The organism is Mediterranea sp. An20, from assembly GCF_002160055.1.
GTDB lineage: Bacteria > Bacteroidota > Bacteroidia > Bacteroidales > Bacteroidaceae > Bacteroides > Bacteroides avicola.
In genome coordinates this window covers 288,356-339,547 of the sequence record NZ_NFJV01000001.1, presented here as the reverse complement: position 1 = coordinate 339,547, position 51,192 = coordinate 288,356, and the positions used below count along the sequence as shown (strand labels likewise).

At 53.4% G+C, this 51,192-nt stretch carries 34 protein-coding genes and 1 pseudogene; 24 read left to right on the top strand and 11 right to left on the bottom strand.

Annotation, left to right across the window (positions count from 1 at the left end):
• Both B5F34_RS01380 and B5F34_RS01375 read left to right on the top strand, forming a co-directional pair.
• On the top strand, nt 1-816 hold an 816-nt coding region (locus B5F34_RS01380), incomplete at its 5' end, for a hypothetical protein (RefSeq protein ID WP_204245561.1).
• A 176-nt stretch (nt 817-992) separates the two neighbouring features.
• Complete coding sequence (locus B5F34_RS01375; RefSeq protein ID WP_087334255.1) at nt 993-2,183, top strand: 6-bladed beta-propeller; 1,191 nt, start codon at nt 993-995, stop codon at nt 2,181-2,183.
• Between the two features lie 1,398 nt (nt 2,184-3,581).
• On the opposite strand, the gene B5F34_RS01370 is transcribed toward B5F34_RS01375, so the two are convergent.
• The 3 genes from B5F34_RS01370 to sulP form a co-directional block, all read right to left on the bottom strand.
• Nucleotides 3,582-4,802, bottom strand: a complete 1,221-nt coding sequence (locus B5F34_RS01370) for a DUF4934 domain-containing protein (RefSeq protein WP_087334253.1) — start codon at nt 4,800-4,802, stop codon at nt 3,582-3,584.
• A gap of 253 nt (nt 4,803-5,055) precedes the next feature.
• On the bottom strand, nt 5,056-5,985 hold the full coding sequence (locus B5F34_RS01365; RefSeq protein ID WP_087334250.1) for a DNA/RNA non-specific endonuclease: 930 nt from the start codon (nt 5,983-5,985) through the stop codon (nt 5,056-5,058).
• Between the two features lie 305 nt (nt 5,986-6,290).
• Nucleotides 6,291-7,973 (bottom strand): sulfate permease, encoded by a 1,683-nt coding sequence (gene sulP / locus B5F34_RS01360; RefSeq protein WP_087334248.1) that lies wholly within the window; start codon nt 7,971-7,973, stop codon nt 6,291-6,293.
• Between the two features lie 478 nt (nt 7,974-8,451).
• On the opposite strand from sulP, the gene rbr reads away from it, so the two are divergent.
• The 4 genes and pseudogenes from rbr (at nt 8,452) to B5F34_RS01340 (ending at nt 15,226) form a co-directional block, all read left to right on the top strand.
• On the top strand, nt 8,452-9,030 hold the full coding sequence (rbr, locus tag B5F34_RS01355; RefSeq protein ID WP_087334246.1) for a rubrerythrin: 579 nt from the start codon (nt 8,452-8,454) through the stop codon (nt 9,028-9,030).
• A 368-nt stretch (nt 9,031-9,398) separates the two neighbouring features.
• Nucleotides 9,399-11,849 (top strand): annotated as a pseudogene (locus B5F34_RS01350) (glycoside hydrolase family 2 TIM barrel-domain containing protein); the annotation flags it as partial.
• Between the two features lie 112 nt (nt 11,850-11,961).
• Nucleotides 11,962-13,515: an arylsulfatase gene (locus B5F34_RS01345; RefSeq protein ID WP_087334240.1), complete on the top strand. Its 1,554-nt coding sequence runs from the start codon at nt 11,962-11,964 to the stop codon at nt 13,513-13,515.
• Between the two features lie 142 nt (nt 13,516-13,657).
• Nucleotides 13,658-15,226, top strand: coding sequence for a sulfatase (locus B5F34_RS01340; protein WP_087334238.1), 1,569 nt, complete (start codon nt 13,658-13,660; stop codon nt 15,224-15,226).
• A gap of 144 nt (nt 15,227-15,370) precedes the next feature.
• Here the strand turns inward: B5F34_RS01340 and B5F34_RS01335 are convergent, their stop codons facing one another.
• Nucleotides 15,371-18,982 carry a sugar-binding domain-containing protein gene (locus B5F34_RS01335; RefSeq protein WP_087334236.1) on the bottom strand — a complete coding sequence of 1,204 codons (3,612 nt, stop codon included), beginning with the start codon at nt 18,980-18,982 and terminating at the stop codon, nt 15,371-15,373.
• Nucleotides 18,983-19,148: 166 nt separating this feature from the next.
• Between B5F34_RS01335 and B5F34_RS01330 the strand changes: the two genes are divergently transcribed.
• The 4 genes from B5F34_RS01330 (at nt 19,149) to B5F34_RS01315 (ending at nt 23,164) form a co-directional block, all read left to right on the top strand.
• Nucleotides 19,149-19,904: an MBL fold metallo-hydrolase gene (locus B5F34_RS01330; protein WP_087334234.1), complete on the top strand. Its 756-nt coding sequence runs from the start codon at nt 19,149-19,151 to the stop codon at nt 19,902-19,904.
• Nucleotides 19,905-20,121: 217 nt separating this feature from the next.
• Entirely contained in the window at nt 20,122-21,021 is a 900-nt protein-coding gene (locus B5F34_RS01325) for a DMT family transporter (protein WP_087334296.1), read from the top strand.
• A 96-nt stretch (nt 21,022-21,117) separates the two neighbouring features.
• Nucleotides 21,118-22,254 carry a DUF6786 family protein gene (locus tag B5F34_RS01320; protein WP_087334233.1) on the top strand — a complete coding sequence of 379 codons (1,137 nt, stop codon included), beginning with the start codon at nt 21,118-21,120 and terminating at the stop codon, nt 22,252-22,254.
• A 154-nt stretch (nt 22,255-22,408) separates the two neighbouring features.
• Entirely contained in the window at nt 22,409-23,164 is a 756-nt protein-coding gene (locus tag B5F34_RS01315; RefSeq protein ID WP_087334231.1) for an exodeoxyribonuclease III, read from the top strand.
• A gap of 206 nt (nt 23,165-23,370) precedes the next feature.
• Here the strand turns inward: B5F34_RS01315 and B5F34_RS01310 are convergent, their stop codons facing one another.
• The 3 genes from B5F34_RS01310 to B5F34_RS01300 all read right to left on the bottom strand — a co-directional run bounded on the left by B5F34_RS01310 (nt 23,371) and on the right by B5F34_RS01300 (nt 28,132).
• Nucleotides 23,371-24,036 (bottom strand): polysaccharide deacetylase family protein, encoded by a 666-nt coding sequence (locus B5F34_RS01310; RefSeq protein WP_087334229.1) that lies wholly within the window; start codon nt 24,034-24,036, stop codon nt 23,371-23,373.
• Between the two features lie 273 nt (nt 24,037-24,309).
• Nucleotides 24,310-27,768 (bottom strand): DUF2723 domain-containing protein, encoded by a 3,459-nt coding sequence (locus B5F34_RS01305; protein WP_087334227.1) that lies wholly within the window; start codon nt 27,766-27,768, stop codon nt 24,310-24,312.
• A gap of 145 nt (nt 27,769-27,913) precedes the next feature.
• Nucleotides 27,914-28,132, bottom strand: coding sequence for a hypothetical protein (locus B5F34_RS01300; RefSeq protein ID WP_087334225.1), 219 nt, complete (start codon nt 28,130-28,132; stop codon nt 27,914-27,916).
• A 776-nt stretch (nt 28,133-28,908) separates the two neighbouring features.
• Here B5F34_RS01300 and B5F34_RS01295 point away from each other — a divergent pair.
• From B5F34_RS01295 to B5F34_RS01285, 3 genes are all read left to right on the top strand, one after another.
• Nucleotides 28,909-30,657, top strand: coding sequence for a tetratricopeptide repeat protein (locus B5F34_RS01295; RefSeq protein WP_162609265.1), 1,749 nt, complete (start codon nt 28,909-28,911; stop codon nt 30,655-30,657).
• A 305-nt stretch (nt 30,658-30,962) separates the two neighbouring features.
• Nucleotides 30,963-32,174, top strand: a complete 1,212-nt coding sequence (locus B5F34_RS01290; protein ID WP_087334220.1) for a 6-bladed beta-propeller — start codon at nt 30,963-30,965, stop codon at nt 32,172-32,174.
• A gap of 225 nt (nt 32,175-32,399) precedes the next feature.
• A complete protein-coding gene (locus B5F34_RS01285) occupies nt 32,400-34,145 on the top strand; it encodes a glycoside hydrolase family 9 protein (protein ID WP_087334218.1) in 1,746 nt (581 codons plus the stop codon).
• A 99-nt stretch (nt 34,146-34,244) separates the two neighbouring features.
• Here the strand turns inward: B5F34_RS01285 and B5F34_RS01280 are convergent, their stop codons facing one another.
• From B5F34_RS01280 to B5F34_RS01270, 3 genes are all read right to left on the bottom strand, one after another.
• A complete protein-coding gene (locus tag B5F34_RS01280; RefSeq protein WP_087334216.1) occupies nt 34,245-35,408 on the bottom strand; it encodes an acyltransferase in 1,164 nt (387 codons plus the stop codon).
• A 96-nt stretch (nt 35,409-35,504) separates the two neighbouring features.
• A complete protein-coding gene (locus B5F34_RS01275; RefSeq protein WP_087334213.1) occupies nt 35,505-36,068 on the bottom strand; it encodes a Crp/Fnr family transcriptional regulator in 564 nt (187 codons plus the stop codon).
• Between the two features lie 69 nt (nt 36,069-36,137).
• Nucleotides 36,138-36,338 carry a hypothetical protein gene (locus tag B5F34_RS01270; protein ID WP_087334211.1) on the bottom strand — a complete coding sequence of 67 codons (201 nt, stop codon included), beginning with the start codon at nt 36,336-36,338 and terminating at the stop codon, nt 36,138-36,140.
• A 68-nt stretch (nt 36,339-36,406) separates the two neighbouring features.
• Here B5F34_RS01270 and B5F34_RS01265 point away from each other — a divergent pair, with 68 nt between their 5' ends.
• The 10 genes from B5F34_RS01265 (at nt 36,407) to B5F34_RS01220 (ending at nt 46,816) form a co-directional block, all read left to right on the top strand.
• Nucleotides 36,407-36,883 (top strand): pyridoxamine 5'-phosphate oxidase family protein, encoded by a 477-nt coding sequence (locus tag B5F34_RS01265; protein WP_087334209.1) that lies wholly within the window; start codon nt 36,407-36,409, stop codon nt 36,881-36,883.
• Nucleotides 36,884-37,057: 174 nt separating this feature from the next.
• A complete protein-coding gene (locus B5F34_RS01260; RefSeq protein ID WP_087334207.1) occupies nt 37,058-37,948 on the top strand; it encodes a serine acetyltransferase in 891 nt (296 codons plus the stop codon).
• Nucleotides 37,949-38,014: 66 nt separating this feature from the next.
• Nucleotides 38,015-39,433 carry a THUMP domain-containing protein gene (locus B5F34_RS01255; protein WP_087334205.1) on the top strand — a complete coding sequence of 473 codons (1,419 nt, stop codon included), beginning with the start codon at nt 38,015-38,017 and terminating at the stop codon, nt 39,431-39,433.
• 63 nt (nt 39,434-39,496) lie between these two features.
• Nucleotides 39,497-41,659, top strand: a complete 2,163-nt coding sequence (locus B5F34_RS01250; protein ID WP_239448740.1) for a S9 family peptidase — start codon at nt 39,497-39,499, stop codon at nt 41,657-41,659.
• 39 nt (nt 41,660-41,698) lie between these two features.
• Nucleotides 41,699-42,973 (top strand): phosphoribosylamine--glycine ligase, encoded by a 1,275-nt coding sequence (gene purD / locus B5F34_RS01245; protein WP_087334201.1) that lies wholly within the window; start codon nt 41,699-41,701, stop codon nt 42,971-42,973.
• A gap of 39 nt (nt 42,974-43,012) precedes the next feature.
• Nucleotides 43,013-44,008 (top strand): hypothetical protein, encoded by a 996-nt coding sequence (locus B5F34_RS01240; RefSeq protein ID WP_087334199.1) that lies wholly within the window; start codon nt 43,013-43,015, stop codon nt 44,006-44,008.
• On the top strand, nt 43,993-44,460 hold the full coding sequence (locus tag B5F34_RS01235) for a YqaA family protein (RefSeq protein ID WP_087334197.1): 468 nt from the start codon (nt 43,993-43,995) through the stop codon (nt 44,458-44,460). Before B5F34_RS01240 ends, B5F34_RS01235 begins: the two co-directional genes overlap by 16 nt.
• Nucleotides 44,457-45,107 (top strand): tRNA (5-methylaminomethyl-2-thiouridine)(34)-methyltransferase MnmD, encoded by a 651-nt coding sequence (mnmD, locus tag B5F34_RS01230; RefSeq protein ID WP_087334195.1) that lies wholly within the window; start codon nt 44,457-44,459, stop codon nt 45,105-45,107. Before B5F34_RS01235 ends, mnmD begins: the two co-directional genes overlap by 4 nt.
• Nucleotides 45,108-45,130: 23 nt before the next feature.
• Complete coding sequence (locus B5F34_RS01225) at nt 45,131-46,027, top strand: zinc ABC transporter substrate-binding protein (RefSeq protein WP_087334294.1); 897 nt, start codon at nt 45,131-45,133, stop codon at nt 46,025-46,027.
• A 6-nt stretch (nt 46,028-46,033) separates the two neighbouring features.
• Nucleotides 46,034-46,816 (top strand): metal ABC transporter ATP-binding protein, encoded by a 783-nt coding sequence (locus B5F34_RS01220; RefSeq protein WP_087334193.1) that lies wholly within the window; start codon nt 46,034-46,036, stop codon nt 46,814-46,816.
• Here the strand turns inward: B5F34_RS01220 and rnr are convergent.
• Nucleotides 46,813-48,969 (bottom strand): ribonuclease R, encoded by a 2,157-nt coding sequence (gene rnr, locus B5F34_RS01215; RefSeq protein ID WP_087334292.1) that lies wholly within the window; start codon nt 48,967-48,969, stop codon nt 46,813-46,815. The genes B5F34_RS01220 and rnr overlap by 4 nt on opposite strands.
• 534 nt (nt 48,970-49,503) lie before the next feature.
• Here rnr and B5F34_RS01205 point away from each other — a divergent pair.
• The gene (locus B5F34_RS01205) at nt 49,504-50,625 is read left to right on the top strand and encodes a PDDEXK nuclease domain-containing protein (RefSeq protein WP_087334189.1); all 1,122 of its coding nucleotides are present in this window, start codon (nt 49,504-49,506) and stop codon (nt 50,623-50,625) included.
• The last annotated feature ends 567 nt before the right edge of the window (nt 50,626-51,192 follow it).

The window sequence follows — 51,192 nt, the reverse complement described above, 5'->3', positions numbered from 1 at the left end:
GAAAGGGGAGATCCCGCCGCTGCGCTTGCGCTGTTCCGTAAGTATGTGAATTTGACCGATTCACTTTCCCTTGTCTCTGACTCGGAAAGTATCAGAAGAATGAATGCGCTTTACAATTATCAGTTGCGTGAGCGCGAAAATGCCAGCCTTCAGAAGGCCTACGCCTCACAGACCCGGAATCTGCTGTTCGTGTCGTGCTGCTTGGTTGTCGCGTTGTCCGCTTTCTTGGTTTACCGGCAATACCAGTGGCGGAACCGTAAAATTCTGGCTGCCCGTCTGGACCGTCTGACACGTCAGAAAGAGCAGGCAGAGGCCGACAGCCGGTTGAACAGGCAGGAAATTCATGGTCTGGAAACCGAACTTGCCCAGGAGCGTCAGAAGAGCCGGGAGGCGGCAGCGGAGTATCAGAAACAGCTTCAGGACATGCGTCAGAGCACCGATGCATCCTTCAGGCTGCGAAAAGAGCAGCGCACACAGATACAGAATACGGACATTTATCGGTTATTGGAGGAAAAGGCTTCCTCTGTTCAGGGGAAAGCGGATGTAACAGCCAAAGAATGGCGGGAATTGGAGCGTGTCATCCGGACATTCGACGCTGATTTTCTGCCCAAGCTGGAAGGATTGCCCTATTCCTGGAAGTCGTCCGAGCGCTTGCTTTGCCTTCTGCTGAGAGTCGGTTTTACTCCATCGCAAATCGGAGTGCTGCTGGGCCGTCCTGTTCAAACCATTACCACGATGCGCCGGAGGCTGGCCGAACGCTTGTTGGACAATCTCAAGACACCCAAGGGTTGGGATGATTTTATCTGCTCATTATAAGATATTTAGGATGAATTTGAATACTATTCTGAATACTATCCGCATTGGGTGAATACAACTTTGAATAGTCATTTTTGTTTTTGTTTCTTGCGTGGTTTGGCCGATGTCCTTATCTTTGAGGAAAAACATAGTAGTAGTCGTATTTCCTTGATTCTTAATTTTTATAATGTAATATCATGAATAGATTATCTCGTTATCTTTGGCTGTTGGCAGGCTGTTTGTTTTTTGCCTCCTGTAAGGAAACACAAAAGACTGGCAACATTCCTACGTTCGATTTGCAGAAAGAATATCCTCAGCGGGAACTTGCCTATCAGGATGTGGCCGATGTGGAATACATACCCTTGGAAACTACCGATTCTTCCTTGATTAAGACCCTTGCTTATAAGTTTGTTTCAGATGATAAAATCATTATTTTCGATCCACTGAATGCGGGCTATATGTTTTTTGACCATTCAGGAAAATATTTAGGTTCTTTTTCGCGGAAAGGACAAAGTGGTACGGAATATGTCAACATTTGGGGGCAGACCGTGGATTTTGATTTAGAAGAAATTTATGTGTATGAACAAAGACACGGACTTCCGGGCTATATAAAGGTTTATACATTTGACGGAGAATACAAACGTCGGTGGACTGTTCCCCAAGAAATATCTATTGAGATTGTGAATTACAACAAAGACTATTTGTTTGTGGAAGACGTGCGGGGGGTAGACTGGGATGATAGAGATCCCAGCCATGACCCCTATTATTTGATGTCAAAGAAAACCGGAGAGCTGCAGCCTTTGAGGCTTCATGTGGAAGACCGTTTTCGCAATAATTTGTATTATTCGAAGGAAATAAGTGAAACCTTTACCAGTGTTACGAATATCAGTTTTCCGGTTTGGCCGATTACTCAATGCGGGGAACAACTGTTTGTGGCTGATTTCGGTTTGGATACCATTTATTCCTTAAAAGACACACATTTAGTTCCCATTGCTGCTAAAGAGAACAGAACAACCTCCAAAGGCAATAAGTTTATGACCGAAGTGTGTATGATGACAGACAAGTATCTTTTGTTGCATGCTGTTGATAAGCTAATTTCCTATACTCCCAAATATTACTTGTATGATAGGGAAAATGATAAGATTGAACAGGTTATACTGTATGATCGCGATGGCGTATCGGCATTGGAAGTTGTTTCTGTCAGGGGAGTTTCGCCCAGTTGTGGAGGGGGAGTGTTCCCGGCTCATACAGTAGTTTTTCAATATGGTGCCAGTTATTTGTTGGAAAAGCTGGAAAAGGGCGAGTTGAAGGGCAAGCTGAAAGAAGTGGCCGAGAAGCTGGATGTGGAAGACAATCCGGTGCTGGTGCTGGTTAAATTCAAGGAATAGGCTATATGGCACACAGAGACACGGAGACACAAAGTTTTTGCTTTCTTGTCTACGACTCACAGATCGTTTATCGTCCTCTCGTGTGCGACGAAGCTGCTAACTCTGCATTTGAGCTTGCTAAAGTGCCACTTTAGCGAGCTAAACCTGCATTTTAGCAAGCTAACTTTGCATTTTAGAAGCGTTGAATGGCCTCCTTGGGTCGAAGTGGATGACGCGGATAGGACAGATGGCTGCACACAATAGATGAATACTCCAAACTGCCTTCACGCCTTCACCGTCGTACAAACCGATGTAAATCAGTGGAATATTGTGAAACATACATCCTTCACACAGCTTTCACAGTCCTTTCATCGGCTCTAAGCTATAAGAACCGTATGGCTAAGCGCTGAGTCCTGTGTTTCCAAGCGCTGAGCAATATGCTTTCAAAACGATAGGAAGAAAATCAGGCAAGAATCCGTTCAATCTGTGGCAATCTGCCCGTGAAAGCACCGTGAAGGATGTATGTTTCACAGCATTTCATTCACTCACAGTGATTTGCAAAGGCGTGAAGGCGTGAAAGCAGTTTGGTGCCAAACTTTGTGCAGGAGGATTTTTATGTATCATGCACCTGTTTTGCACCTCATTTTTCATTTATAAAAAATGGCAGCTTACGATTTGTCAAGCTGTTGTATATCAGTAAGATGCTGTGAAACATGCCCGATATTCATTTATATTTTCATTTATATTCGGGAGCAGAATCCGGTTTCACTGAAAAATTGTAAGCAGGCAGGTTTTGCATGATAAAAAACAAAGCAAGTAAGTAATCAATCAGAATTAGTTTATATCAAACACAGAGATACAAAGTTCTGTAACTGTCTGTCGGAAAAAATAACGGGAGGGCACAGAGTCCGCAGCTTCGCCGGCAACCTCAAAGAGGTTGAACGATGCTTAACCGCCGGTGGCTCCCCGAAGGGGAACACCTGCGGATCTATCCTCGCTCTCTCACATCGACCTCGGAGGGGTCGAACCACACATGTCCGGCCACATCCTTCTGACAGACTTATTCCCGATTCATCTATTTATATAGCCTGTTCGCTATCTACAGTTGCTCAGGCTCGTTCGTAAGAATGGGATGGATAAACGGTTCTTTTGGGCAGAATAAACGTGGTTCGACCCCTTCGGGGTCGATGGAAGGGAGGAGGATGAGATAATCCGCAGGTGTTCCCCTTCGGGGAGCCACCGGCGGTTAAGTATCGTTCAACCTCTTCGAGGTTGCCGGGTGTGCGAAGCAAGCAAGAGTCTGACATGCGAGGTTCACCCTCTATGAGATTGTCAGCGCAAGCAGTGTGGCGATATGCGCAATGCTAACCCGCGCAAAGTATGATTGACTGCTTACATTCCGCCCGGCCGGGCAAGTTATCAGTCCTGCTGCCCCACCACGACCACCGGATTGTCTTCTTCCTTCAGTTGCAGCAAAGGCGCCAGGGCAGGGTTGTCTTTGGCTTCGGGGTGTTCTTCCAGCCAGGCCACTGCCTCGTATGCCCCGATAAGGTTGCCTTTGTAGGGCAGGAAGCCGGCAAGGTCGTCTTCTATTTCGTTGCCTATGGTCAGCAGGCAGAGCCGGCCCGTGTTCCGGTTATAGATGCCGTAGTAGTTTTCCGGCTTTTCGCTGTAGATGGCCCGCGAGCAATAGAACCGGATGGATTGCGGCGTTTCCGTCACTTGGGTGATGACCACCTTGTCGCGATAGCCCGTGGTTCGTGTGCGTCCCTCGGCGGGGAAGTGGTAGCTTTCGGTGTGGAAGGCGATGGAGGGTTGCAGACGGCCGTCTTTCAGCACATACACCGTGTCCGAGAAGTCACCGTAGTATTTCACTTCGTTTCCGTAAGCATAAACACTGCCTCCGTTTATGGTGTTCCAGGCCACCTCTCCGCCGAAGGTAGTCAGGGCCATCTGCACGTTTCCTGCCAGCTGTTTCAGGCTGATGCGTCCGTTGGGGGCTTTGATGCTGTCGTATCCGGCCACGGCGTAAGAGTCGGAGATGCTGTCTTTCAGTTGCCCGTCCGGGGTGAAAGAAAGTAGGGCGCACTCCGAGACTGTGGGCCAGCGGTTGCTCTGGCATCCCACGATGAGCGAGTCGGCAAAGGCCCATTGGGAGGGCATGGGGAAAGTGGTGGGCAGCTTGATAAGGCCGTGGTAGCCGCCTTCGGTGTCATATTTTTGCAGTCCGTCCGGTTCGCGGGAGAAATAAAGCAGTCCGTTGTTTGCATGGTAGCCGGCGTAGCCCGTACAGGCTTCGGGGTCCTGCCCGGTATGGCCGACGGTTGCTATGAACTGTCCGGTCTGCCGGTCGAAACTAAGCCACGGGTTCGTAGGGGCAGACGAAAGAATGAGGAGCCTGTCGCCGGCTTCCCGCACGGAAGGATAATCGCCTACCAAGCAGGAATCATTCGTCTCCAGCGGCACATAGCGCACCGAAGTGTAAAGGTCGGACAGTTTCATTTCTCCCTGCGGGTTCTTCAGGGCAGTTTCCAGGTCGATGACGGTCAGGTCTTGGGCGGCTGTTTTCCCGGGCTGTCTGCTGCATGCGGTGAGCAGTATGAGAAGCAGGGCGGTACAGATAATAAGATGTCTCTTCATGATTCATTGTTGTTTATGGTGGACGGAAGTCCTTTTATGCGCAAAAGTAAGGATTTCCGTGTAAACGTCAAAATGCTGTGTCTTTTTATGGCAAAGGAATCGAACACAGAGGCACGGAGACACAGAGTTTTGGTTTTCTTGTCCACGGCCCACAGAGTTAGTTCCCTTTCTCTCGTATGCGGCAGAGCCGCGGACTCTGTGCCCTCCCGTCATTTTTACCGACAGACAGTTACAGGACTTTGTGTCTCTGTGTTTAATATGAAAGTGAAGGACTGTTCCACAAGCTCAGGTCATAGTCTGCTTCTACCTGCTCCTCCAGGTCGTCCGGCAGGGCCGGGAAGAAGTCGATGCCCGTGATGCGCTCCACCTGGTCCACCGAGTTGACGTAGCTGTCTAACGGATGGTTGCCGGACGTGTTCTTGAAGATGAATCCGATGGCGCGCGGCGGGCGGCTGTCGGGAGCGAGTATGACCTTGAAGAAAGCTTCGGGCACGGTGATGCGGTGTTCGTGTCCGATGGTCCTGTGTTTCTGCCTGTACAGGATGGGTCCGCACACGATGTATATCTTTCCCTCCTTTTGTGCCCATTCGCGGCACGCATCTTCCAGTTCCTTCCAGTCGCCCCGGTTCAGGTTGTGGTGTTGCGGACAGATGTTGGTCATGTAGAAACTCTCCTGCATGGCGCGCCAGTGCCAGCGGTTGTCGGCGGCAGGACACATGTGTCCGCGGTCCCAGCCCGAACGTTTGTAGTCGTCGGTGGTCACGGCCACGTCGGCGGGCAGGTCGGGGTCGGGCAGGAACTTGTCCGTGCGGCTCTCCCGCTCGACGAGCTTGTCGGTTGTCAGTTCCCAGGCCACCCAGTTGGGCAGGTTGTGGTGCAGGTTGTAGGACACGGTATATCCGCGCCGCACCAGAATCTTCTCCGGCGTTCCCTCCAACGGGGCGGGCAGCAGCACGTCGTCCGGCAGGGGAGAGGCGGGGTTGCCCGAAGACGGGGCGGCATCCGGCAACTGCAGGCGTTTTTGCCATTCCCCCACAAGGGCAGGCAGTCCTTCTGCGGGGTCGAGGTGCAGGGCGCGTATCAGCGGCTCATAGCCTAAGCAGACGGCGCAGACTAACAGGAGCGTGTAAATCAGCCCCCGCGGACTTTTCTTTTTGGAAGCGGTTCTTTTCTTTCTGGTCATAAGTAAATGTATCTGATTAAATGATACTAAACACAGAGGCACAGAGACACAGAGTTTTTGTTTTCTTGTCCATAGCTCACAGAGTTAATTTTCTTTCTCTCGGTTGCGGCGAAGCCGCGGACTCTGTGCTCTCCCGTCATTTTACCGACAGACAGTTACAGAACTTTGTGTCTCTGTGTCTCTGTGTTTGATATAAACTAATTAAAAGACAGAGGCACGGAGACACGGAGTAAATTTCCCTTCTTTCGGTTGCGGCGAATCCGCGGACTCCCCCCCCTGTATCAGTGAGAAACATAGTCCGGCGCTTACCGGTTCAGCAATGCCGAAGCCCTTTCCAGTGCCACGTTGATGTTGGGACAGATGTTCTCCTTGCCCAGCAGCTCGTAGAAGCCCGATTTCTGCAAAGCCTGGTGCACCTTGTCGTTGACACCGCTGAGCACGACGGTTATCTTCTCCTTCTGCGACATCAGGCAGAGGTTTTCTAAGTTGTGGATGCCCGTCGAGTCGATGAAGGGCACCTTGCGCATGCGGATGACACGCACCTTGGGTCGGTCGCCCAGCCGTGCCATGACCTCCTCGAACTTGGTAGCGATGCCGAAGAAGTAGGGCCCGTTGATTTCGTACACCTCTACGCCCTGCGGGATGCTGATATGTTCTTCGTGCGTGTCGGCGCCGGTATCCTTGTTGGGGTCAATCTCGTCTTTGATGACCGAAATCTCCGTGGTTTCCATCACACGGTGCATGAAGAGCACGCAGGCAATGACCAGTCCCGCCTCGATGGCCACGGTCAGGTCGAACACCACGGTGAGGAAGAATGTGATGAGCAGTACGGTGACATCGGCCTTGGGGTTGCGCAGCAGTGCCCTAAACGTGCGCCATCCGCTCATGTTGTAGGACACCACGGCCAGCACGCCCGCCAGGCAGCCCATGGGGATGTATTGCGCCAGCGGCATGAGCAGCAGCAGGATGAGCAGCAGCACCACGGCATGTATGATGCCTGCCACCGGTGTCCGTCCACCGTTGTTGATGTTGGTCATGGTGCGGGCAATGGCTCCCGTGGCGGGGATGCCACCGAAGAGCGGAGCCACGATGTTGGCTGCTCCCTGGGCGATAAGCTCGGTGTTCGAGTCGTGGCGGTCGCCGACAACGCCGTCGGCAACGGTGGCCGAAAGCAACGATTCGATGGCGCCCAGCACGGCGATGGTCAGTGCCACGGGGAAAAGGTTCTTTACCGCCTCCCAGTCCAGGGTGGGGATGGCGGCACCGGGCAGTTGGGCCTGGATGCTGAAACGGTCGCCGATGGTGTCGATGCCCGTGATGCCTCCGTAGGTCTTCAGCGCCCACACGCCGACAGTCACCACTACGATGGCCACCAGCGAGCCGGGTATCTTTTTGGAAAACTTGGGGGTCAGGATGATGAGTCCGATACTGGCCAGACTGACCAGCGTATTCCACCAGTTCACCGTGTCGAAATGCCTGAAGTAGAGCATCCACTTGCCTACGAAGTCGCCCGGCACCGTCTCTCCGCCGAACTTCAGTCCGAAGATGTCGGCCACCTGCGTGGTGAAGATGGTGACGGCAATGCCGCTCGTAAAGCCCACGATGATGGGGTAGGGAATGAACTTGATGACAGCTCCCAGCTTGAACACGCCCAGCAGGATGAGAATGACACCCGCCATGAGCGTGGCAGCTATCAGTCCTGCCTCACCGTATTGCTGGATGACACCGTAGACGATGACGATAAACGCCCCCGTCGGTCCGCCTATCTGCACGCGGCTGCCTCCTAACAGCGAGATGAGGAAGCCGGCAATGATGGCTGTGATGATGCCTTTCTCCGGAGACACTCCGGAGGCGATGCCAAAGGCAATGGCCAACGGAAGGGCCACGATGCCCACGATGATGCCTGCCAGGAGGTCGGACATGAACTGCGGTTTGCTGTAATGCTTCAGTGTGTCGAAGAGCTTGGGTTGGAAATGAATGGTTTTCATTGTTTATGTCTGTTATCCTTGATTAGTGCGTCTGTTGTTCAGAATGAGGCCGCAAAATTAGATAAAAAGAAGCAAAAAACGACTAAGTCTCCGTCTTTTTTGAAGAACAGGCACTCAATCAGGCTTTAGTTCGTATCAAACACAGAGACACAAAGACACAAAGTTCCGTCACTTTCTGTCGGAAAAAAGACGGGGGGATTGTCCGAGAACTCTTCCGACATTATCATTCTGTCATCCATTCTGTCATTCCGAGCGCAGTCGAGGGATCTCAAGACACGTTCTTGTAGATTTAGTGAGATGGCTCGACTTCGCTCGCCATGACAGACACCTCATTCTCCATTATAGTATAAATGTAAGTTTACCATTGAACATAATGAATGTGTTTTTTGTTATACCAGAAGTGACCTGAAAAATTAAGGAGAAAAAACAGAGATTCAACCAAACTAATATTCATTTACTTTTAAACTACAGATTGATTATGGGAAAAAGCATCAAAGGAACCCAGACAGAGAAAAACCTGCTGACTTCGTTTGCCGGTGAATCACAGGCACGTATGCGTTATACATATTTTGCCAGCGCAGCCAAGAAAGAAGGTTATGAGCAGATAGCCGCCATCTTCCAGGAGACGGCCGACCAGGAAAAAGAACACGCCAAACGCATGTTCAAATGGCTGGAAGGCGGCATGGTAGAGATTACGGCAAGCTATCCGGCAGGCGTCATCGGCAATACGCTGGAGAACCTGCGCGCCGCTGCCGCCGGCGAGAACGAAGAATGGACCAAGGACTATCCGCACTTTGCCGACGTGGCCGATGAGGAAGGCTTCCCCGAAATAGCGCTGATGTACCGCAACATCGCCGTCGCCGAAAAGGGACACGAGGAGCGCTACCTCGCTTTCGTGAAGAACATCGAGACTTCGGGCGTATTTGCCAAGGAAGAGGAAGTGGTATGGCAGTGCCGTAACTGCGGCTATATCTATGTGGGCAAGGAAGCTCCGCAGGTTTGCCCGGCATGTCTCCACCCGCAGGCCTACTTTGAGGTGAAGAAGGAAAACTGGTAACCCGGTTGCCGGAAAAGGCGGGAGGGAGTATCGGAATCAAGTGCTTTCCGGCGCAGGAAAGCACATTCCGGTACTCCCTCTCTGTTTGTCCGGACCCGGCTTTCTGTCTGTGTAAGCTTCGGGCCGGGTGGTTTCCTGTACGCCGGTTTTCGTGCTTTTTATCTGTTTCTGCCTGGTCATGCCCCCTTTTGTCTGGAAAAGGTGGGGCATATTTCATTTTTTTGTCGTATCTTTGTCGGGTATGGCACGCATGACTGGTTAACCGGCGATTTATTACCTGTGACTGAGAGTTTGCAGCCCATGTGTGCGGTGTTTTTTATTCATGTTATTCATGGCAGTTCAGGCTGCTAAAATTAATGGTTGTATTTATGCGTACTTATCGGTGTAAATGTTGGCTGGCAGTCTTGTTGGCATTCCTTCTTCCACTATCGGTTTGGTCCGGTAGCGGTCCAGAGTTTTCCACTGCCGGATTTTATGTATTGCCCCAGACCGGGCGCAGTGTTTACAGCATGAATCCTGACTGGCGGTTTTATAAAGGCAGCTTCGCAGGTGCCGAACAGCCGGATTTGGATGACAGCGGCTGGTCTCTTGTCTCCCTGCCCGACGGACTGGAGTTATTGCCTGTCGAGGCGAGCGGTTGTATCAATTACCAGGGCGAAGCTTGGTACAGAAAGCACTTTACACCCGATGAGGCGTGGCGCGGGCAACGCTTGTTCCTGCATTTTGAAGGCATCATGGGCAAGTCGAAGGTATGGGTCAACGGACACCTGGTAGAGGAGCATTATGGCGGCTTTCTGCCGGCGATTGCCGACGTGACCGATTATGTGGAATACGGACGCGATAATGTCATAGCCGTATGGGCAGACAACAGCGACGATCCCACTTATCCGCCCGGCAAGCCCCAAGGCGACCTGGATTTTACTTATTGCGGCGGTATTTATCGGGATTGCTGGCTGGTGGTTCACGCTTCGGTGTTCATCACCGACCCCAATTACGAGAATGAAACGGCAGGAGGAGGCCTGTTTGTATCATTTGGGCAAGTATCAGATGAGAAGGCAGAGGTAAGGATGGATGTACAAGTGCGTAATTTGTCGGGGCAGGCCTTTGCCGGTACTGTTGTCGGCGAACTGTACGACAGCGAAGGGCGCCGGGTGGTTTCGGTACGGAAAAAACTGGCAGTGCCCCGGGGCAAGGCGCGGCAGGTATCGGGCCGGCTGGAAGTGGAACAACCGCATCTGTGGTCGCCGGATACCCCTTATTTGTATAATCTGCATGTGTATGTGAAAGACGCGGCAGGAAACACCGTAGATGGCTATCGGCGCCGCATAGGCATCCGCAGCATTGAGTTTAAGGGGAAAGAAGGCTTCTGGCTGAACGGTAAACCTTATCCTGAGCCGCTGATTGGTGCCAACCGTCACCAGGACTTTGCCGTGATAGGCAATGCTTTGTCCAACAGCCTGCACTGGCGCGATGCAAAGAAATTGCGCGATGCCGGCTTGCGGGTCATCCGCAACGCCCATTACCCGCAAGACCCGGCTTTTATGGATGCCTGCGACGAACTGGGCCTGTTTGTCATAGTCAATACACCGGGGTGGCAGTTCTGGAGCGACGAGCCGGTCTTTGCACAACGGGTATATGAAGATATACGCAACATGGTACGCCGCGACCGCAACCATCCCTCCGTCTGGCTGTGGGAGCCTATCCTGAACGAGACAAATTATCCCGCAGACTTTGCCCGCCGGGTGACAGACATCTTGCGTGAAGAATATCCCTATCCCTACTGTTATGCCGGTTGCGATGTGACGGCGCGCGGTCATGAACTCTTCCCGGTGCAGTTTGCCCATCCGATTAACGGAGAGGGAGGACCGTTCAGCGTTGACAAAATGGACCCTTCCTTCAGCTACTTCACCCGTGAATGGGGGGACAATGTCGACGATTGGTCTTCGCACAACTCGCCGAGCCGTGCCAGCCGTGCGTGGGGGGAAATACCCATGTTGGTGCAGGCACAGGGATATGCCCGGCCAGATTATCAGCATACGTGCTATGACATGCTGTACCGGACTACACGGCAGCATGTCGGAGGCTGTCTCTGGCATTCGTTTGACCACCAGCGCGGGTATCATCCCGACCCATTCTATGGAGGTATCATGGATGCTTTCCGCCAGCCCAAACTGGCATATTATATGTTTTGTGCACAACGTCCGCCGCAGGCAAATCCACAGTTGAAGGCAGACAGCGGACCGATGGTCTATATCGCCCACAGCATGACACCGTTTTCGCCCCGCGATGTGACAGTCTACAGCAACTGCGAAGAGGTGCGTCTCACTTACTGCAAAGGCGGCAAGACGTGGCTCTACCAGAAGAAAGACACGGCAGGCATGCCCTCTCCGGTCATCACGTTCCAGGGAGTGTTTGATGTGATGAAAGACAAGGCGCTGGCCCGTGCCGGAAAACATGCCGATTCCTACTTGTTGGCTGAGGGTATGATGGAGGGTAAGGTGGTGGCTACGCACCAGGTCTTTCCTGCCCGCCGTCCTTCCAGACTGCTGCTTTGGGTAGACGATGAAGGCGTGCCTTTGAAGGCAGACGGTTCGGACATGGTGGTGGTAGTGGCTGCCGTAGCGGATGAACAAGGCCGTATCAAACGCCTGAACAATGGCGAGGTGCAGTTTGAGATAGAAGGGCCTGCTACGCTGGTGGCCGATTCGGCGACCTTTACCAATCCGGCTCCTGTGCGTTGGGGGACGGCGCCTGTATTGGTGCGTGCCGGGTTGCAGCCCGGTAAGATAAAAATCCGTGCTTCCGTGCCTTGGAAAGGCAAGCATACGCCTGAGTCGGTTGAACTTGTCCTAATCAGCCAACCTGCCGATCAGCCGCTGGTAAGGGGCGCTGTCCAATAGTCGTATTGTTTAGTTTTTAACCGCATTTTTTATGTTTCGCAAATTTCATACTCTTTCTTTCCTGTTGGGAGCCGGCATTCTGCAAGTACAGGCACAACAGGAGCGTGCCCCCCACATCGTGCTGATAATGTGCGATGATATGGGTTTCTCTGACCTTGGCTGTTACGGAAGCGAAATACATACCCCCCACATCGACAGTCTGGCTGAGGCGGGGGTGCGCTTCAGCCAGTTCAAGAATGCAGGACGCAGTTGCCCCAGCCGTGCCTCTTTGCTGACCGGACGCTATCAGCATACGGTAGACATGGGGTGGATGACTGCGGTAGACGAACATCGGCCCGGGTATCGCGGTGAGATAACCGATAGCGTGCCTACCATTGCCGAGGTAATGAAAGCCGCCGGATACCGTACTTGCATGAGTGGCAAATGGCATGTGACTTTGGAAGATCATTTCGGAACGCCCGACGGAAGCTATCCCACCCAACGGGGCTTTGACCAGTATTACGGTTGCCTGAGCGGTGGAGGCAGTTATTATAAGCCGAAACCGGTTTATCGGAACCTGACCCCCATTACCGAATTTCCCGACGATTACTATTACACAACCGCCATTACCGACTCGGCTGTGGCATTCATTAACCGCCACCCCGACGGTAGCCAGCCGCTGTTTCTCTACGTAGCGCATTATGCGCCGCATCTTCCTCTTCATGCGCCTGCCGATAGGGTGGAGGCCTGTCTGCCGCGCTATGAGGTGGGATACGATAAATTGCGCCGGCAGCGCTTCGAGCGTCAGAAACAATTGGGGCTGGTTGCCGATACGGAAGAACTGCCCGTTTTCCAGGCGGAGTTCGGAGGCAAACGTCCGGGTTGGGAAGAACTGACCGATGAACAGCGCCGTCAATGGACGCATGACATGGCTACCTATGCTGCCATGATAGAGATAATGGACGATGGCATCGGACAACTGATAGAGGCCTTGCGTGCAAAGGGCATGCTGGAACAGACCGTTTTCTTCTTTCTGAGCGACAATGGCGCCACCTTGGAAGGGGGGTACTTGGGACGGCTCATGGCCGATTTGAGCAATACGCCTTACCGCAGCTATAAGCAATGGACTTTCCAGGGAGGAATCAGTACGCCTTTCATCGTGACGAAGGGGAGCGACCTCGGACGGCATACCGATGGACGCATCTGCCGTCAGGTGGCCCATATCACCGATGTGCTGCCCACCTGCATGGACTTGGGGAAGGCGTCTTACCCGGGCGATGCTTCACAGCTGCCGGGCATCAGTCTGTTGCCTTTTGTAGAGGGTAAGGAGCCGGTAGACCGTACGCTCTTCTTCGAACATCAGGGGTCGTGCGCCGTGATAGATGGACACTGGAAGCTGGTACGGGCCAGTCAGAACCAACCTTGGGAACTGCATGACCTGTCAACCGATCCTTTCGAACTGCATGACGTTGCAGGCAAGATGCCGGACAAGGTGAAAGACCTCGAAGCCCGATGGAACGAATGGGCGGACCGCTCACACGTCTTCCCCCTGGAAGATAAGCCCTGGACGGAGCGCATTCATTATTACAGGAATCTCAAACCATAAGTAAATGTGCCCCATTAAATGATACTAAACACAGAGGCATGGAAACACAGAGTTTTTGTTTTTTCCGACAGACAGTTACGGAGTTTTGTGTCTCTGCGTTTGATATAAACTAAATCTAAATGATTACCTAATACATATTATTATGCAGAAAAGACAATTGTTTGCTGCGGCAGCATTCGCTGCCTGTAGTGGAGCTTTGGCTCAGGAGAAGCCCAACATCATTCTGTTTCTTGTAGACGATATGGGTTGGCAGGAAACTTCAGTACCGTTTTATAAGGATGAAACACCGCTGAACCGGCGATACCGTACTCCGAACATGGAACGTCTGGCCCAGATGGGAGTGAAGTTTACACAAGCATACGCTTGTGCCATTTCTTCTCCTTCGCGCTGTAGCCTGATGAGTGGCATGAACGCTGCACGGCACCGGGTAACCAACTGGACACTGGAATATGACGTGCAGACCGATGTGCCCAGCGATGTCCTGCAACTGCCGGACTGGAACTACAACGGCATACAGCCCGAAGCCTTGGCCACGGAACGCGACCGGAAAAACAGTGCTGTCATTACCTCACTTCCTCAGTTGCTGAAAGACAATGGTTACTATACCATACACTGCGGCAAGGCACACTTTGCCGCGCGGGGCACGACGGGCGAAGAACCGCTGAACTTTGGCTTTGACGTGAACATCGGCGGCGCGGCCAACGGCGCACCGGGCAGCTATCTGGCAGAAAACGAATACGGCACGGGCGCTTTCCACGTGGCTGGGCTGGAAAAATATTACAACACGGGAACCTTCCTTACCGAAGCGCTTACCATCGAAGCCCTGAAGGCCATCGAAAAGCCCTTGGCCAAGGGACAGCCTTTCTATCTTTATATGTCGCACTATGCCATACATGTGCCTTATAACCCGGATAAACGCTTTACGGGCAATTATCAGGATGCCGACGGGCAGGGTGTGCACGATGAGCAGCTCAATGCCCGCCTGGACAACAACGAAATCAACCATGCCGCTCTGGTGGAAGGCATGGACAAGAGCTTGGGTGACATCCTCGACTTCCTGGCCGAGCGTCCGGACGTGGCACGTAATACCATCGTGCTTTTCATGGCCGACAATGGAGGCCAGGGCGTAGGTCCGCGACAGGGACGGCAGAACCGCGACCAGAACTGGCCGGCACGTGCCGGTAAGGGCTCGTCCTACGAAGGAGGAGTGCATGAACCGATGATTGTCTCCTGGCCGGGAGTGACAAAGGGAGGAACAGTGAACGAGAACCGCGTGATGATAGAAGACTTCTTCCCCAGCATTCTTGAGATGGCAGGTGTTTCGTCTTACCAGACCGTGCAGCATGTGGACGGAAAGAGCTTTGTCGACCTGCTGAAAGACCCTGCACTGAAACGCGACCGCACCAACATCTGGCACTTCCCCAACCTCTGGGGCGAAAGCCAGGACCGTGCCGAAGGGTATGGAGCTTACTCGGCTATCATGAAGGGTGACTGGCATCTTATCTATTTCTGGCAGACGCGCGAACTCCGCCTTTACAACATCCGCGAAGACATTGGCGAGCAGAACGACCTGGCACAGCAGAAACCCGAACTGGTGAACGACCTGGCACGGGAGCTGACTGCTGCTCTGAAAGACTGCCACGCCCAGCGTCCGGCTTACAAGCAGACGGGTGAGCTTATTTCTTGGCCCGACGGAAGTGTGGAGCCTTGACGTGTAAGGAAAAGCATGTTTGCTTTTTCTGATTGCTGAGAATCAAAAGGGGGTGCCGGACTGAACGGCGCCCCCTTTTTGCAGGATGCAGAGCGGATTGTTTTTTCTCTGACTTGCCTGCCCGGCTCAATGAAACGGCAGTGTTTATTCCACGTTATATCCCGTTACTTTCAGCACCGGTGCGTTGCCGCGCGTATCTACGTCTTTCCAATGTACGCGCACTTCTTTCTTCTCGCCGGGCATCAGTGCAAAGTAGTTGTCCGAGTAGAAGATGGGCAGGAACTGCAGGCCGTCTTGGTCGCCCACGATGTTCAGGCGTACCATCAGGGCAGGGGTGGAGGTGGTGTTCTCCAGCTTGATGACCGCATGCCATTCGCCGTCGGCAGCCTGCTCATACTGCATGTCCGGTTGGAGTTTCACCTTGGCCAACTGCTTCAGTTCTTGGTAGTTGTTCTCTTCCTTGCTGCGGTGGTAGAAGTTCTCCGAGACGATACGGTCGCCTTCTTTCAGCGTCAGCTTGATGAAATGCACCTTCGACAGGTTGTCGGGGAACTGCAGCTTGATGCACTTTTCGGTTGTATCTTCGTTGCTGTTCACCTCCGTTTCCTGTTCCCAGGCCACCGAAGCATCCATGTTCATCACTTGGGCGTGTGCAGTGAGGCCCGTGTGGTTGCCAGCGTGGTAGTTTACTACCTCCACTTCGTCCGTGGCGGGATTCCATTGGATATGCAGCGGTTCGCACGCCTTCTTGATGGCAAAGTAGGCAGCAGTAGGTTCGAAATAATAGTCATACGTCTGCCATACCATTGACGGCCAGCACGAGTGGCTCATCCACATCAACAGTCCCATGCGGTGTTTGCTGCGCGATTCGAAGAGGCTGCGGTGTCCGTCGTAGTTCACCCACTGCGCCAGTTCGGTAAATTCTTTCGCGCTTTGCGGCTCGCCATAGCCTTTGGCAATGATTTCGTTGAACGAGGTAGCACCTTGTGCGCCTTCCAGCGTGTAGTCGTGCATGCCCCATTCGTTGGATTGCGGCCAGATGCCTTCGGGCGAGTAGGTGCGCAGGAAGCTTTCATACGTCAGCACATTGGGCATGCCGCGCTCGCTGTGGAATTTGTCGTTGCCGGTTTCCAGCGTGAAGTAGGTCTTGGCAGGCAGCATGCGGTAGGGTCCGTGTCCGCTCACCACGTCGTCTGCCGAGCTGGAGATGTAGTGGATGCCCGGATGCTCTGCCTTGACGATGCGGCGCAATGCCTGGTCTATTTGTGCGGGTGGATAACCCTCGTTGCGTCCGCAATACAAGCCGATGGAGGCGTGGCTTCGGATGCGCTTCACGTAGTCTTCGGCATTGGCGATGAACATGTCGGGATAATACGGGTCGGGACCGTCGGCGGGATTTGCCAGCCAGAAGTCCTGCCATACCATGATGCCGTATTTGTCGCAGGCGTCATACAGCTCCTCGTCGCCAATCATGCCCACCCAGTTGCGCATCATGGTGAAGTTCATGGCAGCGTGATAAGCCACAGCCGTTTCATATTCGCGTCCGCGGTAGTTGAGGTTCGACTCGCTGAAGCCCCAGTTACCGCCCATGCCAATGAAGCGCCGGCCGTTGATGTAGAGGTTCAGCACATGGTTCTTTTCATCGAAATCCATTTGTCGGATGCCCACCTTGAAGTCTTTCTGGTCAGAAATTTCGTTGTTTAGCCGGAAGGTGAAGTTGGCATCGTATAAATGAGGTGTGCCATAGCCGTTGGGCCACCACAGACGCGGGTTCTTCATCTTCAGTTGCGGGAATTGGGTGGCATCGAACACGACGGTTTTCTCTTCGTTGGCAGCCAGTTTGACGGGCTGCTCAAAGGTGATGTCTCCCACCTTTCCGCTCAGTACGCCTTCCACGGGTTTGCCGGCATGGTTCTTGACGATGATTTCCGGCGTCAGTGTGGCCTGTGTGGTGTCGGGCAGGGCGAGTGCTGTCTGCACGAAAGGATCTTGCAGGGTGACTGCCCCCGTGCTGGTCAGCGTTACATCATTCCAGATGCCGATGTTGCGGCCGCGCATGGTAGGAATCCAGTCCCAGCCGATGGTGGCATGGAAAGTAGGATTGTCTGCGCCCAGTATTCCTCCGTTGAAGTCGGTACTCTGTTTGTTCTTTTCCTTGATGGCGCCGATGTGTTCGTTTTTGATGATTTCCACCGCCAGTACGTTGGTGCCTTCCTGCAGGAGGTCTGTCACGTTGAACTGTCCGCGGATGAAGGCTCCCTCCATTCGTCCCAGTTTCTTTCCGTTGAGGTAGATATTGGCTTTCCAGTTGATGCCGTCGAAGTTCAGCATCACGCAGTCACGCTTGAAGCCTTGCGGCACTTCAAACTCGTTGCGGTACCAGAAGTTGGAGTTGAAGAACGACTCCGAAACCACCAGCTGGTTGTCGGCGTAGTTGATGTCGGGCAGGGCGCCGGCGCGCATGTAGCTGGTCAGTACGGTGCCGGGTACGGTAGCCGTTACCCACTGTTCGGGCTGGTAGTCGGCAGTAGAGAGTGTTTCTCCGCTTTCTTTCACCTCGGAGGCACGCTGTACCTGCCAGTTGCCTCCTGCCAGATTCATCTTTCCGTCGGTTACGGCAGGCATGGGTGCAGGTTGCGGCACTATGCCTCCCCGTCCCATGACTTCCACTTCGCTCAAGGCATATCGTTGGTTGTTGGCGGGTTTCTCCATCAGGATACGCACGTACCGGGCCTTTCCTTGGGCATCAATCACGTCCGTCTGGGCTTCGCCGCCCGGCAGTGTGGCGAGGTCTCGCCATTCCGAGGCATTGTCCGACGTTTGTATGCGTCCTTCAACGGCTTTGTTAATCCAGTGCAGGCAGATTTGGTCGAAGTCCGAGCGTGTGCCCAGGTCGATACACAGCCATTCTGTTCCCGTGGTGGCACTCATCCACGTGCTGTTGAAGAATTGTGAAGGTTTCAGGTCGACGGGGCCTTCGTCGTTGCTGAATTCGATTTCGTTGAATATCCACGAATGGGCGCCTTTCATCTTCAGGCGGATGCGGTAGTTGGCGTAAGGTTCCTGGCGGTCGAAACTGAAGCTTTCCTTCAGCCGTCGCACCGGCATGGAGATATGCCCTGTCTGCTTGTTGGGGTCATTCACCTCGATGCGTCCCGACGATGGTTGTCCGGGCAGCCCTTTGCCGGCATGTGTGGCGAGCACAGTCCATTGCTTTCCGTCATTCGAGCCTTCCCAGGTCATTTCATATCCGTCTTTGGCTGCCTTGTCGTCGAAGGCCACGATGCCTGTGATGACAGCTTTGCCGATGGTTTTCTGATAATTGTTCAGCGCGAAGTGGAAGTAGGTATCTTCTCCCTCCACAGTATTTTTTGAATAAGGTCCTCCGTCTATCATCCATTCCTTTTCCCGCTTGGGCACTTCACCCTGCGGTGTAGAGAGGGTCAGATAGAGCGGCTGTTCTGTAGTTACGATGCCGTCCGTCACCAGTTGTGCAGTCAGGTTGTAGTCATACGATGATGATTGCAGGGTGGCACGCAAGCGTGCGATGTTGCGGTGTTCGTTGCCTCCGGGCAACAGTTCGGGCGAAAAGTCTTCTTGGGGATTTCCCGGATAGACACCGATTCCGCGGGTGTAGTAATCCGAGCGTCCGGTCTGTTCCTGGGGGCTTCCGTTACCCGAACATCCGGTCAGAGCCAGTAAGGTCCCGATTCCGCAGCAAAGGAAAAATGCGTTCTTTTTCTTTTTCATTTTCATGGGATGAATTGTTCGACAATATGTGGCGAAGATACACAACTTTTGTTATTCCTACAACCGCTTTGAGGCTTTTCTCATCATTCTGGTTGTGTTTTCTTTCAAGTTTGTTCCCGATTATGTGATTAATCCGTATTTTTGTGTCCGATAAAGTGTGATTCCCAATCTGATGAAGCTTACCTATATCTTTCATAGCGGTTTTGCCATAGAGACAGAAACCTGCCTGCTGGTCTTTGATTACTGGAGGGACCCGGCCTGTGTGATGCCTTCGTTGCTGGCAGCGAAGAAGCCGGTTTATGTGTTTTCCAGTCATTTCCACGAAGACCATTTCAACCGGGAGATTTTTTCCTGGCGCGACACCGTTTCTGACATCATTTATCTGCTGTCGAAAGATATTTTGAAACACCGCCGTGCCCGGCGGGAAGAGGCAGATGTATGGTTGGCCAAGGGAAGCAGCTGGCAAGACGGACGCCTGAAAGTGACTGCTGCCGGAAGCACGGACAGCGGCGTTTCGTGGGTAATTGAAGTCTCCGGAAAGCGTCTTTTCCATGCCGGCGACCTGAACAACTGGTATGCCCGTTTCCTGACCGACGACTATCCGGGGGGCAGCGTTTTCAGTCCGGAGTTTGGTATCCGCATCGACCCCGGCCAAGAGGAGAAGCGTTACTTGGGCGAGCTGAAAGACATCCGCAAGCTGACCGACCATTTCGATGTAGTCCTGTTTCCTGTCGACGGGCGCATTGGCAACGGTTATACCCGCGGCGCCCGCCAGTTCATAGAGCGTTTCCGCACCGGTCTGTTTGTGCCGATGCACTTTGTTGCCAGTGGTTTCGAGTCGGCTTGGCGCATGAAAGAGTTTACCGATGCGCAAGGCATCGGTTTCTGGTGCATAGCGAAAGAAGGGGATACGCTGCTGGTGCAGTGACAATGCCGGTTTCAGGCCTGTGGTGCTCATCTATAACGAGCCAGGTGCTTACCGCTTGGCAGCCGACTGCTTACCGCTTGGCAATAGGCTGTGAAGGGGGTGTCGGAAAAGCTGTCCTGTATGCCGGGCTTTCTTCCCTCCTTTTTTCTCTTTTCCCTCGAAAAAAGACGTGTTTTCTGTCAGTTATTCCGCAGCCTATCCGTACCTTTGCGGCGTTATGAGCATCACACATTCAGATACAGTTCGCGGGCAATGGGCTTTTCACCTGACAGCCATACTCATCGTGGGGATATGGGGACTGACCTTCATCTCCACCAAATTGCTGATAGGTTGCGGGATGACTCCGCAGGAGATTTTCCTGTTGCGTTTCTCGGTGGCCTACATCGGCATCTGGTTCCTTTCCCACCGCAAGTGGTGGGCAGACACGTGGCGCGATGAGTTTTGGCTGTTGCTGGGCGGTGTGACGGGCGGTTCGTTTTACTTCCTGACGGAGAATACGGCACTGGAATATACGCTGGCCACGAATGTCTCGTTTCTGGTATGCACCACACTGCTGTTGACCACCCTGCTCTCTGGGGTGTTTTTCAGAAAAGAGAAGGTCACGCGTGCGCTGGTAGTCGGTTCGTTGACAGCCCTGGCGGGGGTGGCCTTGGTGGTATGCAACGGCCATTTTGTGTTGCGCCTCTCGCCCGCCGGCGATTTGCTTTCGTTGCTGGCTTCTCTGTCATGGGCCTTTTATAGCCTGATTATGAGACGTATGTCCGACCGCTACGAAGTGACTTTCATCACCCGCAAGATATTCTTCTACGGCATTCTCACCATCCTGCCCGTCTTTTTAGTGCGTCCTTGGCAGTTTGAGGTGTCGCGCCTGCTGGACTTGTCCGTACTTGGCCACCTCCTTTTCCTCGGCGTACTGGCCTCTTTGGTCTGCTTTGCCGTATGGAACGTAGTGTTGAAGCGTTTGGGCACGGTACGTGCCTCCAATTACATTTACCTGAACCCCGTGTTTACGCTGGCAGGCTCTGCCCTTGTGCTGGGCGAGCGGCTTACGCCGATGGCATGGGCGGGGGTGCTGCTCATCCTGGGCGGGGTGTATGGAGCGGGGAGGAAGGCCTGACAGATTCTGCTGAAAAAAAGATGTATCATTCGGCAAAACTCTGTACCTTTGACCGCGCGATTGCAATTTATACTCTAATTTATCATATCAGAAGAAATGGGAACGTATGCGAAAGATGCCGCTTTCCTGCAAGAGCACGGCATCGAATATAAAGAATTGGTCTCTGCCGACGGGCAGTCTGTGGTCATGGTGGTTCCGGCATGGCAGGGACGGGTGATGACCTCCTCGGCCACGGGTAGCGAAGGCGACAGCTATGGCTGGATAAATTACCGTTTCATACAAGAAGGCAAGGTCAGCCCGCAGATTCAGCCCGTAGGCGGCGAAGAACGTTTTTGGTTGGGACCGGAAGGCGGTCCTTTCTCCTTGTACTTCAAGCCAAAGGCAGAGCAGGTATATGCCAACTGGGCAGTGCCCGCCGTGCTGGACACGGATACTTTTGACGTTGAAGAGCAGACGGCTTCCCTTATCCGGCTGGCCAGACGGGCACGCCTGGAAAATGCCGCCGGCACCCTTCTCGACATCCGCATGGAGCGTACCGTGGCGTTGATGGACCGTGATGCCATCGGCAAGAAACTGGGCGTTGCCCTGCCGGAAGGAGTGAAACCGGTGGCGTATCAGACAGACAACCGCATTACCAACTTGGGTACAGAGGCATGGACCCGCGAAACGGGACTGGTATCTGTCTGGATGTTAGGATGCTTCAATCCCACGCCGTCCACTACCGTCTTTATCCCCTACAACCGGGAGGGAGAAGGGCCGATAGTGAACGATATGTATTTCGGTAAGATTCCTTCGGACCGGTTGGTGGTGGAAGACGGGCTGATTTATTTCCGGATAGACGGGAATTACCGTTCCAAACTGGGTTTGCCCGCCGGGCGCTCTCTGAACCTCTGCGGCAGTTATGATTCGGAGAAAGGGGTGCTGACCATCCTCTGCTGCAACCGTCCCCAAACACCGTGCGTGTATGTCAACGGCCAGTGGGGCCCGCAGGACAATCCCTTCGACGGCGATGCCATCAATGCCTACAACGACGGCCCGCTGGAAGATGGTTCCATCATGGGGCCGTTCTATGAGATAGAGACTTCTTCGCCGGGAGCAGAACTGGCACCGGGCGAAAGCCTGACGCATACACAGACGGTGGTGCACTTGCAAGGAAGCGATGAGATGCTGGCTCCCGTGGTGCGGCAGGTCTTCGGGACGGACTTGGAGACCATCAGGCGGGTGTTCCGGTGAGTTTCTGTAGAACACAGAGGTACAGAGACACAGAGCTACCTCTTCCCTCCGTGAACTCTGTCCTCGAAAAAATAAAACTCCGTGACTCCGTGTCTCTGTGTTTCATATCACTTAATTTTGCACTTTTGCTTATAATCATTTAACGACATTGCGTATGAAATTTATTTCCTGGAATGTAAACGGCCTGCGTGCCTGCAAGGACAAGGGCTTTGCCGATGCCTTCGGACAGTTGGATGCCGACTTCTTTTGCCTGCAAGAGACCAAGATGCAGGCGGGACAGCTGGACTTGTCTTTTGAAGGCTATGAGTCTTATTGGAATTATGCCGAGAAGAAAGGCTATTCCGGCACTGCCATCTACACGCGCCACCATCCGCTGAACGTGACGTATGGCATCGACATCGAACATCACGACAAGGAAGGGCGCGTCATTACGCTGGAGATGCCCGATTTCTTCTTAGTGACGGTCTATACGCCTAACTCGCAGGACGAACTGCGCCGCTTAGACTACCGCATGACGTGGGAAGACGATTTCCGCCGCTACCTGCTTTCGCTGGATGCCAGGAAACCGGTTGTCGTGTGTGGCGACCTCAACGTGGCGCATCAGGAAATCGACTTGAAGAATCCCAAGACCAACCGCCGCAATGCAGGTTTCACCGATGAGGAGCGCGCCAAGTTTACGGAACTGCTGGCTTCTGGCTTCACGGACACCTTCCGCTATTTCTATCCCGACCGTACGGACATCTATTCATGGTGGTCTTATCGTTTCCGGGCACGCGAGAAGAACGCCGGCTGGCGCATTGACTATTTCCTCACCTCCAAACGCTTGGACGAAAAGCTGGTCAGCGCGGGCATCCATACGGAGATATACGGGTCGGACCATTGCCCGGTGGAGGTGGTGATTGACTTGTAAGGTAAGTTCCTATGTGCCAAGTCAAGTGAGACTAAGCACAGAGGCACGGAGTCGCAGAGTATTTCCCCTCTTTCGTGTGCGGCGAAGCCGCGGACTCCGTGTCCTCCTCTCATCATTTTCCGACAGAAAGTTACGGAACTTTGTGTCTCCGTGCCTCTGTGTTTGGGGTATCATCTCATTTTGCACATTTACTTCTGCCTTCTCCGTCACAGCAACCCGAAGCCATACCCTTCTTCCAGCAGGAATTCGATGCCGCGCGGCAAAGCATACTGCAAGTTGCCGTTGTTCCACGATTTCAGCGAGTCGTGGAAGGTGATGATGGAGCCGTTGCGGGCATAGCGCATCACGTTGGCCAGCACCTGCGGGGGGCGCATCTTTTTGGAGTAGTCGCGTGTGACAAGGTCCCACATCACAATCTGGCACTTCTTGCGCAGCACCATATACTGCCCCCAGGTCATGTGCCCGTGCGGCGGGCGGAAAAGGATGGGGTAGAGAGCCTGGTCTATCAGCAGGTCGTTGGCCACATCGGAGCAGGCTTCCATGATGAAGTCCTGCGCCTTGCTTACATCGTCCAAGTAGCGGTTGGAGGCATGTTCAAACCCCCTCAGGTGGTGGAAGGTATGGTTGCCGATGCGATGTCCGCTTTCCAGCACCTGGCGGAACACGTCGGGATATTTGCGGATGTTGTCGCCCACCATGAAGAAGGTGGCTTTCACGCCGTAATGGTCCAGTTGCTGGAGCACCCAGGGGGTCACTTCGGGGATGGGACCGTCATCGAAGGTCAGGTAGACTTTCTTTTCCGCAGGTGTCATCCGCCACAAGGCGCGCGGATAGAGCTTGCGGACAAATTCAGGGGGCTGTTCAATAAACACGGTACTGCTGCTGGTTTGATGTGGTTAGTAAAAGACCGGATAACAACGGAAAGGGGAAACAGTCAGCGAAAAGAGAGTGTATCAAAATGACAAACAACCATTATTAGCTTCGCTCAAGACCTCTTTTGACTATAGTCTGTCATGTTGAGCGGAGCGGAGCGAAGTCGAAACATCTCACTTAACCAATCTTGAGATCCCTCGGCTACGCTCGGGATGACAAAATGATAGGTAATCTCTATTTTGATACACCCTCTTTCCGCTGACTGTTATTCCTTATTCCTGGTATCCCATTCTTTGTATATACTGGTGGTAATTCTCGCCTAACTTTTCCTCGTAGGTTTCCGCCAGGTCCGAATCATACTTCTTCAGTATGTCTGTTTCGGCATTGAGCAGCCGCAGGTGGTACTCATATTCCGAGGCAGAAAGTAGGAAACGGTTGTCGTCCATGCTCATATACCAGGTCATGTATTCCAGCGATTTGTCTGCCAGGGCTTGCATAATCCGGTCGCCCTTCTCCTTTTCGCCAAGCTGGTAGTAAGCTTCTGCCATTTGCAGAGCGCCGTTCTGGAAGTCGTAGGGCACGTTGCAGGCAGGAATCATCTTCTCGGCATAGTCCAAGGCTGCTTTTGCCCGGTCGTTCTTGCCTTCCTTGATGAGTTGCTGCACCAATTGGGCAAAGATGCGTCGGTGCGAGTAGCACATGCGCAGGGCATTCTCGTCGATGTAGATACCCGGCTTGTCGATGCCGCCGAACTTGAACTTATGCATCAGGTTGTCGTACATCTTTTCCGAGTCGATGGTGACACCCGTCTTCCTGTTGTCAAACGGCGTGAAGCGGTAAGCCAGTCCTTCCTGTACGAAGTAGTTGTCCATGCCCAACTGGTTGTCCTGTCCTACGCTGACAGCTATGTAGATGGGCCGTTCCCAGTTGGCTTCTGCCAGCATTTCGAGCATCATCAGTTCGCTCTTGTAGAGGGCGCGTTTGGGGTGGTAATTGCCGCTGTAGTCTTTGGTGCGCAGCTTGATGCTCATGTAGTCCGGTATGCTGTCGCCGGGGATGTACATGCCGCTGCGCCGCACGGCCTCCTTGTCCACCTTGATGACCACGCTGTCCGTGGGGATGATGTTCAGTTCCTTGTTGCTGGGGTTGCGTACCCAATGCTCCAGGATGTTCTTCAGCTCGTAGGGGTTGTCTCCAAATTCCTTCTTGACATTCACCAGTGCTTCAGGGTTGCCTGCCAGAGCCTCCTTTTCGGCCTGTGCATAAAGCTGGTCGATGCTCTTGGCCACTTCGGGATGGATGGCGATATAGTCGTTGGTGCCTTCCACATAATCCTTGCGGTCCCAGGTGATGGGCAGCGAGGGGCTGTCGTAGGCAGGGCGTTTCATCTGGTCGATATACCAGTCGGTCTGCAGGTACGATAGGTTGCACGTGCGGGCGTCGGTGCGGCAGCCTTCGGTTTCCTGCGCATACCACAGGGGGAAGGTGTCGTTGTCGCCGTTGGTATAGATGATGGGGTTGCCGCTTTCCTGGAGAGACATCAGGTAGTTTTCGCCGAAGTCGCGTGCCATGTAGCGGTCGCTGCGGTCGTGGTCGTCCCACGTCTGGCTGGCCATCTGTATGGGCACCAGCAGGCAGACGATGCTGACCACAAGAGCCGTGGCGAGGCCGGGTTTGATTTCGGGCATCCACAAGCCTTTGTTCCAGGCATCCAATTGTTCGGGTGTCCAGTCCTTGCGTGTCTGTTTCCGCGTCAGGTGGTTGATGAGTTGCGTCAGTCCTGCCACACCCATGCCAATCCAGATGGCGAAGGCGTAGAACGAGCCGGCGTAAGCATAGTCGCGTTCACGCGGCTGCAGGGGAGTCTGGTTGAGGTAGAGCACGATGGCGATGCCCGTCATGAAGAACAGGAAGAACACCACCCAGAACTGCTGGATGCCTCGGCGTCCGCGGTAGGCTTGCCAGAGCAGGCCGATGATGCCCAGCAGCAGTGGCAGGCCGTAGAACACGTTGCGTCCCTTGTTCTCTTTCAGTTCCGTGGGCAGGTATTCCTGGTTGCCGATCAGCCAGTTGTCGATGAACGAGATGCCCGTTATCCAGTTGCCGTGCTCAATCTCGCCGTGGCCCTGTATGTCGTTCTGGCGACCTACGAAGTTCCACAGGAAATAGCGCCAGTACATCCAGTTGAGCTGGTAGGAGAAGAAGAATTTGATGTTTTCCCACTGTGTGGGGATGTTCACCATAATCATCTCGCCGCAGCGGTCGAAGGGCACGTCGTGTCCCTTGATGTCCATCCAGCTCTTGTAGGCCTGGACATGTTCCGGCTGGCTGCTGTACATGCGGGGGAACAGCATGTTCTGGGCATATTCATATTCGATGCGGCCGGGAATCTCGATGTAGCTGTCCTTTTCGTCGGGCGATGTTTTTTCCTTGCGGATGAACTTGGTGGTTTCGCTCTTGACGCGCGGTTCGCAGTAGCCGTCTTTCACGTCGAGGGCCACCTGTGAAGAGAAGGCCTGGCCGTAGAACAGCGGTCGGGTGCCATACTGTTCACGCCCTAAGTATTCGCCCAGGGTGAAGATGTCTTCCGGCGAGTTCTGGTCCATCGGCGTGTTGGCTGTGGAGCGGATGACAATCAGCGCATACGACGAATAGCCCACCACGATGAGCAGCGTGCAGAGCAAGGCCGTGTTGAGGGCGCGGGCACTGACGCGGTATTTTTCTTTGATTTTGTCCTGCGTCTTGGGGTTGAGGTAGAACCACAGCAGGGCGATGACAATCAGCCCGATGACCACCGAGCCGGCTCCATGTCCGTAGAACGGGATGCCCAGCATGGCAATGGTCAGGATGAACGACAGCGCCATGCGCAGGCGGCTTTGCTGCATGTAGGTCTCGTAGACGCTCCAGATGAGCGTGGCTGCCAGCAGGATGATATAGACCAGTACACCCGTGTTGAACGACATGCCGAGGGTGTTGACAAACAGCAGTTCGAACCATCCGCCCACCTTCACGATGCCCGGCACGATGCCATAGAGCACCACTGCCACCAGCACCATCGAGCCCAGCAGGGCAAGCAGCGAGCCTTTGGCATTGGCTCCCGGCACTTTCTTATAATAATAAATCAGCACGATGGCGGGCAGACACAACAGGTTGAGCAGGTGTACGCCGATGCTGAGGCCTGTCAGATAGGCGATGAGCACCAGCCAGCGGTCGCTGTGCGGCTGGTCGGCCACGTCTTCCCACTTCAGGATGAGCCAGAATACCACGGCGGTGAACAGCGACGAGAAAGCATATACCTCACCTTCGACGGCAGAGAACCAGAACGTGTCGCTGAACGTGTAGGCCAGTGCGCCTACCAGTCCGCTGCCCATGATGACAGCCATCTGTCCGTTGGAGATATTGTTTTCGTCTGACACCACCAATTTGCGCACCAGGTGTGTGATGGTCCAGAAGAGGAACAGGATGCAGGCGCCGCTCATCAGCGCGCTCATGTAGTTCACCATCTTGGCCACCTCGGAAGCGTCGGAGGCAAACTGCGAGAACAGGTTGGCCACTAACATGAAAAAGGGTGCGCCGGGCGGGTGTCCCACTTCCAGCTTGTAGCCGGTGGTGATGAACTCGGGACAATCCCAGAAGCTGGCAGTCGGTTCTATGGTCAGGCAATAGACCGTTGCCGCGATGAGGAAGGTAATCCAACCCATCAGGTTGTTTACGGTTCTGTACTGTTTCATTCAGTCTTATCGGTTGTTGTTTTTTCTTCGTTTTTTCGTCTCCGGACATGCGCCGCAGGCATATACGGCCGCAAAGATAGTGATTTCAGCCGAAAGGAGAGGAAACTTGCCTGATAATTAAATAATCAATCTGATTTAATTTATATTAAACACTGAGCCGCAGCGCCACAAAGTTCCTTCGCTCAAATGCAGGTTTAGCCTTCTCAAATGCAGGTTTAGCCTTCTCAAATGCAGGTTTAGCCTTCTCAAATGCAGGTTTAACCTTCTCAAATGTAGGTTTAGCTTCCTCAAATGCAGGTTGGGTGATACCATGCTCCCCCCTTTCCTTCACCACACAACAAGGAATGCCCCAAGCTGCCTTCACGCCTTCACGGCGTCATACACCGCTGTTGCCCAGTAGATTGCTGTGAAAGATAGAGCCTTCACGCATCTTTCACACCTTCGTTCACGCCGGTAGAGGCGTGGCACCTGCTAAGAAACCTGCTTGCAAGCCCCCGGCAATCTGCTTTCAAAGTATAAGGAGAAAACCGCTAAGCATCTGTCCAACCGGTTTCGCCGATGTTTCACGCCGGATGTGTGAAAGCAGGGTGAAGGATGTATCTTTCACAGCAATTCTTTGTACAGTAGGGGTTTGCGGGGCGGTGAAGGTGTGAAAGCAGTCGATCTTACTTTGACGGTAAGATCTCTTTCCTGCGGAATGCACCGGAAATGCACCTCATTTTCCATTTATAAAAAATCGGTTTTTGAAAATTATCAATCTTTTGTATGTCAAGTGGATGCTGTGAAACATAGGCTGAAATCATTTATAAAAACACTTCATTTCACAGGGAACGGCCGGAGCGGGTTATAAATTGTAAGCAGGCTCTCGCGGAACTGTGAAGGAAAGGGAAGCAAGTCGCCGTGCCGGGAAAATGCAGATTGTTGAGAAAGTTCTTGTGATTCCGCTTCTTTTTTGTAAATTTGCAGGTCTGCAATGCAAATAGGAAACCTCTGTAACCATAAAATGCGATGGACTACCGGATGAAACTCACTGTCATAACCGTTATGCTCTTCTGCACAGGCCTGGTCTCGTGCAGCCTGTGGGGAGACCGCCGGAAAGCGTTAACCTGGTTGCTCACTTCAATGAAAAACAAGTTGTTTATGAAGACATTCTCTTATTTATGCCTGAGCGCCTTTCTCTGCTGTTGTCTGTGTGCCTGCGGACATCTGCCTTATCCGCGTGTGCTGCAGCAGGCAGATTCGCTGGCAGAAACGTGTCCGGACAGTGCCTGTGCCTGGCTGGCAGGATGGGCGGACAGCGTGCGGCTGATGCCTGAGCGTGTGCAGATGCGCTACCGGCTGCTGGCGGTGAAGGCTGCCGACAAGGCGTATGTGAGGCATACGTCGGACAGCGTAATCCGGATGGTAGTGGACTATTTTGAAAACCACCGCGACGAGGCTCTGTTGCCCGAAGCTTATTATTACGCCGGACGGGTGTACAGCGACTTGGGGAATGCACCGCAGGCTTTGGACTATTTCGGGAAGGCGGCCCGTGCCCTGCCCCCGCAGGGAGGGGAGAGGCTGGCTGAGAGAATCTACAGCCAGATGGGGACGCTGTTCTCTTACCAGAAAATGTATCGGGAAGCGCTGGAGATGTACCGGAAAGCGTATGAATGCGATAAGGCGCTGAAGGATACCGTCGGGCTGATATTTGCGTGGCGGGACATCGGGAAATCCTACCAGGGCCTGGGTCGTCCGGACAGCGCCCTGTACCATCTGCGGCAGGCAGTGGAGATGGCCCGGACAAGCCGGCAGACCGGTCTGGCCGACATGGCGGAAGGGCAACTGGCGGGGCTGTATCTGCAAACCCAACAGTATGATTCGGCAGGAGCCTGCCTGCAGAGGGCTTTCCGGCGTCCGCACCGGGCAAGCCGGAGCGGGCTGTACACGATGGCGGCGGAGTGGTGCTACCGTACGGGTAAAACGGATTCTGCAGTCTATTACTGGACCCTGCTGGCCGACAGCGGCACGGTATATGCCAAAAGGACGGCCTGCTTTGCCTTGGCACAGGTGGCCCTGCAGCGGCAGGATGCGGATTGTGCCCGGACCCGGTTCGTGCAATACCAGGCTTATGACGATTCCATACACCGGTTGGAAGACCGGGAAACGCTCCGGCAAATGCACGCGCTCTACAATTATAATCTGCGCGAGGAAGAGAACCGGAGCCTGAAGGCAGAGCAGCGACGGCACCGGTATCTGTTTTACGGTGGTTTGGGTGTGTGTGCCGTGCTGCTGGCGTGGGCAGTGGCACGTGTGCAGTATGTCCGCCGGAAACATCTGCAACTGACCATACGTTTGGAGAAAGCCGAGCGCGTCAGGGATGAATTAGAAAAACAGAGCAGCCGGTATATCTGGGAGAACGAACAGAAAGTGGCAGAATTGGAGAGGCGGCTGCAGGAAGCGGAAGAAGCAGGCAGCAGGCAGTTGGAATGGCAGAGACGGCAGTTGCTCCATGACAATGAGCAGTTGAAGCTGGCGTTGGAATGGCGGCGGCAGACGGCATCGGCGTTGGAAGGGTCGGATGTGCGCAAAGACCTGGAACTTCGTCTGTCGGCTGTCAACGGCAGTGAAAAACAGTTGAAGGCAGAAGATTGGGAACGGATAGAGCAGGAAGTGTTGCGTGTTGTTCCCGGTTTCAAGTCAAAATTGTATGGGCTTTATCCCCGTTTCAGCGAGCATGAGTATCACATCTGTCTGCTGATCAGACTGGGCATCCGGCCCACAGACATCGGTACGCTGACGGCACACGGCAAAGAAAGCATCACGGCTGCACGACGGCGGATGTATCAGAAAGTTTATGGCGTTAAGGGCGAACCTCACGAATGGGACAAAATCATAGCCATGCTATAGGGCTGTCAATCAGTGCGTGTACGCGGTGTTGTACACTGTCGTAGAAAATGTACACTGTTTTGTACACTGTTTTCTTTGGCGGTGTGGATAAGAATGCTCTACTTTGCGTCACAAACAATAAAAGATTTGCGTATGAAAGTTTTGATTTGTTCCCTTTGTTTGGCGTTAGGTGCCATCTGTCTGAAAACCTATATCCACATGGTACAGATGTTGGCAGGCGGGTAAAACAAGGCGTTTTGAGAGCCATTTTTTGTTTATTTCGAAACCAAACTAAATTTTTTTACTGATTTAATAAACCAAACACAATGATGCGTTACCTACTATTTACCTTTTTGATTGTTTTTCTGTTTGGCAGTTGTGCCGAGAAAGATGCACTTAGCCAATATCGTCCCGAAATAGAGGCTCCCCACGAGGTGGAGATCATCCCGGAAGATGAGACTCTTGTGCTTTCCGACTTAGTGGATGGCTATGAACTGATAGAACCGAAAGGAATAATCCTGTCTTCTTTGTTACAGATAGAGGCGTACGATTTCCTATGGATAGTTCAGGCCACTTCCATAGACAAAGACGTGCTTCATCTGCTGGATGCGGAAGGTAATTTCATAAAGACGCTTCTGAAAAACGGGCAGGGACCGAATGAAACGACAGGGCTGCTTACATGGAAGGTTATTGATGACATCCTCTATATGTTGGTATGGGAAGACAGGCTGCTGCGCTATTCTTTGAAAGAGGGAAAATATTTGGAAAGCATTCCGCTGCCTGCGATGGGGATAAGTTTCACAGACTTCGCTGTATTAGGGCATGGCAAATACGCTTTTTATCATAGCAGGCCGAATCCTGAAGGAGGGGATTATAAATTATACGTCTATGATTCAAACAAAGGAGAAATGGAGCAGGCTTGGATTCCCTTGTACGCAAAAGCGGACGATTACTTTTCGATAGGGCAAACGAATGTCCTTTATCAGCGGGAAGGTAAATGTTATTTTTATGAAACCTTTCAGCGGGGTATCTATGAGGTGGGAGAAGATGACTTGAAAGGTTATATCTCATTTAAAGATAATGAATACACGATGCCCGATGGCGAACTGTTTAGCGATTATCCGTCAGTGATGGAGTTTATAGACCACTGCAAGCAATCTTCGTATATCTGGGTACACCGTAGCATACACGAAAGCCGACGTTTCATTCTGTCCAAATTCATGTACAAAGATGGTCTTTTTCATTGGAATGTGATTGACAAGAACCGATGGACCAGCCGTTCTTATACAAAGATAAAGGATGACGTGTTGTTGGATGCAGAAATGCCACTTCTGGAATATATGTATCAGATAGGCGTGCAGCAAGATGTACGCTATTTCCGCCTTCCGTATGACTTGTTACAGAAAGTAATGGAGCAGAAGGAAGCCAACGGTGAGTTGGATGCATACGCCCGCAAGCATCCCGATGTAATGGAACTATATAAGACTATGAACGAAGATTCCAATGATTTGATTGTGGTGTTCCATGAAAAGCAGTAAGTGGGCCTGTAAGGGGAGTGCCGGTCTTTTTGTGGAGAAGTTGTCATTTATTAAGTTTTGAAATAAGAAGAATTTCAGAATATTATCGTTACTTTGTGTCGTCGCACGGACGTGTGCCATCAGAAGCATACGGCTTCGGAAGCCTGAAGTTGGGCAGGATATGTCAGGCGGGTTTTCGTGCCGGCGGCGTAATATGACAAATTCTTATTTCAAAAACAACGCTTTATGAACAGAAAACTGATTTATCTGGGCATCCTGACAGGGGGATTGGCAGCATGTGGCGGTCCTGCCCAGGATGTAATCCGTCTGAACCAGGTGGGGTATTACCCGACGCAGGAAAAGGTGGCCGTGGCAGAAATGGCCGGAGGAAAAACATTCAGCGTGGTGGATGCCTCGACTGGTGAAGAAGTATTGACCGGTACCACCGAAACGACTTTGCTGAATTCGTGGACAAAGCAGGCCCGTTCGGTCATGAACTTCGGTGCAGTGGACAAACCGGGACGCTATTTCCTGTTGCTTGAAGGCGATACGGCTGTCTTCGAGGTCAGGGAACATGCTTTGGCCCCTGTGGCCGATGCTGCCTTGAAGGCCTTTTATTACCAACGGGCTTCCATGCCCCTCGAAGAAACGTATGCCGGACAGTGGGCACGTCCGGCCGGACATCCCGATACGGAGGTGCTGGTGCATCCCGGAGCGGCAGGGCCGAAGCGTAAGGCCGACGACCGGATAGCAGTGCCCGGAGGCTGGTATACGGGTAGCGGGTATGACAAGAGTGTCACCGGCAATGCGTATTCCGCAGGCATCCTGCTGACTGCCTACCGGCTTTTCCCGGAATATTTCGCGCAGCAGAACACACACATCCCCGAAAGCAACAACCGGACCCCCGACTTGCTGGACGAGGTGTACTATTCCCTTGAGTGGCTGCTGACCATGCAGGATCCTGCCGACGGGGGCGTGTACCACAAAGTGTGTACGACGTCGGACGAAGGCTTGGTGAAACCTGCCGACTGCAAGCAGCAGCGGTACGTGGCAGCCAAATCGGTAGAGGCATCTGCTTACTTTGCCGCAGTGATGGCGCAGGCGGCTCAGGTGTTCAAGCCTTTCCGGGCCGACTATCCCGGATTTGCCGCCAAGGCATTGCGGGCAGCAGAGCGGGCATATAACTGGGCTGGACAGCATCCGAAAAGTGTATATGCGCAAGACAAACTGAACGAGCAGTACGACCCGGACATTACTACGGACACGTACAGCAATGAATATCCGACCGATGAACTGTTCTGGGCAGAAACCGAGCTTTACTATGCCACCGGTCAACAGAAATACTTGGTTTCGGCTGCAGCCAAGGCACCGAGGGCTTTGGTCTTGCCGAGGTGCAAGGACGTGTGGATGCTGGGAGTCTTTACCTGGCTGTTGCCCGACCGTAAGTTGGACCCCTCAGCCGATGCACTCTACAGCTCGCTGAAGAGCTATCTCACTTCGTATGCAGGCAAGGCCATCAAAGGAGCCGATGAAGCCGCTTTCCATGCTCCCTTTGGCGATGAGCCGGGCGATTTCTTCAAGGGCTGTCTGGCCGAACAGTGTGCCGCGCAGGCCGTGACGCTGGCCTATACCTATATGGTAGACAACAAATGGTTCTATCTGACCAACGCCTACCGCAACATGGACTATCTGTTGGGCAGGAATCCTCTGGGATACTGTTATGTGACGGGATTGGGCAGCCACAGCCCCATGCATCCGGTACACAGCCTGTCGGTTTCCGACGGCATTGAAGCTCCTGTACCCGGTCTGCTGGTAGGAGGGTCGGCAGGTAACGACGCTGCTCCCTCGGCTTATCCTTCGTCTATGATTGATGAGTTTTACCTGGATTCGGACCAGGATGCCCTTTCAAACAGTGTGGCTGTAGACTGGAATGCTACCTTGGTAGCTGCTTCTTCCATGCTGGATGCGTTGAGCCAGAAGCGGGCCCAATAACATCTGGGTATACAAATAAGGCACGGAGCCTCTTTCGGTCCCATCTCTGGATGGTGAAAGAGCGGCTCCGTGCCTGTTTTGTGCATTTGCGTATGCGTCTTATTTCTTTTTCGGCAGGAAGCGTTTGGTCAGCCACTTGCGCACCGGTTCGTCATACCACTTCAGGGAAGCGTAGGCGAGCAGGATACTGCCCACATAGACTACGATGGCCACGGGCCAGATTTCGCCGAACGTATAGTATTCGTTTTTTATCAGCCAGGAATAGAAAAGATACATCACCGGATAGTGCACGGCGTAGAGCGGGAAGGAGATGTCGCCCGAGAACTTGCATATCTGCGTGGAGCGGCGGTCGGTGGTGCGGCCCGAAGCGGCCAGCCATACCAGAGCGGGGAATATAAAGAAGATGCAAAGGGCTTCGTAGATACCGTTGTAGATGACGGCTTCCGCCTTTCCTTCTACGTAAGGCACACAGAACAGTATCAAAAGCACGGCAGAGCATATCCAGAAAGCACCCCGCACCCCTTTCAGTGGCTTGAACCTGCGCGACAGCAGGATGCCCAGCGAGAAGGGGAAGAGCATGCGCAGCAGCCCGCCGAAGAAGTTCATGCCGTCCAGCGTCCAGCCTACGCCTATCATGCCGTAGCCCACCATATCGAACAACATAAACCAGGCCAGTCCCAACCCCGACAAGGCTACCAGCACGGTCAGTGCCTTGTTGCCTAAGCGGTGGATAAAGAGCGCGTAGAGCAGGTTGCCGATGTATTCGAAGAAGAGCGACCAGCTGGGACCGTTGAGCGGGAACATCTCGCCGTTGCCACGGATGTCATAGCAGGCACCCGGTGCGGCGGGAATGAAGAAGAGGGCACAGAGCAGGGCGAGCATGATGAGGGAGGTGGCCACATGCGTGCCGTCCCACTGTTCGCAGCCCTGCAATACGTAGAACACCACGCCCAGCACCGCGCCCATCACAATCATGGGATGCAGGCGGATGAGGCGTCGCTTGAAGAAATTGCCCAGAGTCATGGTCTTTCCCAAGCGGTCGTCGTAGGCATAGCCGATGACGAACCCCGAAAGGATGAAGAAGAAATCTACGGCCAGGTAGCCGTGGTTGATGACAGTGATGACAGTGCCTCCGGCGGCAAAAGACAGTCCCTCGAAAATGTGGTAGAACACCACCAGCAGGGCAGCTACCCCGCGCAGCCCGTCCAGCAGTTCGTAGTGGGGCTTGGAGTCCGCGTAGGCAGCGGAAGAAGGTCTTGACATAGCAGTTTGTTTTTTTGATGGTTAAAGATTAATTAAACGGCGACAAAGGTACGCATCTTCTGGCTGTAAGCATTTGTTCTATGACAAAAAAGTGATTCATTTTTTGCTTCGCAGCCGGCTCAGCGTAGGCAGGGTGATGCCTAAGTAGGAGGCGATATAACCCAGCTGCACACGCTGTATCACTTCGGGAAACTGGCGGCAGAATGATTCATAGCGTTGGGCGGCAGGCTGGGTGAGCCGCTCTTTGTGCGAGCGGTGCAGGCGCCGGTATTCGTTCTGGTGGATGATGCGTCCCCAGTTGGCCATCTCCAGGTTGGTGTGGAACAGGTGGCGCAGGTTGTCCAGCGTGATGCGGTAGGCTTCCGTTTCCTCCAGTGTTTCCACATATTCCTCGCTCGGTTTGTCATAGTATAGCTCGTCCATGCTGAAGACGATGCTGCCTTCGGAGGAAAACGAGGTGGTGATTTCTTCGCCGTTGACCAGCCAATAAGAACGTGTGATGCCCCGCTCGATGAAGAAAGCCGCACCGGTGCGCCGTCCTTCTGCCACCAGCAGGTGGCGTTTGGGGAAACGGCAGGGGGTAAGGCAGGCACGGAGGGCGCGTTCCGTGTCGGGCGAGAGGAGGAGGAGGGCATTGATATGTTGCAGGATTCTTTCCATAAGTATTCTTGATTCTGCTTACAAAATTACAGATTTGTTGCATATTTGTTGTACTGTGCGGAGAAAATCTTAACTGGCTGTATCGTCGGCTCTCTGCAGCCGGCTGCCGGGCGCTTCGGAGCTTGCTTTCAAGGGCTTCGGAACGGGCTTCTTATAGGTAAGGAGCAATGCGCTGTCTGACAGGTAGATATGCGTGAATGGAGAGGCCTCTTGCATGCCCGTGGGGAAGAGTGCGGATTCTTTCGGTGTTTCACGTGGAAAAATATCCATCCCGGCGCATGGTTTGCGCGGCACAATGTGTATCTTTGTAGGCAGAAATCAAAACGAGAAACAGACTCATGAAAACCCGGATTCTGACGGAGCGTGCCGAGATGGAGGCCATTATCGGCCGTTGCCCTTATTGCATGGTAGGCCTGACCGACGACCAGGGACGGCCTTATGTGTTGCCTATGAATTTTGCTTATGCCGACGGCGTGGTTTACCTGCATTCAGGCCCCGATGGAAGCAAAGTGCGCTTCTTGAATGAACGCCCGTGGGTGTGCCTGACTTTCAGCGAAGGGCACGAACTGGTATGGATGCACGAGCAGATGGCATGCAGCTACAGCATGAAGGCACGCAGCGTCATGTGCCGCGGACGGGCGCGACGGTTGGAAGACCCGGTGGAGAAACGGCGGGCGCTGGATGCGATGATGCGCCATTATACAGAGGCGGAATGCGGCTATTCCGAGCCGGCGGTGAGGCATGTCTTGGTTTGGGAGGTGCGGGTTGAAGAAATGACCGGGCGTTCTTTCGGCCTTCTGCCTTCGGAACTGTGACCTGTGGGGCTGCGGACAGCCTTTTGCGAAGAGGCTGCCGGACCGTGGAAAAGAGCCGGTCAAGGCCTCGGCGTGTTTCAAAAAAGGGCTTTTGCACACTTACTGCCTCGGTTTTTTAGGTTTTTTGCTGAATACTTCGTATTTTTGTGGCTGTTTATCAAGACTGAGAGACCGATGAGTCCATTGAACTTCACTCACATACTGACACAGGCCGTTGATGAGCTGTCGGCTCCCGAGAGCTACGAAGGGCTTTTCCTGCGGCATATCGAGGGAGATCCTCTGCCGTCGGGCCGTGCCTTGAGGCGTATTGTCGACCTGGCCCGTGCCATTCTTTTTCCGGGTTATTTCGGCAATTCAACGGTGAACAGCCGTACGCTTCCCTATCACATCGGTGTTAATATCGAGCAATTGTTTGAAGAACTGACAGGGCAGGTCCTGGCTGCGCTTTGCCTGGCCGACAACCGGGTCGAGGAGGGCAGAAACGAAGCCCTGCACCAGTTGGCCGCCGAACGTGCCGCCCGTTTTGTCAGCACCCTGCCCCGTCTGCGCCGCTTGCTGGCTGCCGACGTGCAGGCGGCGTACAACGGCGACCCGGCTGCCCACTCCTTCGGCGAGGTCATCAGCTGTTATCCTGCCATACGGGCCATCGGCAATTACCGCATCGCTCACGAACTGCTCCTGCTGGATGTGCCGCTCATCCCGCGCATCATCACCGAAATGGCGCACAGCGAAACCGGCATTGATATTCATCCCGGCGCGCAGATTGGCGAGTATTTCACCATCGACCATGGTACGGGCGTTGTCATTGGCGAGACGTGCATCATCGGTCGCAATGTCAAACTCTACCAGGGGGTTACCCTTGGTGCAAAGAGCTTTCCGCTCGATGCCGACGGCAACCCCATCAAGGGCATCCCGCGACACCCCATTCTGGAAGACGATGTCATTGTCTATTCCAATGCCACCATCCTGGGACGCATCACCGTGGGGCGTGGCGCCGTGGTGGGCGGTAACATCTGGGTGACGGAGGATGTGCCTGCAGGGGCACGCATTGTGCAGAGAAAGTAATTGTAGCTCGTGGCTCGTGGCTCAACTTGTAGCCGCAGTTCGCAGCTTGTAGCTAAAAAAAGATATATGGAACAAACCTTTGAGATGATTGCCAAGACCTTCCAGGGCTTGGAGGAAGTACTGGCCGCCGAGCTTACCGCTCTGGGCGCCGACAACATTCAGTTGGGCCGACGCATGGTGTCGTTTACGGGCGACAAGGAAATGCTCTACCGTGCCAACTTCAGCCTGCGCACTGCCTTGCGCGTGCTGAAACCCATCAGCCGTTTCACCGCTGCAGATGCCGCTGCAGTTTACGAGGCAGTGAAGAACATCGCGTGGGAAGATTACCTCGATCCGTCCAAGACCTTTGCCGTCGATGCCACCGTGTTCAGCGAAGAGTTCCGGCACTCCAAGTTCGTATCCTATCGGGTGAAAGATGCCATTGCCGACTATTTCCGTGAAAAGACCGGCAAACGGCCTAACGTCAGCATCACCAATCCCGACGTGCTGCTCAATATCCACATAGCCCAGACCGACTGTACCCTCTCATTGGACAGCAGCGGCGAGTCTCTGCACCGTCGCGGCTACCGGCAGGAAGCCGTCGAAGCTCCCCTCAACGAGGTGCTTGCGGCTGGCATGATTCTGATGACGGGCTGGCACGGCGAGTGCGACCTTATCGACCCGATGTGCGGCTCGGGCACTATTCCCATCGAAGCTGCCCTCATTGCACGCAACGTGGCTCCCGGAGTGTTCCGGCAAGGGTATGCCTTCGAGAACTGGCCCGATTTCGATGCCGACCTCCTGGAGACGGTCTACAACGATGATAGCCGCGAGCGTCCTTTTGAACATAAAATATACGGCTATGACAATTCTCCCAAGGCGCAGGCCATTGCCCAACGCAACGTGAAGGCTGCCGGTATGAGCCGCGACATCGTGCTCAAGCTCCAGCCTTTCCAACAGTTCGAGCAGCCTCGGGAGAAGTCGCTCATCATCACCAACCCGCCCTATGGCGAGCGCATCTCCAGCGACGATTTGCTGGGCTTGTACCGCATGATAGGCGAGCGCCTGAAACATGCGTTTGCGGGCAACACCGCCTGGGTGCTGTCGTACCGCGACGAGTGCTTCGATCAGATAGGCTTGAAAGCCAGTCAGCGTGTGCCGCTGTTGAATGGGGGACTGGAGTGTGAGTTCCGTAAATACGAGATTTTTGATGGTAAGTACAAGGAGTTCCGCGAAGGAGGTGAGACCCTTGACAAACCGCAGACCGACGACCGGCGTCCCGCCGCCCCGCGCCGCCCCGCACGTGCCGGTGAAGACAGACCCTATCGCCAGGCGGGAGGTGAGCGCCGGCGCACAGAACATGCCAACCGGGGTGCCCGTCGCGAAGAGAAGCCGGCACACCGTCCCGACCGGGGGACAGAACGGCGTCCGCGCTCGGGCGAATCCTATCCGGAGCGCAAACGCAGGGAGATGCAGGCTAAGAAAGAGAACCGTGATAATTTATAATCTGCTGATATGAACAAATTCATTAAAATTGCGTGCGCCTTTATGCTGGCGCCCGCCTTGCTTATGGCACAAGACAATACCGCGCCGCAGGAAACCACCGGCCTGCGGATGCCTACGCTGGAAGACTTGATTCCCGGCGGCGAGACCTATCGTTTTACCGACGACCTCTACGGGTTGCAATGGTGGGGAGATACAGCCGTGAAGCCGGGCATTGATTCGCTGGTGACAGTCAATCCTAAAAACGGTGAGGAGACGCTGCTCTTTACCCGTGAGAATCTGAACCGTGCGCTCGAAGCCGGGGGATGGGGTAAGCTGTCGCACTTGTATTCGCTGTCTTTTCCGTGGGAGGGAAAGACTGAGGTGTTGATACCGCTGCACGGCAAGTATATAACTTATGACTGGGTGGCAGGACAGGTGATTGCTACCCGCGAGACACCCGAGGGAGCCGCCAACGTGGATTATAACACGGAGAGCGGGCACGTGGCTTATACTATCGGAAATAACCTTTACGTGGACGGACAGGCTGTGACCGAAGAACCGGCCGGTGTGGTGTGCGGACAGAGCGTGCATCGCAATGAGTTCGGCATCAGCAAGGGAACCTTCTGGAGCCCTGAAGGCACGCTCCTGGCCTTTTACCGCATGGACGAAAGCATGGTGACGGAATATCCGCTGGTAGACATTACTGCCCGTGTGGGTGAGCCGAACCCTATCCGTTATCCCATGGCTGGCATGACCAGCCACCAGGTACAGGTGGGCATCTATAATCCTTCTACCCGGAAGACGCTTTACCTGGAGACGGGTGACCCTACCGACCGCTACTTTACCAACATCAGTTGGAGCCCGGATGAGCAGAGCCTTTATCTTATCGAACTGAACCGCGACCAGAACCATGCCAAACTCTGCCGGTATGATGCGCAGACGGGTAAGCTGGCCGAGGTGCTTTACGAAGAAGAGCATCCTAAGTATGTGGAGCCGCAATGCCCCATTGTCTTCTTGCCCTGGGATGATACAAAGTTTATCCTGCAAAGCCAGCGCGACGGTTTCAACCACCTCTATCTGTTCGACCTGACGAAGGGGAAGTATCCTGAAACCTATACGACGGACTTCGGCAGCCAGTACACGGCTCATTACGTGCATACGCAGCTGACCCAAGGTCCCTGGCTGGTGCAGTCGCTCTTGGGCTTTAACCGGCAGAAGAAGGAAATCTTCTTTGCGGCTACCAAGGAATCGCCCATGCAGACCAATATATATAAGATACGCGCGAAGGGAGGCAAGGTCACTGCGCTGGATAATGGCCAGGGAGTACACTCCGGCCGGCTTTCGGCATCGGGCACTTATCTCATCGACCGTTATTCTACGCCGGAGGTACCGCGCAACATCGACTTGGTGGCTACTTCTACCGGCAAGGCAACGGCACGCCTGCTTACGGCAGCCGACCCGTTTGAGGGCTTGGTAATGCCTTTGGTGGAGACTGGCACGATGAAGGCGGCCGATGACACTACGACCCTCTACTGGCGTATGCTGAAGCCTGCCGACTTCGACCCTGCCAGGAAATATCCGGTCATCGTCTATGTGTACGGAGGACCGCACGCGCAGATGCTCGCTGCCAACTGGATGTATGCAGCCCGAGGCTGGGACCTCTATATGGCCAACCGTGGATATATTATGTTCACCATTGACAACCGGGGCAGTTCCAACCGCGGACTGGCTTTCGAGAACTGTACCTTCCGCCACTTGGGCGTAGAAGAAAGCAAGGACCAGGCCAAGGCCGCCGAGTGGCTGAAAACATTGCCTTATGTGGACGGCAACCGCATCGGCGTACACGGATGGAGCTTTGGCGGACACATGACTACGAGCCTCATGCTGCGTTATCCCGACCTCTACAAGGTGGGCGTGGCCGGCGGACCGGTCATCGACTGGAAGTATTACGAGGTGATGTATGGCGAACGCTATATGGATACCCCCCAGGCTAATCCCGAAGGTTACGAAGGCAGTGACCTCAAGAAACTGGCTGGCAATCTGAAGGGACACCTGCTGATGATTCACGACGACCACGATGATACTTGCGTGCCGCAACACACCCTTTCCTTCATCAAGGCTTGCGTGGATGCCCGCACTTATCCCGACCTCTTCATTTATCCCGGTCATAAGCATAATGTAATGGGACGGGACCGTGTGCACCTGCACGAGAAAATTACACGCTATTTCGACGATTATCTGAAGTAAGTATTCAAACGAAAGACTGACAAAATATATATCTGCGATATGAACATATTATTACTTGGCTCGGGCGGCCGCGAACACGCACTGGCGTGGAAAATAGCCCAAAGCCCCAAGGTGAACAAACTGTATATCGCGCCCGGCAATGCGGGCACAGCACTGGTGGGCGAGAATGTAGACATCAAAGCCACGGACTTTACGGCTTTGAAGGATTTTGCCCTGACGCATGGCGTGGAAATGGTGGTGGTAGGACCCGAAGACCCGCTGGTGAAAGGTATCTACGATGATTTTGCCAACGACCCGCGCACAAAGCGCATCGCTGTGATCGGACCGTCGAAAGCCGGTGCCGCCTTGGAGGGAAGTAAGGATTTTGCCAAGGCGTTCATGCTGCGCCACGACATACCGACAGCCCGCCACCGGAGCATTACCCGCGAGAACCTTGAGGAAGGATTGGCTTTTCTGGAAACTTTGCAGCCTCCCTACGTGCTGAAGGCAGATGGATTGTGTGCCGGCAAGGGTGTGCTTATACTGCCTACGCTGGATGAGGCTCGTCGCGAATTGCAGGAGATGCTGGGTGGCATGTTCGGTGCGGCCAGCGATACGGTGCTGATTGAGGAATATTTGAGCGGCATTGAATGTAGTGTCTTTGTGCTGACCGACGGTCTGCACTACCAGGTATTGCCTGTGGCCAAGGACTACAAGCGTATTGGCGAAGGCGACCAGGGGCTGAACACTGGCGGTATGGGCAGTGTGACACCTGTGCCTTTTGCCGACGACGCTTTCATGCAGAAGGTGCGTACGCGCATCATCGAGCCTACCGTGCGCGGATTGCGCCAGGAGGGCATACTCTACAAAGGCTTTATCTTCCTGGGACTGATGAATGTCGGCGGGGATCCTTACGTCATTGAATACAATGTGCGCATGGGCGACCCGGAGACGGAAAGTGTTATGTTGCGTCTCAAGAGCGACCTGGTGGAACTGCTGGAGGGTGTACGTGACGGAGACTTGGACCGCCATGTGCCGGAAGAAGATCCGCGGACTGCCGTTTGCGTGATGCTGGTAAGCGGAGGTTATCCCGAAGCCTACGAAAAAGGAAAGCAGATGAATGGACTGGACGAAGCCATGGCTACGGGCAGCATCCTGTTTCATGCCGGGACAGCACAGAAAGAAGGCCAGACCGTGACTAACGGAGGCCGTGTGATAGCCGTTTGCTCTTATGGCGCTACGAAGGAAGATGCGTTGGCACAGAGTTATCGGGCTGCCGGGCTGATACAGTTCGACAAGAAGTATTTCCGTCGTGATATCGGTTTTGATTTGTAACCGGCCGGTCGTGCGTTAATCAAGGAGGTAGGAACCGGAATGGCTAAGAAACGATTCCAGGCAAATGTGGTCGCGGGCCGTTATACCTTGCCCGCGACTTTACTCATTGTCGTGGTATGCCGTGTAGTGGGGCAGGCTTTGTTGTCCGAACCCGGTTTGTCGGGCGGTGGCGGTACGTTGTGGAGGCAGTATGTATGTCTGTCGCCTGATGCGGCCTTTTACTGGGGCAGCTTTCTGCTGCACGTGGCAGTGGGGTGGCTGCTGATTGTGCTGAACAATGCCTATGCTTTCATTCGCACACGTGCTTCGTTTCAGACATCGGTCTATTTGTTGCTGATGACGGTGTTTGGCCTGGGCCTTTATGTGCCGCGTGCAGGCGATGTGGCTTCACTGCTGTTTGTTGTCTCATTGTTTTTCCTGTTCCGCTGTTATCGCAATCCCCCGGCGACAGGCGATTTGTTCCTGTCGGCTGTTTGCCTGTCGCTGGGTAGCTTAGCGGTGCCGCAGTTCCTATATCTGTTACCTCTGTATGTAGTCGGGGTTTACACCTTTCAGTCGCTTACTTTTCGTGGCTTCTTTGCCTTGCTGGTAGGCTGTGTGTTGCCTTATTGGTTCCTGTTGGCTCATGCTTACTGGTATGGGCAGATGGAGTTGTTTACGGCTCCCTTTCAGGATTTAGCTTGTTTTCAACCTTTGCTGGAAGGGCTGGATAGGCGGCGTTTGTTCCTGTTGGGCTATCTGTTTGTGCTTTATGCGGTGTCTGCAGGGCGTTTTCTTGCCAAGGGTTATGAAGATAAGATTCGTACGCGCTGTTACCTGCGTTTCTTCATTCTGATGGGCTTTTGCCTCTTTGTCTATGTGCTTCTCCAGCCAGTGACTGGTGAGCAGTTGGTTCCCGTGTTGCTGGTGTGCGTCAGCATTCTGGCGGGTCATCTGTTCGTGTTGAGTCGCGGGCGTGTGGCGAATGTCTTTTTCATCCTGGCCCTGTTGGGCGTATTGGCTCTTTTTGTCTATAACCTATGGATGCTTTCGTAGATACGCTGGTGCAAGTGCTGACAGATTGGGGATATGTCGGTCTGTTCATTTCTGCCTTGCTGGCAGGCAGCATTATTCCATTCAGTTCCGAGCTGGTGATGGGAGCACTGGTGGCTATGGGGTTGGAACCGTGGCTTTGCGTCCTGTCGGCCACGCTGGGCAACACGGCAGGCGGACTTACCTGTTATTGGTTAGGGCAGTTGGGGCGCATGGATTGGATAGAAAAATATCTGGGAGTGAAGCGCGAGAAAGTGGAGCGCATGCAGCATTTCCTGCAGGGGCGCGGAGCATTGATGGCTTTTTTTGCCTTCCTGCCTTTTGTGGGTGAAGCCATTGCCGTGGCATTGGGCTTTATGCGTAGTAATTTCTGGTTGACTACGGCATCAATGTTTGCGGGCAAGTTGGCCCGTTATGTAGTGATGCTGTGGGCCATTTTGTCTTTATATCCATGAATACGATTGTCCAGATGACTGCCGATGGCAGTCCCACACTTTTTGTCTCTGCGCTGGACGAGCACTACCATTCGGTGAAAGGTGCGCGTACCGAGTCGCAGCATGTTTTTGTCGATATGGGTTTGCATGCCTGCACTGCCCCTGCACCCCGGGTGCTTGAAGTGGGATTCGGCACGGGGCTGAACGCCCTGCTTACCTGGGAGGAGGCAGAACGTAGCGGTCGTTGCATACATTACACCACGCTGGAACTGCATCCCCTGTCGGCTGCCGACGTCGCCCTGCTGGACTATGGCGATGCCACCCGCCTGCGTCTGCTGCACGATGCACCGTGGGAAGAACCGCTTGCGTTGGGGCCTGTATTCACCCTGTTGAAACGCCGGGTCGATTTCACCTGCCTGTCATTGCCGGCCGGTGCTTTCGACGTGGTCTATATGGATGCCTTTGCGCCCGAGAAACAGCCTGAGATGTGGGGAGAAGACCGTTTTGCCCTCTTGTTCCATGCTCTTGCGCCGGGAGGTATCCTGACCACCTATTGTGCCAAAGGAGCCATACGCCGCCTGATGCAGCAGGTGGGCTTTGTTACCGAGAGACTTCCTGGCCCGCCCGGCGGCAAGCGGGAAGTGCTCAGGGCACAGAAACCTTTTTAATTTTAACGACTAAGGGTCTTATGATGAAATCAATACTTTCTATTTTCTGTCTGTGTCTGTTGCTGGCAGCCTGTTCGTCACGTACCAAACCGGCACAGGAAGCTGCCGATGACCAACGTCCGCTTATTACCGTTACCATTGAACCTCTGCGATACTTTACCGAGGCACTGGCTGGCGACCGTTTCCGCGTGGTAAGTATGGTGCCCCGCGGTGCCAGTCCCGAAACATACGACCCTACGCCCCGGCAGCTGATGGACTTGTCGGAAAGTGTCGGCTATCTGCGTATCGGCTACATCGGTTTTGAGCAGACATGGATGGAACGCTTGTCTGCCAACGCTCCTCATCTGCGATTCTTCGACCTGTCGCAGGGCATAGACCTTATCCGTGATGAGAGCCATGCCCATGAACACGAAGGACACGGACCTGCCGCCGGTGTGGAACCGCACATCTGGAACTCGGCACGCAATGCCCTGTGCATCACCAACCAGATTACGCAGGCACTCATTGCCCTCGACGCATCGGGCGATTCCGTTTACCGCCATCGTTGCGACAGCCTGCAAGCCGCTATCCAGCACACCGACAGCCTGTGCCGTGCGCTGCTGCAGCGTCCCGGTGCCGACCGTGCCTTCATGATTTACCATCCTGCCCTTTCCTATTTCGCGCGTGATTACGGCCTGCGCCAGATTCCCATTGAGGCAGGGGGGAAGGAGCCGTCGCCTGCTTATCTGAAGCTGTTGGTCGACGAATGCCGCGAGGCCGGAGTGCGCGTTATTTTCGTACAGCCGGAGTTCGACCGTCGCAACGCCGAGCTTCTTGCCCGGCAGACCGGCGCACAGATTATAGATATTAATCCCTTGTCCTATAACTGGCAGCAGGAAATGCTGCACGTGGCCCGGTCGCTTGCCGGAAAAGAAGAATAAAATGTCATGGAAGAGAAGAAACCTTTGATAGAGATAAAAAAACTGCAGGCTGCCTACGATGGCAAAACCGTGCTGCGCGACGTGAACCTTACGGTCTACGACCGCGACTTCCTGGGCATTATCGGTCCCAATGGAGGCGGCAAGACTACGCTCATCAAATGCATCCTGGGATTGTTGAAACCAGTGTCTGGTGAGATAATATGCCACTCTTGCCGTCCCGAAGGAGAGAAGACCGGGAAATTCCGAATGGGATACCTGCCCCAGTACACCGGCATCGACCGCAAGTTTCCCATTACCGTAGAAGAAGTCATCCTTTCCGGCTTGTCGGGCAGTAAACACCTTACGTCGCGTTACACCGCCGCCGACCGTGAGAAAGCCCGCCGGGTGATGGAACGTATGGGGCTGGAGGGGCTGGGCAACCGTCCCATCGGTGCCTTGAGTGGCGGACAACTGCAGCGTGCCCTCTTGGGCCGTGCCGTAGTGTCCGACCCGGAAGTCGTGATTCTGGATGAGCCGGCTACCTACTTAGACCGCCATTTTGAGGCGCGCCTGTATGAATTGCTGGCAGATTTGAACCGCGAATGCGCCATCATTCTTGTCAGTCACGACATCGGTACGGTGCTGCAACAGGTCAAATCCATCGCCTGCGTCAACGAAACACTGGACTATCACCCCGATACGGGCATTACCACCGAATGGCTGGAACGTAACTTCCAGTGCCCTATCGACCTGTTGGGACACGGCATGCTGCCTCACCGCGTGCTGGGGCAGCACCGTCATCCGTCTTAATCCACTAAGGCAAAGTCTAACTGTTTTTTCTCTAAGTTAGCGCGTGCCACCTGCACGGTGAGGGCGTCTCCCAAGCTGTAGACATGCTTTTTGCGTCGTCCGCGCAGGCAATAGTTTTTCTCGTCGTATTCATAATAATCGTCGTCGAGGTCGCGGATAGGAATCATGCCTTCGCACTTGTTCTCGTTCAGTTCCACATACAGCCCCCACTCGGTGACGCCCGATATGACACCGTCGTACGTCTGCCCTACGTGCTCCTGCATGAATTCCACCTGTTTGTATTTCACGCTGGCCCGTTCGGCGTTGGCTGCCAGTTGCTCCATGTCGCTGCTGTGTTCGCACAAGGCTTCATATTTCTTTTCGCTTACCGTGCGTCCGTGTTCGTCCAGGTACTTGGTGAGCAGTCGGTGCACCATCATGTCCGGGTAGCGTCGGATGGGCGAAGTGAAGTGCGTGTAGTAGTCGAACCCCAGCCCGTAGTGTCCGATGTTGTGTACTGAGTAGCGTGCCTTCTGCATGGCGCGGATGGATACAGTCTCTATGAGGTTTTCTTCCTTTTTGCCCTTTACATCCTTCAGCAGGCGGTTGATAGACTTAGAGAGGTCAGTCTGGCTTCCTGCCGTGCGCAGTTTATAGCCGAAGCGCCCGATGAATTGCGCCAGGTTGTCCAGTTTCGAAGGGTCGGGCAATTCGTGGATACGATAGGGGAATATCTTGGCTTTTTTTCCCTTGGGCACCTTGCCGATGGTTTCTGCCACAGTCCGGTTGGCAAGCAGCATGAACTCCTCCACCAGCTTGTTGGCATCTTTCGACTCCTTGAAATAGACGCGCAAAGGTTTGCCTTTCTCATCAATCTCAAATTTCACTTCGATGCGCTCAAATTCCAGTGCCCCGTTGGCAAACCGTTTTTCGCGCAGTTGTTTGGCCAGGCGGTCCAGTTCCAGCAACTCAAACTTATAGTCGCCCTCGCCCGTTTCGATGACCTGCTGTGCCTCTTCGTAGGTGAACCGGCGGTCGCTTTTGATGATGGTATGCACGATGCGCGAAGCCCGCACCTCGGCTTTATCGTTGAGGGTGAAGATGACACTGTAAGCCAGTTTCTCTTCGTCGGGACGGAGGGAGCAGAGCAAGTTGCAGAGACGTTCGGGCAGCATGGGGATGGTGCGGTCTACCAGATAGACCGATGTAGCGCGCCGTTCGGCTTCCTTGTCGATGACGGTACCTTCTTTTACGTAGTAGGTCACGTCGGCAATATGCACGCCCACTTCCCACAGCCCGTTGCCCAGACTGCGGATAGACAGCGCATCGTCAAAGTCTTTAGCATCTTTGGGGTCGATGGTGAAGGTAGTGACGGCGCGGAAGTCTTCGCGGCGGGCAATCTCTTCAGCAGGAATTTCGTCGGGTATCTTGTCGGCGGCAGCCTCCACGTTCTTGGGATAACTATAGGGCAGGCCGAACTCTGCCAGGATGGCATGCATCTCCGTATTGTTTTCGCCCGCCCGTCCCAATATGTCCATGACCTGTCCGATGGGGTTCTTCGCCTTGTCGGGCCATTCGATGATTTTCACCACAGCCTTGTCGCCCGTTTTCCCGCCTTTCAGCTTGTCTTTGGGAATGAATATGTCGTTGGCGAGCGTGCGGTTTTCCGTCAGCAGGAAAGCATACCCCTTGGTTACTTCCAGCGTGCCCACAAAGGTGTCGTTGGCTCGTTCCAGGATTTCCAGCACTTCGCCTTCGGCGGCCCTGCCCCGGCGCCGTGCAAAGTAGGCGATGCGCACGCGGTCGTTGTTCATGGCATGGGCCGAGTTGCGTTCGGCGATGAAGATAGGGTCGCCTCCGTCGTCGGGGATAAACGAGTTCTTGCCGTTGCTTTTGCGGACAAACCGTCCTGTCATTTCCACGCCGCGCTGGTGCAGGTGATATACGTGTCGCTCAGTTTCGTTGATGTAGTCTTCCTCTTTCAGGTCGGCGAGTATGTCCATGCAGAGCATCTTCAGCGGGTGAGTGGTGAGATGTAGCTGTTCGAATATCTTCTTCAGGGTCACGTTTTCGTTACCTTTTGCCTGGAAGAAGTCCATCAGCAGGTCGGTGAGCTGCTTTTTGTTCATGCGCTTACCTGCTTTCTTTTCTCGTTTTTCTTTTTTCTTGCCCATGTGTTGTTGCATTATTCTTTGCAAAGCTAACAAATAATTGCGTTTCGTAGTTCACCGAAAGGGTAAAAAATACGCCCGGCAGTGATGAATTCCGACTGCTGCTTCTGCCGTCTTGCTGAAGCGGTGAGCCGGGAGTTTTGCTTCCCTGCTTACAATTTATTACCTGCATCGAAAAAAACGGGTGAAATGCGGTTTTTTATAAACGGTTTTAGTTCATGTTTCACAATATCTGCATGATATACAGCAGATTGATAATTTTCAAAATCCGATTTTTTATAAATGAAAAACAAGGTGCATTTCCGGTGCATTTTGCAGGAAAGAGACCTTACCGTCCAAGTAAGACAGACTTCCTTCACACCTTCACCGCCCCACAAACACCTACTGTACAAAGGATTGCTGTGAAAGATACCTCCTTCACCCTGCTTTCACACATCCGGCATGGGCTACTTGCGAAACTTGAATAACAAATAAACAGTAAGAATTTGATGTATAATCGACTAAAAAGCCTAACTTTGTGGAAATATCAAAGAGATTATGACTAAAGATACAGATAAACAAGCAATTGATAACTTGGTAGATAACTTCCGTGGTTATGCGGTGCTGCTTCGTAAAATCAAGCAGCGGGTATTGGTTGCCCAACAACGGGCGATTTATGCAGCCAACGAAGAAATGCTCAGAATGTATTGGGATATTGGAGGCATGTTGCAGCAAAGTCAAGATGCAGACGGATGGGGCAAGAAAACCTTGCAACGGCTGGCAGAGGATTTGAAGAACGATTATTCTGAAATAAAAGGCTTTACTGTACGTAACATGCAATATATGGTGCAGTTTTTCAATGAGTATAATCAGGAACTTACGATGATAAAGAGAACTGCTTCTTCAATTGCGAAATCAGTGATTTCGCAATTGGATGAATATAACTTCACCCTCCCCATCAAACATCTGGATTGGACGCACAATCTTGTATTGATAAAACAGGTCAAAGACATTCGTGCTCGTTACTGGTATATGGTGCAGAGCATTTCCAATCATTGGACGACACGCTATCTGCAAGAAGCCATCAAACTTGATGATTATGGCAAGCATGGAGCGTTGGCAAACAATTTCACCGCGACCCTGCCTGCTCCCGAAGCGAACGATGTGAAATCGATGCTCAAAGACCCGTATATATTCGATATGCTGACCTTTACCGACCAATACAATGAGCGTGATGTGGAAATCGGTTTGGTGAAGCATGTAGAGAAATTCCTTGTAGAAATGGGTGCCGGCTTTGCCTTTATGGGGCGGCAGTATCATATCGAGGTTTCGGGTGATGATTACTATATTGACATACTGATGTACAATGCGTTTCTGCATCGTTATCTGGTAATTGAGTTGAAAGATACGGAGTTCATGCCGGAATATATCGGTAAACTGAACTTTTACTGTTCCGCAGTGGACGATATTCTTTGTCGGGAGGGAGATAACCGAACCATCGGATTGCTACTTTGTAAGAGCAAAGACCGTATCAAGGCTGAATATGCTTTGCGTGACATTCAGAAACCAATCGGCATATCCGACTACGAATTAGGGCAAGCCTTGCCGAAAGATTTCCGTGGCAGTTTGCCTACGATTGAGGAAATTGAGAAAGAATTGGAATCTGATAAACAGAACTAAGATGATATACTTTGCGCGGGTTAGAAGTGTGCATTTCCACATCCTGCCCTGCATGCACTGACATCTTCGAAGAGGTTGAATCTCGCACGTCTGACTCTTTCTTACTTCGCACACCCGGCAACCCTATTTATGTTGTCTTGCCGAAGCGGTGAACCGGGAGTTTTGCTTCCCTGCTTACAATTTATTACCTGCATCGAAAAAAGCGGGTGAAATACGTTTTTTTATAAACGGTTTTAGCTCATGTTTCACAATATCTGCGTGATATACAGTAGATTGATAATTCTCAAAATCCGATTTTTTATAAATGAAAAACAAGGTGCATTTCCGGTGCATTTTGCAGGAGAAAGACCTTACCGTCTATGTAAGATCCATTTCCTTCATGCCTTATAACGAGCACAAAACCTTATGTATAAGCGAAATATGGTGAAAGATGCCGGTTCCATGCCGTTTTCGTACCTCCGGTGGAAATCGCAGATACCACAGACCGGACAAGTTTTTGCCGGTTTTCTTCTTATACTTTGAAAGCAGATGGCTAAACGCTTGGAAGCGGATGGCTAAGCGCTTGGA

Excerpts from the sequence above, each read along its gene's own strand:
- B5F34_RS01375 (WP_087334255.1), top strand. The coding sequence starts at position 993 with ATGAATAGATTATCTCGTTATCTTTGGCTGTTGGCAGGCTGTTTGTTT.
- B5F34_RS01370 (WP_087334253.1), bottom strand. The coding sequence starts at position 4,802 with ATGAAGAGACATCTTATTATCTGTACCGCCCTGCTTCTCATACTGCTC.
- B5F34_RS01365 (WP_087334250.1), bottom strand. The coding sequence starts at position 5,985 with ATGACCAGAAAGAAAAGAACCGCTTCCAAAAAGAAAAGTCCGCGGGGG.
- sulP (WP_087334248.1), bottom strand. The coding sequence starts at position 7,973 with ATGAAAACCATTCATTTCCAACCCAAGCTCTTCGACACACTGAAGCAT.
- rbr (WP_087334246.1), top strand. The coding sequence starts at position 8,452 with ATGGGAAAAAGCATCAAAGGAACCCAGACAGAGAAAAACCTGCTGACT.
- B5F34_RS01345 (WP_087334240.1), top strand. The coding sequence starts at position 11,962 with ATGTTTCGCAAATTTCATACTCTTTCTTTCCTGTTGGGAGCCGGCATT.
- B5F34_RS01340 (WP_087334238.1), top strand. The coding sequence starts at position 13,658 with ATGCAGAAAAGACAATTGTTTGCTGCGGCAGCATTCGCTGCCTGTAGT.
- B5F34_RS01335 (WP_087334236.1), bottom strand. The coding sequence starts at position 18,982 with ATGAAAATGAAAAAGAAAAAGAACGCATTTTTCCTTTGCTGCGGAATC.
- B5F34_RS01330 (WP_087334234.1), top strand. The coding sequence starts at position 19,149 with ATGAAGCTTACCTATATCTTTCATAGCGGTTTTGCCATAGAGACAGAA.
- B5F34_RS01325 (WP_087334296.1), top strand. The coding sequence starts at position 20,122 with ATGAGCATCACACATTCAGATACAGTTCGCGGGCAATGGGCTTTTCAC.
- B5F34_RS01320 (WP_087334233.1), top strand. The coding sequence starts at position 21,118 with ATGGGAACGTATGCGAAAGATGCCGCTTTCCTGCAAGAGCACGGCATC.
- B5F34_RS01315 (WP_087334231.1), top strand. The coding sequence starts at position 22,409 with ATGAAATTTATTTCCTGGAATGTAAACGGCCTGCGTGCCTGCAAGGAC.
- B5F34_RS01305 (WP_087334227.1), bottom strand. The coding sequence starts at position 27,768 with ATGAAACAGTACAGAACCGTAAACAACCTGATGGGTTGGATTACCTTC.
- B5F34_RS01295 (WP_162609265.1), top strand. The coding sequence starts at position 28,909 with ATGAAGACATTCTCTTATTTATGCCTGAGCGCCTTTCTCTGCTGTTGT.
- B5F34_RS01290 (WP_087334220.1), top strand. The coding sequence starts at position 30,963 with ATGATGCGTTACCTACTATTTACCTTTTTGATTGTTTTTCTGTTTGGC.
- B5F34_RS01285 (WP_087334218.1), top strand. The coding sequence starts at position 32,400 with ATGAACAGAAAACTGATTTATCTGGGCATCCTGACAGGGGGATTGGCA.
- B5F34_RS01280 (WP_087334216.1), bottom strand. The coding sequence starts at position 35,408 with ATGTCAAGACCTTCTTCCGCTGCCTACGCGGACTCCAAGCCCCACTAC.
- B5F34_RS01275 (WP_087334213.1), bottom strand. The coding sequence starts at position 36,068 with ATGGAAAGAATCCTGCAACATATCAATGCCCTCCTCCTCCTCTCGCCC.
- B5F34_RS01270 (WP_087334211.1), bottom strand. The coding sequence starts at position 36,338 with ATGGATATTTTTCCACGTGAAACACCGAAAGAATCCGCACTCTTCCCC.
- B5F34_RS01265 (WP_087334209.1), top strand. The coding sequence starts at position 36,407 with ATGAAAACCCGGATTCTGACGGAGCGTGCCGAGATGGAGGCCATTATC.
- B5F34_RS01260 (WP_087334207.1), top strand. The coding sequence starts at position 37,058 with ATGAGTCCATTGAACTTCACTCACATACTGACACAGGCCGTTGATGAG.
- B5F34_RS01255 (WP_087334205.1), top strand. The coding sequence starts at position 38,015 with ATGGAACAAACCTTTGAGATGATTGCCAAGACCTTCCAGGGCTTGGAG.
- B5F34_RS01250 (WP_239448740.1), top strand. The coding sequence starts at position 39,497 with ATGGCACAAGACAATACCGCGCCGCAGGAAACCACCGGCCTGCGGATG.
- purD (WP_087334201.1), top strand. The coding sequence starts at position 41,699 with ATGAACATATTATTACTTGGCTCGGGCGGCCGCGAACACGCACTGGCG.
- B5F34_RS01240 (WP_087334199.1), top strand. The coding sequence starts at position 43,013 with ATGGCTAAGAAACGATTCCAGGCAAATGTGGTCGCGGGCCGTTATACC.
- B5F34_RS01235 (WP_087334197.1), top strand. The coding sequence starts at position 43,993 with ATGGATGCTTTCGTAGATACGCTGGTGCAAGTGCTGACAGATTGGGGA.
- mnmD (WP_087334195.1), top strand. The coding sequence starts at position 44,457 with ATGAATACGATTGTCCAGATGACTGCCGATGGCAGTCCCACACTTTTT.
- B5F34_RS01225 (WP_087334294.1), top strand. The coding sequence starts at position 45,131 with ATGAAATCAATACTTTCTATTTTCTGTCTGTGTCTGTTGCTGGCAGCC.
- B5F34_RS01220 (WP_087334193.1), top strand. The coding sequence starts at position 46,034 with ATGGAAGAGAAGAAACCTTTGATAGAGATAAAAAAACTGCAGGCTGCC.
- rnr (WP_087334292.1), bottom strand. The coding sequence starts at position 48,969 with ATGGGCAAGAAAAAAGAAAAACGAGAAAAGAAAGCAGGTAAGCGCATG.
- B5F34_RS01205 (WP_087334189.1), top strand. The coding sequence starts at position 49,504 with ATGACTAAAGATACAGATAAACAAGCAATTGATAACTTGGTAGATAAC.